General features: G+C 64.2%; 47 protein-coding genes, 1 tRNA gene and 1 riboswitch (2 of these 49 cut by a window edge). Of the genes, 18 read left to right on the plus strand and 30 right to left on the minus strand.

Features of this window, described 5'->3' with window-relative positions:
* Both ACQY4T_RS20370 and ACQY4T_RS20375 read right to left on the minus strand, forming a co-directional pair.
* Positions 1-1003, minus strand: the 5' portion of a protein-coding gene (locus ACQY4T_RS20370; protein WP_428534430.1) for an NAD(P)/FAD-dependent oxidoreductase. The gene continues 128 nt to the left of window position 1, outside the view; the window shows 1003 of its 1131 coding nt (coding positions 1-1003); the start codon lies at positions 1001-1003; the stop codon falls past the left edge of the window.
* Positions 992-1088: riboswitch (TPP riboswitch) on the minus strand. It overlaps the preceding gene by 12 nt.
* A gap of 35 nt (positions 1089-1123) precedes the next feature.
* Entirely contained in the window at positions 1124-1903 is a 780-nt protein-coding gene (locus tag ACQY4T_RS20375; RefSeq protein WP_428534432.1) for a hypothetical protein, read from the minus strand.
* 96 nt (positions 1904-1999) lie between these two features.
* Between ACQY4T_RS20375 and ACQY4T_RS20380 the strand changes: the two genes are divergently transcribed.
* Positions 2000-2380, plus strand: coding sequence for a cupin domain-containing protein (locus tag ACQY4T_RS20380; protein WP_428534434.1), 381 nt, complete (start codon positions 2000-2002; stop codon positions 2378-2380).
* Position 2381: 1 nt separating this feature from the next.
* On the opposite strand, the gene ACQY4T_RS20385 is transcribed toward ACQY4T_RS20380, so the two are convergent.
* The 6 genes from ACQY4T_RS20385 to ACQY4T_RS20410 form a co-directional block, all read right to left on the minus strand.
* Positions 2382-3128, minus strand: coding sequence for an SDR family NAD(P)-dependent oxidoreductase (locus ACQY4T_RS20385; protein ID WP_428534436.1), 747 nt, complete (start codon positions 3126-3128; stop codon positions 2382-2384).
* The gene (locus ACQY4T_RS20390) at positions 3125-4294 is read right to left on the minus strand and encodes an acyl-CoA dehydrogenase family protein (RefSeq protein ID WP_428534438.1); all 1170 of its coding nucleotides are present in this window, start codon (positions 4292-4294) and stop codon (positions 3125-3127) included. Before ACQY4T_RS20390 ends, ACQY4T_RS20385 begins: the two co-directional genes overlap by 4 nt.
* Before the next feature lie 38 nt (positions 4295-4332).
* Complete coding sequence (locus ACQY4T_RS20395) at positions 4333-5397, minus strand: phosphotransferase family protein (protein WP_428534440.1); 1065 nt, start codon at positions 5395-5397, stop codon at positions 4333-4335.
* An 84-nt stretch (positions 5398-5481) separates the two neighbouring features.
* Positions 5482-5703, minus strand: a complete 222-nt coding sequence (locus ACQY4T_RS20400; RefSeq protein ID WP_428534442.1) for a hypothetical protein — start codon at positions 5701-5703, stop codon at positions 5482-5484.
* Between the two features lie 311 nt (positions 5704-6014).
* On the minus strand, positions 6015-7979 hold the full coding sequence (locus tag ACQY4T_RS20405; protein WP_428534444.1) for an acetyl/propionyl/methylcrotonyl-CoA carboxylase subunit alpha: 1965 nt from the start codon (positions 7977-7979) through the stop codon (positions 6015-6017).
* Positions 7980-7984: 5 nt separating this feature from the next.
* Positions 7985-9571: a carboxyl transferase domain-containing protein gene (locus ACQY4T_RS20410; RefSeq protein WP_428534446.1), complete on the minus strand. Its 1587-nt coding sequence runs from the start codon at positions 9569-9571 to the stop codon at positions 7985-7987.
* A 751-nt stretch (positions 9572-10322) separates the two neighbouring features.
* Here ACQY4T_RS20410 and ACQY4T_RS20415 point away from each other — a divergent pair.
* On the plus strand, positions 10323-10931 hold the full coding sequence (locus ACQY4T_RS20415; protein WP_428534448.1) for a PEP-CTERM sorting domain-containing protein: 609 nt from the start codon (positions 10323-10325) through the stop codon (positions 10929-10931).
* Between the two features lie 44 nt (positions 10932-10975).
* Here ACQY4T_RS20415 and ACQY4T_RS20420 read toward each other — a convergent pair whose 3' ends face one another.
* Positions 10976-12154, minus strand: a complete 1179-nt coding sequence (locus tag ACQY4T_RS20420) for an isovaleryl-CoA dehydrogenase (protein WP_428534450.1) — start codon at positions 12152-12154, stop codon at positions 10976-10978.
* Between the two features lie 149 nt (positions 12155-12303).
* Here ACQY4T_RS20420 and ACQY4T_RS20425 point away from each other — a divergent pair, with 149 nt between their 5' ends.
* Together ACQY4T_RS20425 and ACQY4T_RS20430 are read left to right on the plus strand one after the other, a co-directional pair.
* Positions 12304-13536 carry a metallophosphoesterase family protein gene (locus tag ACQY4T_RS20425; protein ID WP_428534452.1) on the plus strand — a complete coding sequence of 411 codons (1233 nt, stop codon included), beginning with the start codon at positions 12304-12306 and terminating at the stop codon, positions 13534-13536.
* Entirely contained in the window at positions 13536-16997 is a 3462-nt protein-coding gene (locus tag ACQY4T_RS20430) for an AAA family ATPase (RefSeq protein WP_428534454.1), read from the plus strand. The genes ACQY4T_RS20425 and ACQY4T_RS20430 overlap by 1 nt, the downstream gene beginning before the upstream one ends.
* Before the next feature lie 9 nt (positions 16998-17006).
* On the opposite strand, the gene ACQY4T_RS20435 is transcribed toward ACQY4T_RS20430, so the two are convergent.
* Entirely contained in the window at positions 17007-17945 is a 939-nt protein-coding gene (locus ACQY4T_RS20435; RefSeq protein WP_428534456.1) for a WcbI family polysaccharide biosynthesis putative acetyltransferase, read from the minus strand.
* Between the two features lie 208 nt (positions 17946-18153).
* On the opposite strand from ACQY4T_RS20435, the gene ACQY4T_RS20440 reads away from it, so the two are divergent.
* Complete coding sequence (locus ACQY4T_RS20440) at positions 18154-19983, plus strand: glycosyltransferase family 61 protein (RefSeq protein ID WP_428534458.1); 1830 nt, start codon at positions 18154-18156, stop codon at positions 19981-19983.
* Between the two features lie 32 nt (positions 19984-20015).
* On the opposite strand, the gene ACQY4T_RS20445 is transcribed toward ACQY4T_RS20440, so the two are convergent.
* The 7 genes from ACQY4T_RS20445 to ACQY4T_RS20475 all read right to left on the minus strand — a co-directional run bounded on the left by ACQY4T_RS20445 (position 20016) and on the right by ACQY4T_RS20475 (position 28031).
* Entirely contained in the window at positions 20016-21539 is a 1524-nt protein-coding gene (locus ACQY4T_RS20445; RefSeq protein WP_428534460.1) for a hypothetical protein, read from the minus strand.
* 139 nt (positions 21540-21678) lie between these two features.
* Positions 21679-22875 carry a hypothetical protein gene (locus ACQY4T_RS20450; protein WP_428534462.1) on the minus strand — a complete coding sequence of 399 codons (1197 nt, stop codon included), beginning with the start codon at positions 22873-22875 and terminating at the stop codon, positions 21679-21681.
* Positions 22876-22976: 101 nt separating this feature from the next.
* Positions 22977-24449, minus strand: coding sequence for a hypothetical protein (locus ACQY4T_RS20455; RefSeq protein ID WP_428534464.1), 1473 nt, complete (start codon positions 24447-24449; stop codon positions 22977-22979).
* Positions 24450-24513: 64 nt separating this feature from the next.
* Positions 24514-26211, minus strand: coding sequence for a hypothetical protein (locus tag ACQY4T_RS20460; protein ID WP_428534466.1), 1698 nt, complete (start codon positions 26209-26211; stop codon positions 24514-24516).
* Positions 26212-26240: 29 nt separating this feature from the next.
* Entirely contained in the window at positions 26241-27323 is a 1083-nt protein-coding gene (locus tag ACQY4T_RS20465; protein WP_428534468.1) for a tetratricopeptide repeat protein, read from the minus strand.
* Between the two features lie 161 nt (positions 27324-27484).
* A tRNA-Arg gene (locus tag ACQY4T_RS20470) sits at positions 27485-27561 on the minus strand.
* 101 nt (positions 27562-27662) lie between these two features.
* Positions 27663-28031, minus strand: a complete 369-nt coding sequence (locus ACQY4T_RS20475; RefSeq protein ID WP_428534470.1) for a hypothetical protein — start codon at positions 28029-28031, stop codon at positions 27663-27665.
* Positions 28032-28168: 137 nt separating this feature from the next.
* Between ACQY4T_RS20475 and ACQY4T_RS20480 the strand changes: the two genes are divergently transcribed.
* From ACQY4T_RS20480 to ACQY4T_RS20495, 4 genes are all read left to right on the plus strand, one after another.
* A complete protein-coding gene (locus tag ACQY4T_RS20480; RefSeq protein ID WP_428534472.1) occupies positions 28169-28831 on the plus strand; it encodes a tetratricopeptide repeat protein in 663 nt (220 codons plus the stop codon).
* Between the two features lie 73 nt (positions 28832-28904).
* Positions 28905-30257 carry a PQQ-binding-like beta-propeller repeat protein gene (locus tag ACQY4T_RS20485; RefSeq protein WP_428534474.1) on the plus strand — a complete coding sequence of 451 codons (1353 nt, stop codon included), beginning with the start codon at positions 28905-28907 and terminating at the stop codon, positions 30255-30257.
* Between the two features lie 4 nt (positions 30258-30261).
* Positions 30262-31620, plus strand: coding sequence for a ribosome biogenesis GTPase Der (der, locus tag ACQY4T_RS20490; protein ID WP_428534476.1), 1359 nt, complete (start codon positions 30262-30264; stop codon positions 31618-31620).
* A gap of 89 nt (positions 31621-31709) precedes the next feature.
* Positions 31710-32309 (plus strand): metallophosphoesterase family protein, encoded by a 600-nt coding sequence (locus ACQY4T_RS20495; protein WP_428534478.1) that lies wholly within the window; start codon positions 31710-31712, stop codon positions 32307-32309.
* Between the two features lie 202 nt (positions 32310-32511).
* On the opposite strand, the gene ACQY4T_RS20500 is transcribed toward ACQY4T_RS20495, so the two are convergent.
* A complete protein-coding gene (locus tag ACQY4T_RS20500) occupies positions 32512-32715 on the minus strand; it encodes a hypothetical protein (protein ID WP_428534480.1) in 204 nt (67 codons plus the stop codon).
* Positions 32716-33625: 910 nt separating this feature from the next.
* Between ACQY4T_RS20500 and solA the strand changes: the two genes are divergently transcribed.
* The 5 genes from solA to ACQY4T_RS20525 all read left to right on the plus strand — a co-directional run bounded on the left by solA (position 33626) and on the right by ACQY4T_RS20525 (position 38068).
* Entirely contained in the window at positions 33626-34765 is a 1140-nt protein-coding gene (solA, locus tag ACQY4T_RS20505; protein WP_428534482.1) for an N-methyl-L-tryptophan oxidase, read from the plus strand.
* Positions 34766-35099: 334 nt separating this feature from the next.
* Positions 35100-35891 carry an amino acid ABC transporter ATP-binding protein gene (locus tag ACQY4T_RS20510; protein ID WP_428534484.1) on the plus strand — a complete coding sequence of 264 codons (792 nt, stop codon included), beginning with the start codon at positions 35100-35102 and terminating at the stop codon, positions 35889-35891.
* Entirely contained in the window at positions 35891-36535 is a 645-nt protein-coding gene (locus tag ACQY4T_RS20515; RefSeq protein WP_428534486.1) for an amino acid ABC transporter permease, read from the plus strand. The genes ACQY4T_RS20510 and ACQY4T_RS20515 overlap by 1 nt, the downstream gene beginning before the upstream one ends.
* Positions 36532-37191: an amino acid ABC transporter permease gene (locus tag ACQY4T_RS20520; protein WP_428534488.1), complete on the plus strand. Its 660-nt coding sequence runs from the start codon at positions 36532-36534 to the stop codon at positions 37189-37191. The genes ACQY4T_RS20515 and ACQY4T_RS20520 overlap by 4 nt, the downstream gene beginning before the upstream one ends.
* A gap of 40 nt (positions 37192-37231) precedes the next feature.
* Positions 37232-38068, plus strand: coding sequence for a transporter substrate-binding domain-containing protein (locus ACQY4T_RS20525; protein WP_428534490.1), 837 nt, complete (start codon positions 37232-37234; stop codon positions 38066-38068).
* A gap of 42 nt (positions 38069-38110) precedes the next feature.
* On the opposite strand, the gene ACQY4T_RS20530 is transcribed toward ACQY4T_RS20525, so the two are convergent.
* The 5 genes from ACQY4T_RS20530 to ACQY4T_RS20550 form a co-directional block, all read right to left on the minus strand.
* On the minus strand, positions 38111-40183 hold the full coding sequence (locus tag ACQY4T_RS20530) for an FAD-dependent oxidoreductase (RefSeq protein WP_428534492.1): 2073 nt from the start codon (positions 40181-40183) through the stop codon (positions 38111-38113).
* Positions 40183-41235 carry a 2Fe-2S iron-sulfur cluster-binding protein gene (locus ACQY4T_RS20535; RefSeq protein WP_428534494.1) on the minus strand — a complete coding sequence of 351 codons (1053 nt, stop codon included), beginning with the start codon at positions 41233-41235 and terminating at the stop codon, positions 40183-40185. Before ACQY4T_RS20535 ends, ACQY4T_RS20530 begins: the two co-directional genes overlap by 1 nt.
* Positions 41232-42479, minus strand: a complete 1248-nt coding sequence (locus tag ACQY4T_RS20540) for an aromatic ring-hydroxylating oxygenase subunit alpha (RefSeq protein ID WP_428534496.1) — start codon at positions 42477-42479, stop codon at positions 41232-41234. Before ACQY4T_RS20540 ends, ACQY4T_RS20535 begins: the two co-directional genes overlap by 4 nt.
* Before the next feature lie 171 nt (positions 42480-42650).
* Entirely contained in the window at positions 42651-43592 is a 942-nt protein-coding gene (locus ACQY4T_RS20545; RefSeq protein WP_428534498.1) for a response regulator, read from the minus strand.
* A 16-nt stretch (positions 43593-43608) separates the two neighbouring features.
* Positions 43609-46977: a hybrid sensor histidine kinase/response regulator gene (locus ACQY4T_RS20550; protein WP_428534500.1), complete on the minus strand. Its 3369-nt coding sequence runs from the start codon at positions 46975-46977 to the stop codon at positions 43609-43611.
* Between the two features lie 239 nt (positions 46978-47216).
* On the opposite strand from ACQY4T_RS20550, the gene fmdA reads away from it, so the two are divergent.
* Positions 47217-48449, plus strand: coding sequence for a formamidase (fmdA, locus tag ACQY4T_RS20555; protein WP_428534502.1), 1233 nt, complete (start codon positions 47217-47219; stop codon positions 48447-48449).
* Positions 48450-48452: 3 nt separating this feature from the next.
* Positions 48453-48761, plus strand: coding sequence for an FmdB family zinc ribbon protein (locus tag ACQY4T_RS20560; RefSeq protein ID WP_428534504.1), 309 nt, complete (start codon positions 48453-48455; stop codon positions 48759-48761).
* A 71-nt stretch (positions 48762-48832) separates the two neighbouring features.
* Here the strand turns inward: ACQY4T_RS20560 and ACQY4T_RS20565 are convergent, their stop codons facing one another.
* On the minus strand, positions 48833-50494 hold the full coding sequence (locus ACQY4T_RS20565; protein ID WP_428534506.1) for a purine-cytosine permease family protein: 1662 nt from the start codon (positions 50492-50494) through the stop codon (positions 48833-48835).
* 219 nt (positions 50495-50713) lie between these two features.
* Here ACQY4T_RS20565 and ACQY4T_RS20570 point away from each other — a divergent pair, with 219 nt between their 5' ends.
* Together ACQY4T_RS20570 and ACQY4T_RS20575 are read left to right on the plus strand one after the other, a co-directional pair.
* Positions 50714-51904: a transporter substrate-binding domain-containing protein gene (locus tag ACQY4T_RS20570; RefSeq protein WP_428534508.1), complete on the plus strand. Its 1191-nt coding sequence runs from the start codon at positions 50714-50716 to the stop codon at positions 51902-51904.
* 112 nt (positions 51905-52016) lie between these two features.
* Positions 52017-52625 (plus strand): ANTAR domain-containing response regulator, encoded by a 609-nt coding sequence (locus tag ACQY4T_RS20575; protein ID WP_428534510.1) that lies wholly within the window; start codon positions 52017-52019, stop codon positions 52623-52625.
* 7 nt (positions 52626-52632) lie between these two features.
* Here the strand turns inward: ACQY4T_RS20575 and ACQY4T_RS20580 are convergent, their stop codons facing one another.
* From ACQY4T_RS20580 to ACQY4T_RS20605, 6 genes are all read right to left on the minus strand, one after another.
* Positions 52633-53700, minus strand: coding sequence for a HoxN/HupN/NixA family nickel/cobalt transporter (locus ACQY4T_RS20580; protein WP_428534512.1), 1068 nt, complete (start codon positions 53698-53700; stop codon positions 52633-52635).
* 12 nt (positions 53701-53712) lie between these two features.
* A complete protein-coding gene (locus ACQY4T_RS20585; RefSeq protein WP_428534514.1) occupies positions 53713-53853 on the minus strand; it encodes a hypothetical protein in 141 nt (46 codons plus the stop codon).
* Positions 53854-54058: 205 nt separating this feature from the next.
* Positions 54059-54553, minus strand: coding sequence for a peroxiredoxin (locus ACQY4T_RS20590; protein WP_428534516.1), 495 nt, complete (start codon positions 54551-54553; stop codon positions 54059-54061).
* Positions 54554-54574: 21 nt separating this feature from the next.
* Positions 54575-55549, minus strand: coding sequence for a CobW family GTP-binding protein (locus ACQY4T_RS20595; RefSeq protein ID WP_428543010.1), 975 nt, complete (start codon positions 55547-55549; stop codon positions 54575-54577).
* A gap of 116 nt (positions 55550-55665) precedes the next feature.
* Positions 55666-57375 (minus strand): hypothetical protein, encoded by a 1710-nt coding sequence (locus ACQY4T_RS20600; protein ID WP_428534518.1) that lies wholly within the window; start codon positions 57373-57375, stop codon positions 55666-55668.
* Positions 57376-57445: 70 nt separating this feature from the next.
* A protein-coding gene (locus tag ACQY4T_RS20605) for a hypothetical protein (protein ID WP_428534520.1) crosses the window boundary here: on the minus strand, positions 57446-57671 show its 3' portion. 101 nt of this gene lie beyond the right edge of the window; 226 of the gene's 327 nt are visible here — the last part of the coding sequence; its start codon lies beyond the right edge, outside the window — the gene reads right to left on this strand; the stop codon is at positions 57446-57448.

Raw genomic sequence — 57671 nt, forward strand, 5'->3', positions numbered from 1 at the left:
TGGTCAACCCGGCGGCGCCTAGGCCGTTGCCAATCGCCAGTCCTCGGATGCCCGGCACCCAGCCCAGCAGGGGCCGGGCGGCGAGCGGACGGAAACCGACCCTGGTCTCGATCGTCGTCGCGGCGCCGAGACCGGGGGCGATACGCAGCGCCTCGGACAGCACCTCGGCCTGGCCGGACGCTGTTACCCGGTAGTCGAACCCGGCGCCGGTTTCTCGGGTCGCCCCGGCAACGATCCGGCCGGCGTCGAACGGCACGATGTAGTGGCTGCCGGGTGGCAGGATCACCGGCCAATCGCTGGTCTGCACACCGTCGAGCCGGAGGTGGACGATCTGACCGCGCTGCGGTTCGACCGCGGTCTCGAAACCGATCGGGCGCAGCAATCTATCGGCCCACGCGCCGGCGGTGACGATCACTCGTTCGGCCGGGACACTGCGGCCGTCGATATCCGCGCCGGCGATGCGGTCGGCTTCGACCGCCAGGGTGGCGTGGCCGCAAGAGAGCTTCGCACCGTGAAATTCCGCCGCCTGCAGCAGGGATGCCGCCAGACGCCTGCCATCGACCCTGGCACCGCCAGCCAGATGAATCGCCCCCAGGCCCTGGCGCAATGGCGGGAACAAAGCTCGCGCCTGCGCCGCGCCGAGGCGGGTGATCCGGCCCATCGCCGCGGCGGCACGCTGTCGCGCCGTACGTTCAAGCGAGCCAAGCTCGTCAGCGTCGCCGGACACCAGCATCGCACCGGATTGACGGTAGCCGAGGTCGCTTGCTCCGGCGTCGTTCAGTGCCGCGATCAGGTCGGGATAGTATTCAGCGCCGGTGCAGTACAGGCGATGGAACGATGCGTCCTCGGTCGCCGATATCCAGGGACACAGGATGCCGGCGCCGGCGGCTGTGGCTCTGCCATCCAGATTGGCGTCGATGACGCTGATTTCGGCGCCCGCTCGCGCGAGGTGGAAGGCCGCGCTGGCTCCCAGCACGCCGGCCCCGATGATGATGATCCGCATGGCCCCTCCCTTCGCTGGCATGACCCAGAGCAGGTTCACGGGTGTGATCTCAGCCCTCCCGTCGAGGGCACCCCGGTGCGGCTTGCAGTTTCGGTGCGGTGGGCCGGATGTCAAGCCGGGCTATACATCGCCCTCCACCGAACGCGGGGAATAGGGCGGCGCCGGCGGCCCGCTGGACGGCGCGGTTGGCTTGGCCGGGCGATCGACCGGGGACGCTGGGGTGAAAGGCTGCGACATACCCGGGCCGGAATGCGATGGCGCAGCGGCAAACGGCTGCGAGCTATGGCCCGAGACCACGGAGCGAACGCACTGCATCATGTTGACTATCGCGACATTGCTGCCTTTCAGGCTCGCCGACCAGGGTCGTTCGCTGCCGGAAGGAAACGCCACCGACATATGCGAGGCAAGGCGCAACTGGTCGATGAAGCCTGTGATGGTGTCGCCTTCGATGCGGAACTCCACCCTGGAGCCAGTGGCCGAGGTGCCCTTAACCCCAATGGCCTTTGCCCGCCACGGTGCCAATTGGTCGAACTGGAACAGGACATCGACCGGTTGCCCATCCGGTATGTTCCAGCCGGTCCTGGCGATCTGGACGATCAGTCCATCGACGCCGTCAAACCATTTGATCAGAAGGATTCGATCCTGGCCGATAATTTCGGCGCCGCAAACGGTCTTGCCGTCCGTGGCGGTTCCCGCGATCGTCTTCCACGCACCGGCTTCGCTGGTGATCGAAACGTTGGCACTGGCGGCGCCAACCAGACCAGCGAGCAGGGCAGCGCTCAATACGAGCCGTTTGAACATCATTGTATTCCCAAAACTGAGAAGATAATGCCTTTTTAGTATTATAATTATATCGCTTTGTAAATCACAATGCTGGGATGATCTGCTGCGCCGCTCCACGCGGTCGATGGAGTGGCGGTCTCGCCTTGGCTGGGCCCGTGTCGTAGCCTGAAGCGCGTAACGAGCGGGTGGCCGAGCATGCCGACAGGTTCAGCTATGACGCTTCCGGCAGGCGCGGACCTGCTGGCCCCGGACGGGTCCGAGGTGCGGGTGCTGTTGTCGCTCGCCGCTGGCAGCATGGCGCATTTTCGTCTGGCGGCCGCACAGGTCAGCCGGGCGGTTCGGCATCGGTCGGTCGAGGAGATCTGGTACGTGCTGTCGGGTGCCGGCGACCTGTGGCGGTCGCATGGCGGCCGCGAGGAGGTTTTCGCGTTGTCCCCCGGTGTGTGTCTGACGATCCCGGTCGGCGTGCGGTTTCAATTCCGTGCGGCGGACGGCGGTCCGCTGGCCGTGGTCGCGGTCACCATGCCGCCTTGGCCCGGCGATAGCGAGGCGGAGGCTGTTGCGGGCAAGTGGCCACCGACGGTGGATGGTTGACCTACTCGGCGCCCCAGCCGCCGTCGATGACCAGGCTCTGCCCGGTCATGAACGCCGAGGCGTCGCTGGCCAGGAACACCACGCCCCCCGCCATGTCCCTTGGCGTGGCGAAACGTCCCAGCGGCGTGCGATCCAGCAGGCGTCTGCCGTGGACATCATGCTCCAGCAGCCCGTGCGTCAGGTCGGTATCGACCCAGCCCGGTGCCAGCGTGTTGACCCGCACACCGCGGGCCGCCCAATCCAGCGCCAGCGCCTTGGTCAGCATTTCGACGCCGCCCTTGGAGGCGCAGTATGGCACCGACCGAGGCAGCCCGCCATGGCCGGCGACGGAGCTGACGTTGATCACCGAACCGCCCTGCCCGATCGCGGTGCCGATGTGCTTGCAGCACAGGAACACGCCGGTCAGGTTGACGTCGATGATGTCCTGCCATTCGGCCAGCGTGGTGCGCTCGATGCCCTTGAAGATGGCGTTCACGCCGGCGTTGTTGACCAGGACGTCGATCCGACCATGGCGCTGCATCACCGTATCGCACAGGCCCTGCACCGCCGCTTCGCGCGCGACATCGGCGGCGACCACGCTCGCCGATCCGCCGATCGCGGCGGCGGCGGCTTCCAGCGTTGCCTGGGTGCGGCCGCTGAGCACCACGGTGGCGCCATGGCGGGCCAGGCCCTCGGCCATGCCGCGGCCGATGCCGCGGCCGGCGCCGGTGACGATGCAGACCTTGCCGGTCAGGTCGAAGTCGTTCACCAGTTGGCTCCATTGCGGGCGATGCGTTGCGCCAGGCTCCAGCGATGCACCTCGGACGGGCCGTCGTAGATGCGGAAGCCGCGCACCTCGTTGAAGATGCGCGCCACCAGGGTTTCGCCGGTCACGCCCTGGCCGCCCAACACCTGGACGCACCGATCGAGCACACGCCACACCGCTTCCGATACGAAGACCTTGGACATCGATGATTCGGTACCGGCGCGCTCGCCCTGATCCAGCAGCCATGCGGTGTGCAGGATCGACAACCGGCTGATGCGGATATCCATCTCGTTGTCGGCGAGCATGAAACCGACGCCTTCGTGGCCGATCAGCTTTGACCCGAACACCTCGCGTTTCATCGCGTAGTCGGTGGCGATCTGGTGCGCCCGCTTCGCCGCGCCCAGCCAGCGCATGCAGTGGGTCAGCCGAGCCGGCGCGAGGCGGACCTGGGCGTAGCGGAAGCCCTTGCCCGGCTCGCCGAGGATATCGCCGGCCGGGATGCGGACGTTGTTGAAGCGCAGCACCGCGTGTCCGCCGGCGAATGAATGATCCAGGCTGTCCATCACGCGGACGATTTCGATGCCTTGGGTGTCCATGTCGGCGAGGAACATCGTTGCGTTGCCGTCTTCGGTCTTTGCCATGATGATGGCGAAGGCGGCGCCGATGGCACCGGTGATGAACCACTTGTCGCCGTTGATGACGTAGTGGTTGCCGTCCTTCACTGCGGTGGTGAGCATGGCGGCGGGGTCGGACCCGGCGCCGGGTGCCGGTTCGGTCATGGCGAAGCAGGACCGGGTCTTGCCGGCGGCCAAGGGTCGCAGCCAGCGGTCCTTCTGTTCGGTTGAGGCGACGGCCTCCAGCAAGTGCATGTTGCCTTCATCGGGGGCGAAGATATGAATCGCGACCGGACCAAGCAGGGAGTATCCGGCTTCCTCGAACACGATTGCCTTGGCGACGTGGGACAGACCGAGGCCGCCGTATTCGACGCCGACATGCGGCGCCACCAGGCCCTCTGCCGCAGCCAACCCCACCAGTTCCTGACGGAATTGCTCGGTTGGACCATGCTCGGTTTGGCGGCTGTCCCGCTCAAGTGGAATGATCCGGTCGCGGATGAAGGTGCGAACGCGCTGCTGCAACTCTTGCAGTTCGGGGGTGAGGGAGAAATCCATGCGGCGATCCTCTGGCGAGGGTTAGAACGGAGGGCCGCCTAAAATGCGCTGCCCTGGGCGATTTCGTGGCTGAATTCCAGGATGCCGGTGCCGATGCCGGTCAGCGGCGCGTAGCGCGCCTCCTGCGTCACGCCGGTGCGGTAGCGCAGGCCAAGCTGCAGGAAAATCACCGCCAGTTTGTACATCGCCAGCACCCGATGGAAGACGAAGTCGGACATGTCCCGCCCGGAGATGCGGGCGTATTCCGCCACTGCCTGCTGGCGCGGACAGAGGCACGCCTCGACCGCGGGCATCTGTTCCATGTCGTGCAAGGCGGGAGGATCGTCGGGATGCACCCAGTATGACAGCAGGGTGGCGAAATCGAACAGCGGATCGCCGCGGGTGCCTTGATCCCAATCGACCACGGCGCGGGGTGAGAGATCGTCCGGGTTAAGGATGATGTTGTTCAGCTTGAAATCATTGTGCAGCAGGCCCGGCGGCCCGTCCGGCACGATATTGGTTTCCAGCCAGTGTCCGACCTGTTGGTGCAGGGTTTCGGTGCCGTCCTGCATCGCCGCCAGGCCGCGCTTGCGCCAGCCGGCAACGCCGCGTTCCAGGAAGCCGTCCGGCCGACCGAGATCATCCAGCCCGACCGTCTTGGTATCGACCGCGTGGATCGCGGCGATGGTCTCCAATAGCACCTGCGACAGCCGAACACCGATCTCGGGACGGTGGGCCAGGTTGGCGGGCAGGTGCTCGCGGATCACCAAGCCGGGGCGATATTCGATGATCTGGAAACGCTGGCCGATGACCGTCGGGTCATCGCAGAAATACAGCCCGCGAGCGATGAACGGCAGCGCGTCGGGCAGTCGCGACAGGATGCGGAACTCGCGTGCCATGTCGTAGGCGCCGGGGGGAAGATCGCCCATCGGCGGGCGGCGGAGCACGGCGGGTTGGCCGTCCAGATGAATCAGGTAGTTCAGGTTGGCCAGCCCGCCCTCGAATTGGCGCGGCGGTGGGTCGAGGTCCAGGCGGTGGCCGTGGGCGGCCAGATGGGCGCACACGGCGTCCCAGTCCAGGACTACGCTTTCAGCGGCCGAACGCAGGCCGGTTTCGGTTGGCACATTGCCTCCTGCTGCAGTTGGCGGCGAGTCAATACAGCAGGAAGCGAATGACGCAACCGACGACGGGGGAACAGGCCGCTTGCGTCAGCGCTGCCGGCCGACGCCCCATTTCTGCTGCAGATAGGTCGCTTCGGCATTTCCCGCGACAGTGCTGGAGGATCCGACCACGAAGGTGCGCCCGGTCCAGCCCGGCGTATTGGCGTTTTGCGCGGCCTGGCTCGGATCGACGGCGGGCGGGGCGCTGCATGCTCCGAGCGTTGCCAGCAGCGCGGCGGTTGAGACGATGGAGCGCGTCATGTTGGTCATCGGTCTGTTCCCGTGGTTGCCACTGCTCCGAAACCCGGTTCCGGCCGCTTACATTTAGGTCTCGCAATGGCGGCGTGAAGGGTTCACTTGGTAAGGATTATTGCCTGGGGCTTGATGATCACCAACGCTCGGCACGCCCCATGGCCGGACGATATTGCGGTTAGCGATCTGTCGGCGGCTGGCCTGTAACGTGGAAGTCGAACGAGCAAGATCGCGGCCATCGACGGTCGGCGGATTGCGACGGTCGGATGTTTGTCTGAGACGGATCGCCGCATTGTCCGGGACCGATTGAATCACATACCGGCCCGGCTCTAAGCGTTTGATTCAGCCTCGGCGAAACCCACAAGGAGTTGGCCTTCCTGCACCATGTCGCCCGCGGCGCAGGCCACCGACGCGACCACGGTGTCGGCCGGTGCCGACAGACGGAAGACGGTCTTCATCGCCTCCAGCACGACCAGCACCTGGCCACGGGTGACATGCGCGCCAACCAATGCGGCGACCTCGGTCACCAGGCCCGGGATCGGCGCGATCAGGCGATCGCCGGCATCTTCCTGGTCCTCGGCGGCCGCCAGCGGATCCGGCAGGGTCAGGCGCCAGGTCTGACCGTCGTCGCGTAGGGTCACCACGTGGTGATCGACGGTTGCACTGACGGTGCGCCGGACGCCGTCAAGCGAAACGAACAGACGGCCGTCGCGCGGCGATTCCGCGCTGCCGAGGATGCCGCCGATTCGCCAGGCGGCCGCCTCGCGCTTTACCGCGACCGGATAGTTGGTGGTTCCATCGGTGAAATCGAGCACCCGAACCGGGGTGGTATTCAGCCACCATTGATCGCGCGCGTCCCACGGATCATCGCCGGCCGGGGGTTCGGCGGTCAGCACCGCGAGTCCGGCGATGGCGAGGACCTCGGGCGGCGGCGCGGGCTGCGCGGCGAGCAGGGTTTCGCCGTTGCGGGCGATGAAGCCGGTGTCGATGCCGCCGGCCATGAAGTCGGGGTGCGCGGCGATCCGGCCGAGCAGGTCGAGGTTGCTGGCAAGCCCGGCAACGGCGCAGTCGGCAAGCGCCGTTTGCAGACGGCGCAAGGCGGCGTGGCGCGTCGGGCCATGGCAGATCAGCTTTGCCAGCATGGCGTCGTAGTGGATCGACACGCTATCGCCGGTGTCGAAGCCGGTATCGACGCGAACGCCATCGGTCTCGGCCGGGGTGCGGAACGCTGTGAGGCGGCCGATCGAGGGGGCGAAATCGCGCGCCGGGTCCTCGGCGTAGATGCGCGCCTCGATGGCGTGGCCCGACAGGGTAATGCCGGACTGGGTGACCGGCAGCTTTTCGCCGGCGGCGACGCGGAGTTGCCATTCGACCAGATCGAAGCCGGTAACCATTTCGGTGACCGGATGTTCGACCTGGAGCCTGGTATTCATTTCCAGGAAGAAGAACCCGTCGGCGTCGGCGACGAATTCCACCGTTCCGGCGCCGACATAGCCGACCGCGCGGGCGGCGGCGACGGCAGCGGCACCCATGCGGTCGCGCTGCGCGGCCGACAGGCCCGGCGCGGGTGCTTCCTCGATCACCTTCTGGTGGCGGCGCTGGGCGGAGCAGTCGCGTTCGAACAGGTGGACGACGTTGCCTTGGGTGTCTGCGAACACCTGGACCTCGATATGGCGGGGTCGCTGCAGATAGCGTTCGACCAGCACCCGGTCGTCGGAGAATGCCGATGCCGCCTCTTGCCGGGCCGAGGTCAACGCCGAGGCGAAGTTCGCCGCCGCGGTCACCACCCGCATGCCGCGGCCGCCGCCGCCGGAGACCGCCTTGATCACGACGGGAAAGCCGATCCTCGCCGCCTGGTCTGCCAGGAAGTCGGGGTCCTGGCGCTCGCCGTGGTAGCCGGGCAGCAGCGGCACCGCCGATGTTTCCATCAGCGCCTTGGCGGCGGATTTCGATCCCATGGCGCGCATCGCCGCGGGTGGTGGGCCGACGAAGACGATCCCCGCTGCAGCGCAAGCCGCGGCGAAGGCGGGGTTTTCCGACAGGAAGCCGTAACCGGGATGGATCGCCTCGGCGCCGGCGGCGCGGGCGGTGTCGATGATACGGGGGATGTTGAGGTAGCTTTCGCGCGCCGGAGCAGGGCCGACCGGGTAGGCGCGGTCCGCGGCCTGGACGTGCAGCGCGTTGGCGTCGGCTTCGGAGTAGAGCGCGATCGTTTCGATCCCAAGGCGCCTGGCGGTGCGGATGACGCGGCAGGCGATTTCGCCTCGGTTAGCGATCAGCAGGGTGCGGAACATCGCGGTCACATCCGGAACACGCCGAAACTTGTTTTCTGTCGGGGTTTATTCAGGGCGGCCGACAGTGACAGGCCAAGCACGCGACGGGTGTCGACGGGATCGATGATGCCATCGTCCCAGAGGCGGGCGCTGGCGTAATAGGGATGGCCCTGGGAGTCGTATTGAGCGCGGATTGGGGCTTTGAAGTCTTCCTCCTGCTGCTTGGTCCATTCGGCGGACCCGCTGCGCACGGTGGCCAGCACGCCGGCGGCCTGCTCACCGCCCATCACCGAAATCCGCGCGTTCGGCCACATGAACAGTAAGCGCGGATCGTAGGCGCGGCCGCACATGCCGTAGTTTCCGGCGCCGTAGCTGCCGCCGATGATCACCGTGAGCTTCGGCACCGCGGTGGTGGACACGGCGGTGACCAGCTTGGCGCCGTCCTTGGCGATGCCGCCGGATTCGTATTTGCGGCCGACCATGAAGCCGCTGATGTTCTGCAGGAAGATCAGCGGGATGTTGCGCTGGCTGCACAGCTCGATGAAGTGGGCGCCTTTCAGCGAGGATTCCGAGAACAGGATGCCGTTGTTGGCGACGATGCCGACCGGGCAGCCGTAGAGGTGGGCGAAACCGCACACCAGGGTGGTGCCATACAGCCGCTTGAACTCGTCGAACACGCTGCCGTCGACGACCCGGGCGATCACCTCGCGCACGTCGTAGGTGGCGCGCAGGTCGGTCGGCACCACGCCATGCAGTTCGGCGGGATCGTATCTTGGCGGTTCCGCGGCGCGCCGTTCCGGGCCGGCCGGCTTGTCGCGGTTCAGGCCCGCGACGATGCGGCGGCAGATCGACAGTGCGTGGTGGTCGTTCCGGGCGTAATGATCCACCACGCCCGAGGTGCGCGCGTGGACGTCGGCGCCGCCAAGGTCCTCTGCCGTTACGATCTCTCCGGTCGCGGCCTGCACCAGCGGCGGGCCGCCGAGGAAGATGGTGCCCTGCTTCCGGACGATGATGCTTTCGTCGCTCATCGCCGGGACGTAGGCACCCCCGGCGGTGCACGATCCCATGACGACGGCGATCTGCGGGATGGCCTCGGCCGACATGTTGGCCTGGTTGAAGAAGATGCGGCCGAAATGCTCGCGGTCGGGGAAGATTTCGTCCTGCATCGGCAGGAAGGCGCCACCGGAATCGACCAGATAGAGGCAGGGCAGGTTGTTTTTCCGCGCGATCTCCTGGGCGCGGAGGTGCTTCTTGACGGTCATCGGGAAGTAGGTGCCGCCTTTGACGGTGGCATCGTTGGCAACGATGACGCACTCGCGGCCACAGACCCGGCCGATGCCGGTGACGATGCCGGCGGCCGGGACTTCGCCGCCGTAGAGGCCTAAGGCGGCGAGTTGGGAGAGTTCCAGGAACGGGGAGCCGGGGTCGATCAGCGCGGCGACACGGTCGCGCGGCAGCAGCTTGCCGCGGCCGACATGGCGTTCGCGGGCGACGGCGCCGCCGCCCTGAGCGACGTTCGCCACCTTTTCCCGCAAATCGGCCACCAGTGCGCCCATCGCCGCGGCATTGGCCGAGAATTCGTCCGATCGGAGGTTCACGTTGGATCGCAGCATGCCGGCCCATCACCTTTGAGGGATCTCGTTCTTGGTCTACCGCCGCGTAAGCCGGCGCGAAAGGGGCGAGCCGATCCCAATCCGGTCCCGTCCTGGCGCCGGTCAACGATGGCCGGCCGACGGACAGCGTCGGTAATGACGATCCCGCCGCGATCGCCCGTGGCGGGCACACGCGGTACGGCCAAGTGCGCCGCTTTCCCTCATGGGCAAGTCGAAGGGTCACGGCGGTGCGAAATCAACGCTATTTGGTCCGTGGCCAGCGGCCGACTCTACCAACGACAGGGACCGGCAACGACAGGGACCGGCAACGACAGGGACCGGCAACGACAGGGACCGGGAAAAGCGGCAACGTACAATCTTGCACCCAAGGAGAATACGTTGTCGGTGGATTTTACGTCGACGCACGTAATCCTTTAGCATTCGTTTCTGACCGCTGTGCGGCTGTTTTTGCTTAAGCTGCCGTTGCGAGGCACAGATGTGTATTTATGCAGGTTCCAGGCATACATTGGCAGGAACTTGAAACTTATGATTGTGTCGGTGATTTTTACGTCTCGACCGTCATAGGCAGGCCGATCGCGAGAGCACGATCAGGTAGTCGCTCGATCAGTCTTGCGACCTACAACCAAGGAACAGGTGAGAGGCGGCCGATCACGGCGTAGCCGCAAGCGTCGCAGATACGTTGCTCAACTGGCACGGTACTTGCGATCGCTCTTGCTGGGGCATAATGATGTGCCTGTTTTGGAGTTATGATATGTTTTCCATCAAGCGGGGATTAGTCATGCTGGCCGCCGTGGCAAGTATGCCGTTGTATGCGGCGATCGCCCACGCAACGCCTTCGGTTGAAATGATTGGCTCCTTCAGTGGAACCACAACCTCGATTGTTGACCCCAACAACACCTGGGGCTTGAAGCAAACCTGCAGTGGGCAGTTTGGCTGTAACGTTGCTGATCAAGTGACCGGATCGTTCGACTACTATGTTACATCAACAGGGGCCATTGGCAGCAGCCAGGTAACCCTTACTCTGAACGGCATAACCCACACCGTGAGTGGGCAAGGCCTGGCTTTGATGTTCCCGGACTTTGCGGGCAATGGCGAATTCCAGTTGTTACCCGTCAAGACCTCGACCACCAGTCTGACCTATGCTGCGTCGGGCTGGCTCAACAGCAACACGACGCTGACGACGAACGAGATTTTCACCCGGCCGAGCGCAGGTGAGGCGGCCAGCGAGTTCGACATCAGCGGCAGCAGCGTACGCTTTTATGTGGATTCGATGAACATCCCGGAGCCGATGTCGATCGCGCTGCTGAGCGTCGGCTTGCTGAGCGTTGGGGCGGCGCGGCGGCGTCGGCTGATGAAATGACACCAAAACGGGCGCCACATCCGCGGCGTCTCGACCCCGCAATCTCACGCAGTCTCCGCGAACAATTCCCGCCCGATCAGCATGCGGCGGATCTCGCTGGTGCCGGCGCCGATCTCATACAGTTTGGCGTCGCGCAGCAGGCGGCCGGTGGGGTAGTCGTTGATGTAGCCATTGCCGCCCAGCGCCTGGATCGCCTCCAATGCCATCCAGGTGGCTTTCTCCGCCGCATACAGAATTGCGCCGGCGGCGTCCTTGCGCGCGGTTTCGCCGCGATCGCAGGCCTTGGCGACGGCGTAGACGTAGGCCTTGGCGGCGTTCATCGTGGTGTACATGTCGGCCAGCTTGCCCTGCATCAACTGAAATTCGCCGATCGCCTGGCCGAATTGCTTGCGTTCGTGGACGTACGGCACGACCACATCCATGCAGGCCTGCATGATCCCGATCGGGCCGGCCGCCAGCACGGCACGCTCGTAGTCCAGCCCGCTCATCAGCACGTTCACGCCATGGCCGACGCTAGACAGGATGTTCTCTTGCGGCACCTCGCAATCGGAGAACACCAGTTCGCAGGTGTTGGACCCGCGCATGCCCAGCTTGTCCAGCTTCTGCGCGGTGGAGAAGCCCTTGAACCCCTTCTCCACCAGGAACGCGGTGATGCCGCGCGAGCCGGCCGCCGGATCGGTCTTGGCGTAGATCACCAGCACATCCGCGTCCGGCCCGTTGGTGATCCACATCTTGCTGCCATTGAGCACGTAGCGGTCGCCCTTGCGGTCTGCTCGGGTGCGCATGCCGACGACATCCGATCCGGCCCCCGGCTCGCTCATCGCCAGGGCGCCGACGCGGGATCCGTCGATCAGCCCCGGCAGGTAGCGCTGCTTCTGGTCATCGTTGCCGTTGCGAAAAATCTGGTTGACGCACAGGTTGGAATGCGCGCCATAGGACAGCCCCACCGAGGCCGATGCGCGGGAGATTTCCTCCATCGCCACCACATGCTCCAGGTAGCCCATGCCGGCGCCGCCGTACTGTTCGGCCGCCGTCACCCCGAGCACGCCGAGTGACCCCATTTTCGGCCATAGATCCATCGGGAACGCGTTATCGCGGTCGATCGCGGCGGCACGGGGGGCGATTTCCTCGGCGGCAAACGCCTCGACCGTGGAGCGCAGCATGTCGGCGTTCTCGCCCAAATCGAAGTTCAACCCCGGCAGACGGTTCGGCAGGCTGGCCATTCCGATTTCCAGACATGGTTCAAGATACGACAGTGTCACTGCCGGGCGATCTAAAGCCGCGCGGAGTCTATCACGAACCGACCGCTTCGCGAGATCAAGTGTCGAGAATCCAGTTTATCCGACTCGGCGGGAAGTGATATCAAGCCGGAATGACGAACGTCCGATTTCTGCATGCCGCAGACCTGCATCTTGATAGTCCGCTGCGAGGCCTCGAAGCCGATCCACTGGCACCAACCGAAATAATCCGCGGCGCGACGCGAAAGGCGCTGGGCAAACTGGTCGACCTGGCGATCGAGGAAAAAGTCGACTTCGTGCTGATCGCGGGCGACATCTACGATGGCGATTGGCCGGACTTCGGCACCGGCCTGTTCTTCTCCAACCAGATGCGCCGGCTGCACCAGGCGGCGATCCCGGTGCTGACGATCCGCGGCAACCACGACGCCGCCAACCGCATGACCCGATCGCTGCGAATGCCGCATGTGATGACGTTCGGACACGGCGAGGCGCATACTCACACGCTGAACAGTATCGGCGTTGCCATACACGGCCAAAGCTTCGCCGACCGGGCGGTGCTGGAGGACCTGTCGCGCGGCTATCCAAAACCCATCGAAGGCCTGTTCAACATAGGCCTGCTGCACACCTCGGCCGAGGGTTACGCGGCGCACGATCGCTACGCCCCCTGCGAACTGAGGCGGCTGCAAACGCACGGTTACGATTATTGGGCGCTGGGGCATGTGCACGAGCGGCAGGAACTCTGCCGCGATCCGTGGATTGTGTTTCCCGGCAACCTGCAGGGCCGCCATATCGGCGAGACCGGAGAGAAGGGCGCCAGCCTGGTCACGGTCAACGATCGCGCCGTCTCGGTCGAGCACCGCGTGCTCGACGTGCTGCGCTGGGCCCATATCGAGGTCGACATCAGCGCGGCGGCGGACGAAGCCGACGCCCTGATCCGTGTGCAAACCGCCCTGGAGGCGGCGCGCGACACGGCATCACGGCCGCTTGCGGCGCGTGTCACGTTGATCGGCATGACCTTGGCTCATGCCGCGCTATCGGGCGACGGATTGCGCGATAAGGTACTGAACGAGGCTCAGGCGATCACCGGGGACCACTTGTTCTGGCTCGAATCGGTCAAGCTGCGGACCAGCGCGCCGCCAGGGATCGATGCCTCCGCAAGACCCGACAACCTGACCCGGCTGCTGAACCAAATCGACGCCATCGCCGCCGCGCCGCCACCCGACCTGCTGGGCGACTGGCCCGCCGTGCTGCTGGGCAAGCTGCGAGACGCTTTGCCGCAAGGTCACTCGCTGCTCAGCGCGGATCCCGCGCCGATCATCGAGCAGGCCAAGCGCAGGCTGGAGGCGGCGCTGTCCGCACGGGCCTGATGCGTCTGGCGCATTTCCGCCTGGAGCGTTACGGACCGTTCGAGCAGCTTGACCTGCCGCTCGAACCGGCTCCTGGGCGGGTCAACCTTATCGTGGCGCCGAACGGCTACGGCAAATCCGTCATCCGCCAGGCGATCGGCGAGTTCCTGTTCGGCATCGAACCGCGTACCGCGATGAGCTTCCGTTTTGGCACCGAACGCATGCGCCTGCTGGCGGACGTCGTCGATGACGGCCGCGTTGTGTCCTTGGCGCGGCGCAAGGGCAACGGCAACACGCTCGCCCGGGCCGATGGAGCCGAGGTCTCCGCCGCCGATGCACGCCGTTTGCTGGGCGGCGCGGATGAAACGGTGTTCCGGGAACTATTCGGCCTGGATACCGCGCTGTTGCGCTCCGGTGGGCGCGAACTGATGCGCAGCCAGGGCCGTCTGGGACAGGTGCTGTTCGCGGCCGGAGGCGGCATGGCCAGGGTGCGCGAGCTGTTGGCCGAACTGGAGCGCAAACGCGACGAGTTGGGCAAGGCCACGGCGCGTCATCGGTCGCGTCCGCTGTGGAGCGCGCTGAGTCTCTGGGAACAAGGCAATTCCGATCTGCGGCGTTCGGCGCTGCGTCCGGACAGTTGGCAGACGCTGGAACGCCAGGCAACGGACGCGGTTCGGCACCTGGAGGGGCTGTTGCGCGAGCAGGCGGACGACGCCGCGGAGCGGGAGCGGGTTCGTGTTATCGGCGCCTGCCGTCCGTGGCTCGACCGGTTGCATTCGGCGCAACTTGTGTTAGCCGAGACTCAAGATGTGCCGCACCTGGACGACCGGTTCGAGTGGCGCTGGCGTGAGGCGCTGCAGCAGGGCGTGGTAACGGCCGGGGGTGCCGAAGCCGCTCGGCTGGACCTGCAGGCGGCGCGCGAAGCACGGGCCGGCCTCCATTTCGATCCCGCGTGGATCCTGGCGGATGGCGAAATCACCGCGCTTGGCGGCCTGCGCGGGGTGGCGACGCAGTGCGAAATCGACCTGCCGACGATGCAACGGGAAATGGCGGCCGAACAGACGCGGGCGACGGCGCTGCGCCGCGATTTGGGATGGAACGCCGGCCTGCGGTTGCCGCCGGTGCCGGTGATCAAGGATGCCCAGCGACGCCTGCGTCAGCATCCGAAACTGGCGGCCGACGCGGCCGCGGCGGCGGAGCACCTGGCGGCCGCGGAGCTGGCGCTGGCGTCGAGCCTGGGGGAATTGGCTGGGCTGGCCGACCAGGGCGATGTCGCGGCGCTTGGCGATCTTGTCGGGCTGTTGCGCGCCGGCGGTGACCCGGGGCTTCGCCTGGATGCCGGCAGGCGCAAGCTGCGCGACGCCGAGGCAGCGCTGCGGAGCTCGCTGGCGGCGATGCCTGATCGTGCGTTGCCCGAGGCCGTTTTGAACGGCACCGCGGCGCCGTCGGAAGCAAAGCTGGAGGCTGCCGGCAAGGCGTTGAACCAGGCTGAGGCGGCGCAGGCGCAGGCAGTGCGGGATCACGCTGCTCGTGGGGCCGACATCGAAACTGAGCAGGCCCGGCTGGCGGCGCTGGAGCGGACGGCGATGCTGCCTGCGCCAGACGCGCTGGCGAACGCGCGCGCCGAACGCGATGCGCTCTGGGCGCTGCTGTGTGGGCCGGAGCGTCCGGACGGGGCGGCGGCGGTCGCTCTGGATCGGGCGATGCGTCATGCGGATAGCGTTGCCGACGCGCTGATTGCGCACGGACGGGAGGTTGCCGAGGCAACCGCGCTGCGCGGCCACCTCGAGTCACTGGAGATCGAACGCGCCAGGCAGGCCGTCGCGATGGCGCGTTCGGCGGCGGCGATGGCGGCGGCGCGGGGCACGCTTCTGACGATCGCTCGGGTGGCGGGCGGCGACACCGAGGATGTGGCCGGTTTGCGTAGCTTCCTGCGCGCCAGGGAGGCCGCCGTGGCCTGTCGTTGCGCGCGCGATGCGGCGGCAAGGGAACTGGCGGACCTTGAAGGCGTGCTGACTACGCTGGGCCAGCGGTTGGCCGCCGCGATCGATACCGAACCGGATTCGGTGGCGGAACTGGGCGCTTTGCTGGCGCGGGCGGACCGGTTGATCGAGGCCGATCGCGACCTGGCGGCGCGGCGGCGGTCACTGACCGAGCAGACGAGCAGGCATCGGGCGGCGCGGGCGGCCTCGGCCATCGCGGCCGACAATGCGGCGCGGGCGCTGACCGAATGGGAGGCCGCGTGGCGAAGCGTGGCAGCCGAATTGGCTCGGCCCGACGGCGAGGCGCCGGCGACGACCGGCGACGCGATGGTTCAGATCGAGGAATTGCGCCAGGCCGAGGCGGCGATCTCCGAGAGGCAGGGCCGGATCGACGGGATGCGTGCGGCGGTCGACCTGCTTGCGGTCAAGGTTGCCGGTTTAGCAGGCCTGTCAGCGGAATTGGCGGTGCTGGCGCCGATCGAAGCGGCGGCGGCGTTCCACCATCGTCTGCAGGCCGAACACCGGGAGGCCGCGCGTTGCCAGGACGCCGATCGGCGAATCGAGCAATCGGAGACGAAACTGGCTGTTGCGGTAGCCGATGCCGCCGCCGCAGCCGTGATGTTGGGCGGTCTGCGTGCCGCGCTGCTTGTGGCCACCGATGAGGCGGCGGAACGCCGGTTGGAGCGCATCCGAGCGGTGGCCGCGGCGCGGGCGGATGTGGCGGAGGCGTTGCGCCAACTCGCGCTGCAGGGCGGCGGCCAAACCGTCGAGGCGCTGGCGGCGCGGGGCGGTGCGACCACGGCCGAGGCGGATGTTGACCGGATCGCGGCGATTGATGCCGCCGAACAGGACCGCGCGGCGCGAATCGGGACCGCCAGGGAGGCCGCCGCCGCCGCCGCCGCCGCGCTGGACCAAGCGGGCAACGGTCTGGACGCGACCGAGGCCGCGCACCGTCGGGAAGCGGCGCAGGCCCATCTGGCGCGGACCGCCGACGAAGCGCTGCTGCTGCATACCACGCATGCGCTGTTGCAGGCCGCACTCGACCGCCAGGCGAGCAGCGCCGACCAGCCTCTGTTGGCGCGGATTGGCGAGGTGTTTCATGCCATAACCGGCGGCGCTCAGGCCGGGGTGCGTGTCGAGGACAGCCGGGACGGCCAGATCATGGTGGCATTGGAGGCTGACCGGGTGACGCGGAAATCGCTGGATCAGTTGAGCGAGGGGACCAGCGATCAGTTGTATCTGGCGCTGCGGATCGCGGCGCTGGAGGATTATGCGCGGGGGGCATCGCCGTTGCCGTTCATCGCCGACGATATCCTGCAGACTTTCGATGATCCGCGCACGACGGCAACGCTGCGGGCGCTGACGGCGCTGAGCGAGCAGGTGCAGGTGGTTGTGCTGACCCATCATCCGCATGTGGGTGAATTGGCGGCGGGGCTGGGGGACTCGGTGCGGGTTCTTTCGCTGCAGGGCGCTGCACCGCCACTGGGTCTGTCGGCTTAGGGTTGGGCCTCAGGCTGCGCGCCACATGCCAATTCCGGGGATTCCTGGCACCTTGTCGGCGAGGCGTTCGAGGAACGGCTTGACATGGCCTTCCTGGAGTTGCTGCAACAGTTCCTCCCGCCGGTGGGACCTGAGGTGGTTGACGACGCGCATGCAATATTCGGCCGGGGTGAGCAATGCCTTGGTCGGAAGATGATATCTTTCGCCGTCGTCGATTTCCCATTCCGGCGGACCGCCGGCGCGGGCGCGCAGAAAGCGGCGGACGCAGGCGGTCAGCGGCACATGCGGGTAACGCAGGTACTCGGGGCCAACGTAAGACACTTCGGCGGGATAGCCCAGATGGGCCAGCGTTTGGTTCGCCACATAGGCGAGCGACGGGCGGCACGGGTGATTTATCACGTGGAACAGTGGCGCGCGGTCACCGTAACGTTCAAGAAACGGCGAAAATTGGATATCGATTCCGTCTCCGGCTTCGCGGCGTCGCATCTCCTCGATCGAAAGCTTTATTTCGTTGGAGATGAAGCTGTCGGGGTATAGTTCCCGGTCAAGAACGATCGTGGTGATCCGGTCCGCCGCCATGCCCATCGCCGCGCAGTGCAGCACCAGCATATCCTGGTAGGGCATGCCGTAACCGGGGATTGCCACGGATCGCCAGCCGACGAGTTGCCCATCGAAGAACAGCGACGGGACCACGACGACGGCGGCGCCCGACTTCGCGGCGGATCGGACCCAACTGAGCGACAGATCCTGCCGATCCCGGTAGCCGTCGTGGACCGGCTGGCTGATGATGATGTCGGCCTGAGCGACGATATCGCGGTAGGCGTCGATCTGATCGGTGATGGTCTGGGTAAACACCTCGTAGCTGTCAACGCGCCAATCGGGAAACTGGCCGGCGAGCAGCGATGCGATGGCCGGGGCCTGACAGTTGCCGTGGACATAGACACGCATCAGGGGCTCGCTTGCTGGTTGGTGTGCCGAACGTGGCCGTATACAGCATGAGGTAGGCCTCACTGCCATCCGAACCGAGAGTTGTCAAAGGATAACCCGATCGCTAACGGCGCCAATCTGTGGCTTTCTACGCAACCTTTCCGTGCTATAAGCGGTGCACCAGTATCTCCGGCGGGGGCAGGACGGGATGTATGGTTGGACCGATGATATGCGCGCCACCGCGGGGGCTTTCATAAAAACCACCTCGGCGGAGGCTGACGCGTTGTTCGCCAAGGCCCGCGCGATGATAGCCAATCCGGCAAGCGCCGACATAGGCGCCCTATTGCATGCCAATGTCGAAGGCGTGGCGTCCTATATCGATGTGACGTTCTTTCGTTTGCGGCAATTGACCGACGAATTGGGGCACGTCACCGGGCGACTTGCCCCGGACAAGAGTTTCTTCAACGCCAACTGGGCGGTCGACGACGGGACGCTGCAACAGTTTTGTCCTGATGCCGCCGGCAGCGGGTTCGAGCAACGGGGCAACGACACGGTGGAGACCGCCGAACTATTGGAATGGTGCCCCAACGAAATAATGGATTTGGCATGGCCTGCCGCGCTTGCCGGATTCATGCGCCGGCCGCGCCGGCTGCCGTTCCGCGCCTACGCCAGCGATGATGCCGTAGCCTACGTGCATCCGTTTCGCTACCAGGTATTGTCGCGTGACCTCGGCGCCATGTGGCAGACCGCGAGCCCACGGTCGCTGTCGCGCAAGTTTCTGGCCGAGACGGAGAGTGTGGACACCGATCGGACCGTGGTGATCATCCAGGACCGCTTCGGCTTCGGTAATTTCTGCCATTATCTGTTCGACGGCATGACCCGGGTTCTGCATTACGTCGATCAGTTCGGCTATCGCGATGAGATCTTCGTGTTTGGCGGCATACCGGGCCGCTATCAGGAACTGATCGGACAGGCGCTGTGCCAGGTTGCTCGGATTCCGGTGTCCAGCCTGTATTTCCCGGACCGCGGCCTGCTGTTGAAGGGTGCCAGGAAGTGCGTCTGGTTTTCCGACCAGAAGGAACTTCATGTCCACCCGGCCCAGATGGCACATCCGCAGTCGCTGGGTGTGCTGAACCGCTTGGCCGAGCATGTGCAGGGAACCGATAGCTCGGCGAGGCGGATTTATGTTTCCCGTGGCGATGCCGATCGGCGCAGGATCGTGAATGAGGCCGAGGTGGTTGCGGCGCTGCAGGGGCGCGGCTTCGTGCCGGTGCAGTTGGCCGGCATTCCGGTAGAGGAACAGGTGGGGTTGTTCCGTAATGCCGAGATCGTCGTCGCACCGCACGGGATGGGGCTGACGCATATCGCCATGGGCAAACATCTTGGGCGGGTGATCGAACTTTTCCATCCCGAGGCCGGAACGGACGCCTATGCCTCGGTGGCCCGTTCGGCCGGGATGCGATACGACCATGTTCTGGGCCAAGGCGTGCCGGCGACGCACTCGGACTTTTCGGTCAGCGTCGATCGGATCCTGGATCTGCTGGGACCGGAGGGGACGCCTCAGCCGCGGCCGAATTGGCGCAAGCGCGCCAACCTGATTCCGGCGTCGAGAAGCTTTGCCGGCTTCGTCGGCGGCGCGACTGACCCGGATGCGGAATGGGCGGAACTGGATTTCAGTCCAATGCTGGGGGATCAGTCGGTTTGCTTCCACCGCAGGCTTGGCCCGGTGGGCAACACTCTGGTGGGGCAATGGGTGGATATCGATGTGTCGCCCGGCACGTTGTATGTGGCATCTTGCTGGATCTGGTTGCCGGAACGGTTTCCGGCGAACGAGGCTTCGATCCGGATTGGCGGATGGAAGAACGAGCAAATGCAATACGCCAATTTGGCATTGCCGAAGACATGGCAGCGGATTTCCTTTTCAGCGATCAGTCCGAAGGACGCGCGTCGCTGTCGCGTGGGCTTGCACGTGGTGGGGCATGAGGGGTCGCGCTTGGTTTCCACATGCTGGCAGATGGAGCGGGGCTTGGTGCCTTCGGCGTATGTCGCTACGCGGTAATGCTCCTTCGACACATGGTAGGCAGACCCTGCTCACCCCTGAGAGTCGTCGCCGTAAAGAAACGTTTTAAGACACTGATGCAGGTTGGGCAAAGCTGGGTCATGTTTACCGTCGGCAATTTTGTCCGCAAGGAATTGTTCAGCGCCATACGGATCTCCCATCAGGAGCATCGCACGGGCCGAGCTGTATGCATGGGAACCGATCGGATCAGTCTTAAGAAAACTACTGAACAATGGGGCTAAGCCCCTGGAAAGGCCGACACCCGCCGGACCGATGCCATCGGCCACCTCTTCCAGCTCCTGATAGGTTTCCTGGCATATCACTTGAGCGCTGGCAAGATTTTCTATCGAGACGTAATGATTAGAGGAAACGTCTTCGGAGCTTGCTTCGGCAAGATTCTGCAACGTGCTCTGCCTGACTGCAATCATTTCCGCAACTTCGGCACAGCCTTCGCAAACCGCGTCCTGTGTATCAGGCAGGCATCGAACTGGCGCTGCTGCGTCGTTGTTTGACCGGACTGAAAGAATGATTTCTCCACCTCCAATTTGATCTATGATCGGGACTACGACGCCCACCCAGGGATTCGGATATCGAACGAACCGACAATCCAAGATGATCGACCCCCTTGCGCTGTCCAGCTTAAGGAAGCCTGAGGTTCTGCTCCGGTTAAGGAACAGGCCGACTATATCGTGATCTGGAGGGCAGATGTATTTAACTGTCTCTCCACTCTCGAGACCGAGAAGATTCCGGCTCATTAATGTGCTTTGTCGAGTAACCGGCTCCCTATCTCCTAATTGGGCCGACATGGCCCGCACAAGTCCCGACTTCGATTTCGCATCAGAATAGTTGGAGCATACCGGAAGGCCATGGATCCAAGATGTCAACAAGCGACCGGCCAGCCGGTGAATTATCCGGCTAACATGAGCATGGTCACTGAAGCCGATCAACACAAGGCAATTTGAAATCGAATTGTAGTCCCGCAGAGCACTCCACGAAAGGTCATAGACAGCGTGCTTCGGGACGGCGAAGTTCTCCGCAACGATTGGCGCCAATGCGGACAAGCGTTCAACGCGGTCCGCAGAATATCCACCTAACATTTGCCGAAACAGATTGTACAGATTGAGCGTTGCAATGCCGAATTCGGCCGCGAGCGAAAGATACATCTCCTCGGTATTATGGCGCTTTGGTTCCAACAAGGCTATTCTTGTGGGAATTAGAAGGAAGGCAATTTTGGCATGGGAAGTAATGGAGATACTCTGAATAAAAATGCGAAGATTTCGACGTGCTACATCCAGCGGATAGGCGCCCGATGGACCCTGCATCGCGTCTATGACCGCAGTTTCCACGATGATGATGTCGTGGTTGAGATCACCAGCGGTAGCCAACACGTCAAGAAGCACAATGTTGGGCGTCGCCCCAATACTCATGTTGTGTACCGATAATGTTTGGTCTTGCTTCAGGACTTCCACAAACGAGTTGCGCATAACGGAATTGGAGTTCCCGATCACTGCAACGCGGATCAATCGGTCTTCTGCAAAGTAATTAGTGTCGGTCATTCAAGGTCCCCGGTCCCGTTGGAACTTGCTTATGCACGCTGTCGCAATTGTGGTGTCGCCTGATCGACCCCGGACCCGGGCCCGGGGGGCTCAGAAGACGACCTTAGCCGTAATCTGCTCGCCGGGCGGGTGGTTTTGATCACCCGACAAACCCGACCTCGGGCGCTTTAGCGGTGCAGGGATAAGGCGAACGCTGATTCAGCAACCAGGCATTCGTCAACACTGACAGCCAGCCACTCAGGGAGGGTTTGCTTCCGACGGCGTGGGGGGTAAATCGATCGATGTAGCCCCGCATCAATCCCGGCAGCACCTCCTCAACGCTGCCTACTTGATGTGCACTGACCGCACGTGTTATCCAAAGTAGAGTGTTTTGGCCGTAGCGGCTCAGCGCCAAAAACAGCGGCAGCATGGCTTCGGGTGGAGAGTCGAACCGGTCTGCACAAACAAAAATCTTTTGACGCGCATCCAACTCCTCAAGAAACAAGCGACAGAGAAAGGAGACCTTCCGTTTTTCGGCACGGGTAACCTGCTCGCGCGACACCTCGTTAGCCGACATTCGGGTGTGGTAGCCGAGACCATAGCGGCGATCTCTGATCATCCACTCACGATTGCCGTGCTCGGCCACGTACGGGTCGAGATCCTGGCCAATTCCATCGAATTTGGAGTCAAGTATTTCGACTGCGGAGAAGGGAGATGCACCGGCAAAGCGGAACAACCCGAGAGGATCGGACCCGCAGGCACGTTGAACGCCGCCAAATTCGCAATCGCCAGCTACGAGTTGAAAGCTTGTCATCAGTTCGTGGACGGTAAAGCCGGTGACTTCCTCCGCAGCCGCAATCAAACATTGATCGTCCATTGTGACATCCGGGTGCCAGACGTGCGAGCTGCCTGAGACCGAATGGGCCAACGGTTCCTGCAAGTCGAGAACCCTGATACTCTTGACAGCGACCGCGAAGTCGGGCGCATCGGCTTCCGGCGATTGCTTGAATCGATCCGGATGTTCAATGGTGATTACGAATTGGTCATCAAATTTCGATTGCGCGTGAAAATAGAAGCCTATCAATGCCGGTGAGGCCAGACGGGTTTCGCCGAGAGGCTCCCCGTTAGCCCGGACTCGCACCCGCTGACATTTTGGGCCGGAGGGGCGGGTGAGCGGAAGCAACATGATCTCAACGAAACCGCCGTGAATGCTGCGGGGCTTGGGTAGGCTAAGTGCGCTTTCGTGGCGCAAAGTCCAGGTGAACCCGTCCTCACCTACATTCCATCCGTATAGCTGGTGGGGTCGCGCGTTGCCGCCGCGGCCAAAGGTAATTTTGTCACTGATCGAGGTCATCATTTGGCGGGCCCTTGCCGAACAGATAACAGTTTACAAACGACGATAGCGGCGAGCCGGATAAAGTCATCAGCAAAACCGGGACCTCTCTCCCGAACCGGACGCTAGCTTAGAAACACGTCCGGACCAAGATTGCTTCCCGCAATCACCGCGTCATATCCTCGCTTGCATTCATGCACCCCGTCATGGACGCACCACTGCCCCCTGGCAGCAATCAACGGTGGATAGCGGTATCTTGCACCTCCATTCTGGACAGAGAACGACACCCCTTTGCCTTCACGGTCGGTGCGCATGGCGATAACGGCCCCCGCGCCCAACGCGTCCCCCGGCGCATTCAATATGGCGCAAGGAACCAACGAGTTCGGGGGGTAGCCACCGCCGCCGGGACCATTCGGGCCCATGACGCCAAGCCGGACGCTGGCCACCGATCCGTTCACCAAGGATGCAAAACCACCACCGCCGTAGCCTGGCGAAAGGCCGTCTGCCGCCCATACACCCCGGTCGTCCGGGTCGATCGCATGCGCACCGTCAAACATTCCCGCAAAGCCCATGGCTCGATAACCCGCCATTAGCTTGGCATTGAATGCGACTCTTGCCCGCTCGAAGGCTGCATTGACGGGAGCTTGGTTCTTCGCGGTTACCCAAGAATCGCTACTGGTACTGCGCGGCAAGACGGTCATTCCGTAAACGCGCACTCCGTTCGCCATGTATGGCTCGGCCGCGTGCTTCAGCCAGGCAATGGTTTTTTCGACTGGAATCCCCGCGAAAATATCATTGCTGCCCAGTGCAAGGACAAGATGCGTCAGTCTGCCCAAAAGCAACTGCCGCCTGGCATCATTCCGGTATAGATATTGACCGAGACTGTCGCCAGCCCGGCTGAGGTTCATCACCGGAAAAAGATTGCGCATGGCACGGCCGATAAACAAGCCGCCGGTATCGGGATCCGAGCAGTCTGCGCCGTAGGCCATTTCCTGGCTGGCACCGAGGATACCGAGGACAACACCGGGGTTGTCCAGCCGGGCGAACACGGCAGGCCGGAACCCCGCTGCCAAGGCGGTCGTCCGGAAGGTTGCAGACGTCAGCGTCTGATCCGAAAGTCCCGCGCCCCGATTGGTCCACTCCGCCAACGCCGGTATGCAGGCTTGCGATCGCCCCATCCAAAATCCGCCGTCCCAAAAGGCAAAGCACTTCACGTAAAATATGGCACCGGCCGGTATCTGGATCGGACACGGTTCGAACATAACCGTTTCAGATCCGGGAAATACGGTCTGGACCCGCTGGCCATTGATGTAGACCGGATGAAAAGTCCCCACCGGATATTCCACGCAGGCGGTCACCCGATACGGTGCCGGCCAGGGCTTCTCGATCGCCTTCAAACCCCATCCCGGGAACCCCAGGACGATGTCCCGTAGGCCAGTTCCGAGCGGCGCTACGCAGCGTGCTCGGCTGTTCAACGTATTGTTTACCGTGTCGGTTATCGTTGCATCATTGGTGGCCTGCTGCCAGCTCGCCGCCATCAGCGGATGCAGCTCAGCAGGTGATTGTCCGGCAGCGTCCGCGCCATTCGGCAACGCCAACCGCGCCGTCGCTATCGAAATCACTGCTCGGCGAGATATTAGCGGCACCCGATATCTCCCCACCTCAGTGCAGCAGCAGCAGCGTACTCCGCCGCGACGGATCGCCCGCGAACGTGATCTGAAGACCGCCTTGCGAGTCCGCAATGTCGCCGGCAGCGACAACCTTGAAGCGCCCATCACGCCCGGTTTTGGCAGAGCTGGCGACGGTAAGTTGACGACCGAGGTAAATTCTCGTCCGCATCAGACCGTGACGGGGGTTATCCAACCAAATGACCATAGGGGCCCCAAACATTCCATCCCCGGAGGCAGCGCTGATCGGAACCTCAAGATTGAACCGCGCGCCTGGGGTAACACTGAACATTGGACCGTTGGCGGCGAAGTGCTGATCCGGACCGACCACCAGATGAGCGAACGACTGGCCACCAATCGCCGTTGTTGCCATCTCGATCCCGTTCCAGACGCCTCCGCTGCGCCGCCCCACTTTCTCGGGCAGATTATACTGTTGCACGACGGTGCCGCCGGCACTCTCCGAGTAGCGAATGTCACCGATCAGCAGGTTGTTGGGACCGGCGCACAAACACTCACTGTTGACCCGTATGCCGATGATCGCGAAACGGGCCGCCGCTGGCACCGTACCGGAAACAGAATGAACCAGCGGGACTCGGCCCCGACCTCGACCAATGGCCTGGAGCTCGACTTTGGCGTCGGGAACTGGGCTCCCACCTTGATCAGTCAACTGTCCGCTTACCGCCGCACCGTCGCGGACCGCCACCAGCTTGGTCCGGATCAGACGATATCGGGCGATGACGTGGCTCAGCGTCGCGTCCGAGGTTTCCGGTAGCACATGCGTCGGATGCGGATCCCAGGTCTCGACAATTGCCTGTTCGGGCATCACGCCCTGCGTTGTTTCCAAGCCGTCGAAATGGTTGATCGCGTCGGCGACCCAAGCAGGACCGCTGTCGTCGCCGCCATCACCCTTATAGATTACGCCGAACTTGAGGCCCTGTTGATGGGCAAACGTTGCTGTATCGATAATAGACTGGTGAAACGAAGGCAAGCGCCAATCCACATCGGTCTGCAGAAATGCAAGCGATCGGCCGGTGGCCGAAGACAACTCATGCGCAAACGAACGGAACGCCGATTTCCAATCGGCAAACGTCGTCAAGATCGGCACCGGTTCGATGTCACCCACCGTGACGTCGGGAAAGTATTGCTGATAGGCGCGGACGTTAAGCGCAACTCGACGAGCCAGTTCGGGTAGGTCAAAGCGGCAGCCTTGCGAACCTGAATCGTAATGACCAAACCACAGAGGCTCGTCCAGGGCAAGGTATTGCAGAGGTATTTCCAGCCGATGCAGCTTTTCCGCCGCCCGAGCGGTAAACCCCGGCACGCCGTAGCCTTCCTCATGACCGCAATGGTCGCCAGGCCCGATGCCAACGGACTGCATGCCCAATGCAATCGCAATATGACGGTTGGTTAGGTCAGCCGCCACGGCCTTCAATTCTTGATCCGAAGCCTGAACGACATAGCCGGCGGTAATGGAAAAAATCTGTATCTTTGAGGCGACCGCCGACCATTCAGCGGTTGGCTTGAACAGCGCATTCCAATCCGCCGCGCCTTTAGGTCGAACGTCCGGTCCGCGAACGCCCAGCCACACCTGCTGGCCGTGCGCCCGAGGCATTGCTACGAGTAGCATAGTCATAAGCAACCGCAGGAAGCGCTGTATTGGGCCGGCAATCCGATGCCCAGAGGTGAACCACATACTGCCCTTTCTGCTATCATGGCGCACGATTAGGTCGATCTGAAACGAAGCCGGTGCGCCTCAAGCAGCGCATCGGCCCGTTCGTTGTCGCCGCTTAACCGCAGAGCCTCGGCGCCGCTGGTATAGCCCTCCTGGTTATCCGGAAACGCGGCGCGCATAACGGTCCATACCTCGGCGGCGGCCGGAAAATTCCGGCGCTTGATCTGCAGCAGCTTGGCCAGATCAAGCATCGGGCGAAGTTCGGTCGGAAACCGATTGATGGCAGCACGCAGCGCGTCCTCGGCCGGCGCCGGTTCGCCGAGCCTCTCGAACGCCTCGGATGCAGCGAGATACACAGGCATATCGAGCGGGAAGCGGGACAGCACGTCGTTCCAGCGCCGCGCGGCTTCGGCCCTGTCGCCCCTTGCCTCTGCCACCCTGGCGTATTCGCTCAGCGGTTCCGGACCTGATCCGAAGCGATAGCGCGCGTCCTGAAGCAGTTGCTCAGCTGCATCGTAGCGCCCTAGCTGCACAAGCGCCTGTGCCGCGCCAACGAAACCGGAGACGTGGGCGAATTGGTCCCGGATGGGATCCCAGCGCCGCAGCGCCTCCTCCCAGTCCCGCCGCAACATGGCGATGCGGGCGTATTCCAGGAAAGGAGCGATGTGAGAATGAAAGTTCTTCATCGCCTTGCCGACCAGTTCCTCGGCCTCGTCCAGCCGGTTGGTCGCCTTCAACGACTCGGCGGCCGAGGTGTAGCCTTCCATCACCCCAGGAAAGCTTTTTCGCAGCCGAGCGAAGATCAGAACGGCCTCATCATGATCGCCCTTGGCCTGGGCGATCTGTCCAAGCCCCTGCAGGAAGCGGGGTTCCGCCGGCGAGCGCTGCTGGCCTTGGCGCATGACCATAGTCGCCTCGTCGTAGCGACGCAGGCGCAGGAGCACCCTGAGCGCCAGCGGGGATTCGCACGCAGCGGACCGGTGATCGGCCATCAGCCGATCCCAAATCTCGGTGGCCTGCCGATGGTCATTGATGTCCAGCGCCGCGTTCGCGTAGGTGAGCTGGTCTTTGACCTTGAAACGGTCGACTTCCCTGGCGTCAGCCGAGCGCCGACGAATATCGCGCAGGATCAAGCTGCGATCCCGCCATGAACGCCACGCTGATAAAACACCTGTCGTCATGCGCAGCTCCCCCGCCGCGCCTATTTAATGCATCCTACGGTGGAAGCGCCACCCCCTACCACAGCCGGAAGTGGAGCGGCTGCTATTTCGGTAACTTGCGGCGATCGGAGAATTGGCGGACCCGACACGATTCGAACGTGCGACCTTCGCCTTCGGAGGGCGACGCTCTATCCAACTGAGCTACGGGTCCCGCTCACCCCAACCAAGAGGCGATGACCTCGCTATAGCGGCATTCCCGGTAAAGCTCAATCGCCCGCATGGCGCCCCCATGCCGCCCGATGGCGTCCGCCATCACGGCCAAGTGCGCACCCGGTTCGCCTCCTGCTCCGGCGTCAGCACGGCGGGGCCCTCGGCGACGCCGTGCGGGTGGTCTGGCAAGGTCTCTGGGTCGCGCCAGCAGTTCACCGATCCCAGCGTGCGGGTACAGAACTCGGGCGGTTCGGGGGGCGGTTCCACCGGGCGGCAATAAGATTTGTTTTCATCGAGCCGGACGATCGAACAATCCTTTCCGGTGATGAACGAATAGACCGCGTCCACCGGGCTACGATGGATCGTCGCGATGCTGCCGACGCTGCTGGCGACCGCCACCGTGGCGGCCAGGTTTGTCGACAACCCGCATCCGGCCAGCGGCAGCAAACTCAGCAGCAGAAACAGTTTCATCCGCCCATCCTGCGCCGAAAAGGTAAATGAACCCTTGCCGGCGCAGCGGTTTGCGGCCACACCCCGACGCCGCTATGGTCCACGCCGCCGCCGGCGTTCGGAAGCCGTGGCTGGAGCAGGCAGGCGAGAGAATCCGCGTGGTTGATATTTTCGATGAGGTCGAGGGCGACCTCAGGGCAGAGCGCGCCGAAAGGCTTCTGAAGAAGTATGCGTGGCTGCTGATCGTGCTGGTCGCGGCGATCATCGGCGCCGCCGTCGGCTGGCAACTGTGGCACCGCCACCAGGCCAGCCAGGACGCCAAGGCTGCCGCCCGCTACGTCGCGGTACAGAATGCGCTCGACCAGCCCAATGCCGCAAAAACGGCGCAGATCGCCGCGCTCGATCAACTCGCGGCCACCGCGCCCGAGGGCTACAGAACCCTTGCCCGGCTGCGCGCCGCCGGGCTGAAGGCCGATGCCGGCGACGTCACCGCTGCGGTGGCGCTATGGAACCAGGTCGCCGGTGACGCCGACGCCGACAAGTTGCTGCGCGATCTGGCCAGTCTGCTGGCCACCGAACGAGAGCTCGACCACGGCGATCCGGCCCAGCTCCAGGCTCGGCTGAAGCCGCTGGCCGATCCGGACAATCCCTGGTCCACCCTGGCGCAAGAGCAGCTGGCGATGCTGGACCTGCGACAGGGCAAGCTGGACGACGCCCGCACGAAGCTGCAGATGCTATCGTTCGACTTCGAAGCCCCCGCCGGCTTGCGCGCCCGCGCCTCCGCGCTGTTGGCCGGGCTGGGTGCTCAGGCCGCGAAGTGATCAGGCACGGCTGGACCAAACCATGACTGGTGAAGCGATCAACCGACGGGGAAGCCGTGGCGTGAAGGCAAAATTGTCCGCGGACACCGCGCCGGCGGGACAGGTCGCGATGCTGGCGCGGCGAACCGCGGTGCTGGCGCCGCTCACCCTGGCCGGATGTTCCTATTTCGACACCCTGTTCAGCGAGAAGAAGACGATCCTGCCGGGCAAACGCGAATCGGTGTTCGTCGACCGCCGTGGGCTGGTGGTGGATGAAGGCGCACCCAAGGTCGTGCTGCCGCCGGCTGTGCGCAACGCATCGTGGCCGCAGCCCGGCGGCAACCCGGCGCACCTGATGGGACATCTCGCCGCCAGCGACCATCTGACCGAGGCCTGGAAGGTTGGCATCGGCGAAGGCGGTGGCTATCGCCAGATCATCATGGCGCAGCCCGTGGTGCTCGACGGCACCGTGTTCACCATGGACTCCGACGCCGAGGTATCCGCCTTCGCGTTGACCAGCGGCAAGCGGCTCTGGCGGGTCGATACCAAGCCGAAACACGCCGACAGCACCAATGTGGGCGGCGGCCTCGGCGCCGATGGAACCACGCTTTATGCGGTCAACGGCCTGTTCCAACTGGTCGCGCTGGATCTGGCGACCGGCAAGCAGAAATGGCGGCGTGACCTGGAGGTGCCGGCGCGTTCGGCGCCCACCATCGCCGATGGACGGGTGTTCGTGACCACGATCGACGACCGGTTGCTGGCATTCACCGCGGCCGAGGGCCGCCCGTTGTGGTCGCACCAGTCAAGCACGCCGGTCACCGCCATGCTGGGCCAGCCCGCCGCGGCATATTACCAGGGCCTTGTGGTGGCCGGCTTTGGGTCCGGCGAACTCGCCTGCCTGCGGGCGGAAAGCGGCAGCGTGGTCTGGACCGACGGCCTTGGCGCATCCCAGAGCAGAGCAACGGTCGCCGATTTCCTGTCGATCAGGGGCTTGCCGGTGATTGCCAACGGGCTGGTCTACGCCGTCAGCATGGGCGGCCTGCTGATCTGTAATGACGTGCCGACCGGACGGCGGGTGTGGGATCGTCAGATCGCCGGCGAGGATACCCCCTATATCGCCGGCGACTGGATGTTCATCGTCTCGGCCGAACAACAGATCGCCGCGATCGGCATCAATGACGGGCACATCACCTGGATCACCCAGTTGCCGCGCTGGGCCGATCCGGCCAAGCGCAACAACACCTTGACCTGGTACGGACCGCTGTTGGTCAGCGACCGCCTGATCGTCACCGGAACCAGCGAGGACGCGCTCTCGATCAGCCCCTACACCGGCGAGGTCATGGGCCACATCACGCTTTCGGGGGCAGCCGCGCCCGTCGCGCCCGTGGTGGCCGATGGCACCGTGCTGCTGATCACCAACGATGCGCGGCTGATCGCGCTCAGGTAGGACCATGGTGCCGCCCAGCCTGCCAGTCGTCGTCATCGCTGGGCGGCCCAATGTCGGCAAATCGACCTTGTTCAACCGCCTGGCCGGACGCCGTATCGCGCTGGTCGCCGCCACTCCCGGCGTGACCCGCGACAGCAAGGACGCCGAGGCCCAGCTTCGCGGCCGCATGGTGCGCCTGATCGACACCGCCGGGCTTGAGGAAGCCGCGCCGGAAACCCTCGCCGGGCGGATGCGCGCCGGGTCCACCAGCGCGGTCTCGCAGGCCGACCTGGTGCTGTTCGTGTTGGATGCCCGCGCCGGCGTGACCCCGGCGGACGAACATTTCGGCCAGTGGCTGCGGCGCCAAGGCAAACCGGTGCTGCTGGTGGCGAACAAGGTTGAAGGTCGCGCCGCCGGCGCTGCGATCCTGGACGCCTATTCGCTGGGCTTGGGCGATCCGGTTGGCGTCTCGGCCGAACACGGCGAGGGAGTCGCCGACCTGATGTCGGAAATCGTCGACCGCCTGCCGCCGGAGCCTGTGGCGGCCGACGACCCGGCTGACGACGACCGCCCGCTGAAGCTGGCCATCGTGGGCCGCCCCAACGCCGGAAAATCCACGCTGATCAATCGCCTGCTTGGCGCGGAGCGGATGATCACCGGACCGGAACCCGGGCTGACCCGCGACGCTGTCGCGACCATCCTGTCCGATGACCAGGGACGCGCGGTTGAACTCGTGGACACCGCCGGCCTGCGCCGCCGCGCTCGGGTCGAACAGCCGCTGGAGAAGATGTCCGTCAGTTCGGCGATCCAGGCACTGAAAATGGCCGAGGTCGTGGTGTTGACCCTGGATGCCGCCGGCGGCATCCACGACCAGGATCTGCAGATCGCCCGCCTGATCGAGCGCGAAGGCCGCGCCTGCGTCCTGGCGCTGAACAAGTGGGACGCCGTGGCGGACCGCAGCGCGACCCGCAAAGCCATCATCGAACGATTGGAGGATAGCCTGGCGCAGATGAAGGGCATCGCCGTGGTCACTCTGTCGGCGCTGACCGGCGCCGGGATCGATCGCCTGCTGCCCGCCGTCCGTCAGGCCTATGAGGTATGGAACAAGCGCATCCCGACGGGCGAGCTGAATCGCTGGTTCGAGCACGCCCTGCAGGCGCATCAGACACCTTTGGTCAGCGGGCGCCGGCTGAAGCTGCGTTATCTCACCCAGGCCAAGGCGCGGCCGCCGACCTTCGTCGTGTTCGGCACCCGAGCGGAACAAACGCCCGAGGATTATTCCCGCTATCTGGTGAACAGTCTGCGCGACACGTTCAAGCTGCCGGGTACTCCGATACGCCTTCAGTTGCGCGGGACGAAGAACCCGTTTGTAAATGACACGTAGGCGCCGGAGCCTCAGCGCGCGCCGGGGCTAGCCTTCCGCCGGCGCGTAAACTGCTTCTGGATCATTCACCGTCAGCGCGGAGCCGAGGTTTGAAAATCGGGGTCGTTTCAGACTTGCACTGCAACCTTCAGGGGCTGGAACTGGCCTTGCAGGCGATGGGGGATGTCGATGAGCTGCTCTGCCTCGGCGACAGCATCTTCGAATACCAGTTTTCCAATGACGTCGTGGCACGCCTGCAACAGCGAGGTGCACACATTATCCAGGGCAACCATGAGGAAGGATTTCTCAGTCCGTCGGGCATCCGCGCCAGGCAACGCCCGGGCATTGATCCGGCGTTGCTGGGATTCTTGGCCGAACAGCCGTATCGACGGTCTCTTGAGTTGGCGGGAAAGCGCCTATTGATGGTCCACTCCACACCGTGGGAGCCGCGCGGCGAATACATCCATCCGCATAGCGCGAAGCTGGACCGCTTTGCCGAGGCGGACGCCGACATCGTGCTTTATGGTCACACCCACTGTCAGGTGGTGAAGCGGATCGGCGGGGTTCTGGTGATCAATCCGGGATCGGCCGGGGATGCGCGGGACAGCCGCAACGGCCGGCAGCTAAGCTGTGCCGTGCTGGACACGGTGTCGGAGGAAGTGCAGGTGATCGATTATCCCGATCCGCGATATGGAGAATCGCAGGGGTGAACTTCCTCGCTCGTGCTCCCGCAAATCGGTGCGCGGAGTGCGGCCATCGGTCGCCTTTGGGATTACGGGTTCGATCCTCGGTACAGCGGACCTTACGGTGGCCGGCCGGTGTAGTAGTTTGGGCGTCAAATTCGCCACGTCGCGATTGCCGCCGGCGCCGCATAGACCCGTCAGGATGCGTCAAGAGCCGGTCGATGATGCATCAGCGTCCCGCGTTGGGAGCATAGTCATCCGGAATCCGCACCGTCCTCGCCCCGGCGCTGAGCGTGCAGGCGCCCTTTTGAGCCAGCGCGTCGCGAGAGCAAACATTGCCATCGGCGTAGCCGCAACGCGATGCTCCGTTCGGCAAGATGAGGCAGTATTCGCCGACTCGGCTGGTCGGCAACCGCACCTCGTTGGGGTTCACCTGGCAGCTTCCGTTTTGGCGGTTCGCATCAGCCGCACAGGAGGCTCCGTCGACATACTGGCATATCGGTGAACCGTTCGGGATGACCAAACAGTAGGGGGCCGCGATCGCGACGGCGACCGAGGATGTCAGCATCATTGCGACTGCGGCTGCCAATTTTATCATCTGGAATCCTTTGTTCCGGCATCCTGACACAGTATGACGTAGGCCGCAGCCTGGATCATGGCAAATCACCAATTACGGCCCCGGCAAAATCTTTGACCCAGGTCTTGTCACGCCCAGCCGGATGCCACACCGCACCATTTCCGAGATTTGAAAAGAAAAAAGAGAGCGTGAATGGTGGCCTAACGGCCGCTTCAACTCAGGCCCCAAAGAATCCGCCGATGGGGCGGGCTGACGTTTGCCTGGTTGCGGGGAGGCGATTTCGCCATGTCCCGGCCTGATCTCGCCCTGGGGATCGCGCGCAGCCGCGGTCAAGCATGGCCGCAGCCACCGCAGAGCGGCGCGCAGCGGTTTCACGGCGGCGAACACGGTGCCAGCCTCGAACTAGTCGGGGTCCTGGCGCTCAGTCGCGGTTCTTGAAGCGCCAGCTTTCGTTGCCGGTGCCAACTGGCCAGGATGATCGATCCCGATCCGTTGGAAGAATGTGCCCGCACTAAGCTCCGACAGTTCGTTGCTGAAGTTGCGGGGTTGGAGGTGAGCGAACCTCTCGACATCGCCCCAGCCAGACAAGCGGCACACGCTGTGGCCTGCCCTTCTGCGTCAATCGCACATGCTTTTGTCGCGACGAACTGGTCCTGCCGAACCCGCTCAAATCGGGGCCGCTTCCGTTCGAGTTCGCCTTGTGACAACGTTTCACACATTTCTTGAATTTATCCCTTCAAGCGCGCAGCCGGGGTTGGGCGGTCCGATGACCTATGATGTGATCGTAATCGGTGTCGGTGGCATGGGTAGCGCCGTCTGTTGGCAACTGGCCAAGCGCGGGCAGCGCGTGCTCGGGCTCGAGCGGTTTGACATCCCACACGACATGGGCTCCTCGCACGGGATTAGCCGCATCATCCGGCTGCCGTATTATGAGCATCCTGCCTATGTGCCGCTGCTGCGCCGCGCTTGCGAACTGTGGGCGGAGGCCGAGCGGGCGACCGGCGAAACGCTGTTGGTGACCACTGGGTCAATCGACGCCGGCCCGGAGGACGACGCCTTGTTCCAGGGGGCGCTCGCCTCGGCCAGATTGCACGGCCTTGAGCATGAGGTGCTGTCAGCGGCCGAGGTGAACGAGCGCTTCCCGGGCTACCGCCTGCCGGCCGACAGCCGTGCCGTTTTCCAGGCGCAGGGTGGCCTGATCGCCAGCGAGCGGGCGATTGTCGCCCATGTGCGCGCCGCGCAAGCGGCAGGCGCCGTGATCCAAGCGCGCGAGCCGATGCTGGGCTGGGAGGTAAAGCCGTCCGGCACGGTCTCGGTCAGCACGGCGAAGGGCGTCTATGAGGCATCCCGCCTGGCGCTGGCCGCCGGGCCCTGGATGGGCGAGCTAGCCACACCTCTGGCCGGCCGCGCCGTGCCGGAGCGGCAGGTGCTCGCCTGGTTGCAGCCGTTGCGGCCGGAGCTATTCACGCCGGCTGCGTTCCCGGTGTTCAATCTCCAAGTCGAGGAGGGCCGCTACTACGGCCTTCCCGTCTACGAGGTGCCCGGCTTCAAGTTCGGCCGCTATCACCACCGTGGCGAGGTATCGGCCGCGGACTCTGTTCGGCGCGAGGTAGACCCGGAAGACGAGGCGTTGCTGCGGCAGTTCGGCGAGCGTTACTTCCCGGACGGCAGCGGCCCGACCATGGCGCTGCGAACCTGCATCTTCACCAACACGGCGGATGAGCACTTCGTGCTCGACCACCATCCCGACCATCCGCAGGTGGTGCTGGTGTCGCCTTGTTCGGGTCATGGCTACAAGTTTTGCAGCGTCATCGGCGAAATCGTCGCCGACCTTGCCAGTGGGGGCGGCACAACGCGGCACGAGATCGGCTTTCTCCGGCTGCGCCGGCCGGCCCTGGGGGGCTGAACCAAGCCGCTGGGTAGCCACCGCTATCCCACCACCAGCACCGAGGCAGGGAACGGACATCCGGTGCCGCCCGGTGAGCCTCAGGGGCAGCCACAACAGCACGAATTCTCGCCCCTCTAGTGCGCCGAGGTTACTCAACTGCCGCAGCATGCAGACGCCGGCTGTCAGTCATACGACATGCGCCGGCCACCATGCGATCATGTCGGTGGCAAACAGCGGGATGCTCTGGTCCGCCGACCATGTGGAAGTGAGGTTTCGGCAAAACTTGGCATGGTGTTTGCACGTATCTGCGTCCCAGGCGAGATTAGACGGTCCATTTGGTCAGGGAAGCAAAATGAGCGCAACGGTTGCCCCAGCCAGCGTCACCTCCGTGGCACGTCCGGCTTTGGTGCAGTTGGACGCAATCCACAAAAGTTACGGCGAGCACGTCGTCCTCGACGACGTGAACCTCAAGCTGGCGGCAGGCGAGGTGATGGCGATCATCGGCCCCAGCGGGTCCGGCAAGAGCACCCTGCTGCGCTGCGTGAACCTGCTGGAACAGCCGACCTCGGGGCGCGTGACCCTGGCCGGCGTGACAGTCGAGGCGGGCAAGCCGACGCCGCGGAAGGACCTGGTGCAGCTTCGCCGAGCGGTGGGGATGGTGTTCCAGTCCTTCAACCTGTTCCCTCATTTGTCGGTGCTGCGCAACATCTGCCTGGCGCAAGAGCGTACCATGGGCCGCAGCCGCGCCGAGGCGGAATCAGTCAGCATGCAACTGCTCAAACGCGTCGGGCTGGCGGACAAGGCGGAACAATACCCGGCGCGCTGCTCAGGCGGGCAGCAGCAACGCATCGCCATCGCCCGCGCGCTGGCGCTCGATCCGCAGGTGATGCTGTTCGACGAGCCAACCTCCGCGCTGGACCCGGAACTCGGGCTTGAGGTGCTCGCGGTGATGCGGGAACTCGCCGATGGCGGCATGACCATGATCGTCGTGACGCACGAGATGCACTTCGCCGAAGACGTGTCCGAGCGGGTGCTGGTGATGGCGGACGGCAAGATCGTGGAGCAAGGACCCAGTGCGATGGTGATGCGCGATCCGCAGACCGAGCGGGCCAAGCGCTTCCTGAGCGCGGTCAAGAACCGATAATGACGCTTCAGACTATAACCACCCTCCTGCTCGGGATACCGTTTACCATCGCGCTGACTCTAGCGGCCTTCGTCTTCGGTGCGGTGCTGGGTCTGCCACTCTGCGCGATGCGGTTCTCGAAATCAGGCCTGGTCCGTTTCATCGCAACCGCGCTGATCCTGACCTGTCGCGCCATTCCGCCGATCGTTTGGTTGTTCCTGATCTTCTTCGGCCTCGGGATCGGCTATATCCAGCTTGACCCCTTCACCTCGGCCGCCATCGGGCTGGGGCTGATCACGGCGGCCAACATGGCCGAGATCTACCGCGGCGCACTGGCGGCGATCCATCCGGGCCAGTGGGAGGCCTCCCACGTGCTCAACCTGTCCGCGAGGCACACATTCCGCGACGTGATCGGGCCGCAATTGCTGCGGATCTCCTTGCCATCCGCCACGACCTACGCGATCGGTTTGATGAAGGACACGGCGGTCGCCTCGGCGATCGGCCTGCACGAGATCGCCTACCAGGCCTACCACTTGTCGCAGGAGACGTTCCGCGGGCTGGACATCTACGCGGCGGCGGGGCTGCTCTACATCCTGATTAGCCTACCGGTCGCCTGGGTTGCGCGATGGACCGACCTTCGCCTGCGCGCGGCGGTGGCGCGGTGAGCGACATCCTTGGATTCTGGTCTGAGTGGTTCCCGGACATGCTCGGGGGCTTCGCGATCAGCCTCGAGGTGACCGCCGCCTGCCTGGTGCTGGGAATACCGTTGGGGCTGCTTCTCGCCCTCGGTGTGCAATCCCGGTCGGCACCGCTGCGCTGGGTGTCGCTTGTCATCGTCGAGATCGGGCGCGGCACCCCGGCGCTGATCCTGCTGCAATTCGCCTATTTCGGCTTTCCGTCCGCCGGCCTGACGCTGTCCTCCTTCACCGCGGCGACGTTCGCGCTCGCCTGGTGTACCGGCGCCTACACCAGCGAAATCATCCGCGCCGGGCTGGAGGCCGTGCCGGCCGGACAGCGGGAAGCCGCAATCGTGGTCGGGTTGAGCCGCCTCGATGCGTTGCGTTACATCATCCTGCCCCAGGGGCTTCGGGTGGCGATGCCCGCGTTGCTGGGTTTTTCCATCATCATGTTGCAGGCGAGTTCCCTTTGCTTCACCATCGCGTTGCCCGAGGTGGTAAGCCAGGCATATATCGTTGGTTCCAACACGTTCCGGTACTTGCCGATCTTCATCTTGGCATCGCTGATGTTCGCCGCCGTCTGTATCCCCGGGACCATCCTGGTCTCCCGGCTCGAGCGGCGCCTCGGCCGCCACGCGGCGTGACGCCGGCCTGTCTGTCCGTCAGCGACGAAAGGACCCCCACATGGTGACTCGCCTCTGCGCCCTCGCCCTGACCTGCCTTGCCGGAGCAGCCAGTTTGCCCAGCGCCACGGCGTTCGCGCAGAGCTGCACGCCCACGCACAAAATCGACAAGCTTGTCAGCCCCGGCAAGCTTACCGCCGCGATCTTCGAGTATCCGCCCTACTCGGTGGCGACCGGCGGTGAGATCGGCGGCGTGGACGGGGATATACTGAAGAGCATCGCCAAGTCAGCCTGCCTGACCTTCGTGCCGGTGGTGGTCGACCCGGCGGCCACAATCCAATACGTCATCAGCGGCAAGGCGGACATCGCCGCCGGCGACTGGTATCGAACCGGCGAACGAGCCAAGGTGCTCGGCCTGTCGTATCCGACCTATCTCGACCAAATGGGCCTCTACTCGAAGGACGGTGTCTCGACCGTGCAGGCCACGGTCGGCAAGCAAGTCGGCACGGTGTCAGGTTTTCTGTGGGTGACGGACTTGCAGAAGCTGCTGGGGAGCAACCTGCATCTGTATCCCAACCCCGTGGCATTGGCGCAGGATCTAGAGGCGGGACGCATCCAGATCGGCGTGGACAGCTACGGCACCGGCGTCTACGCGCAAAAGAAGGGCGGCTATCCCGGTATCACCATCAAGGTGGCCCAGCCCGATCCACGGGTCCGGGCGTCGGCCGAGGCAGCCCAGGCAAATCTGCTCTACACCAAGGGCAACACGTCGCTTGGTTCGGCGATCGACACCGACATCCAGGAAATGCACAAGGACGGCTCGATCGCGAAATATCTCAGTTCTTTCGGGCTCGATCCGTCCGCCGCCGATGTCGGCGCTCCCCGCCTCGCCCAGTAGGCTCCCCCGACGTCTGTCGGTCGCTGGGGGGAGGTTTTCCGATCAGATGTCCTTCGCCAGCCGCAGCCCGTCAAAGATCGCGGCGTGGATGTTGCGGCTGGCGACAGCGTCGCCGATGCGGAAAAGCTGGTAGGCGCCTGCGGGGTTGGACGCAACAAGCTGCGCCCGTCCGCCCAGCAACGCCGCATGGTCCACCTCGCCCCCATTGCGCGAGCTCGGCTTGAGAGCTTTGTACAGCTCATCCGCCGGCAACGTGCCGTGCTCGACCACGACCCGGTCGACCCGGCGTTCCTCGTGTCGGGCGCCGTAGTCGCTGCCGAGAACCGCGACCAGTTCGTTGCCCGCGCGACGCACCGCGAGCAGCCGGGTGTTGACCGTCACCCGCACCCCGCAGCGATGAAAGATGCGGGCGTAGGCGGCATGATTGAGCCCACCGATCTCGGGGGCGAGCATCCGCTCCGGCGTCACCAGCTCGACCTGCGCGCCTGCCTCCGCCAGCACCTCGGCGGCCTGCATGCCGGGGTGGTTGCCGTTGTCGTCGAACACCAGCACGCGCCCGGTGACCACACTGCCGCCGACAACGTCCCAGCTCGACATGACCAGCTCGTTGCCCTCCGCCAGGACGTCGGTATCCGGGGTGCCCCCGGTCGCGACGAACACCACGTCGGGCTCAAGCGCCTCGACCTCATCGGCGGTCGCATAGGTGTTTAACCGCAACTCCGCCTCCAGCCGAACGAGTTCCGACACACGCCAGTCGATGATCCCGATCAACTCGCGCCGCCGGGGCGTTCGCGCCGCGAGCAGCACCTGGCCGCCGGCTCGGTCCATTGCCTCCAATACCGTCACCCGATGGCCGCGCTCCGCGGTGACGCGGGCCGCCTCCAGCCCCGCCGGGCCGGCGCCCACCACGACGACGCGCCGCGCCGGGCCGTCACGTGGCGGGATGACCTGCGGCATGGTCGCCTCGCGCCCGGTGGCGGCGTTGTGCACGCAGAGCGCTTCGTTGCCCTCGTAGATCCGGTCCAGGCAGTAGGTGGCACCGACGCAGGGACGGATCAGCGCTTCATTGCCGCTCGCCACCTTGCGGGCGATGTGCGGGTCGGCGATGTGGGCGCGGGTCATGCCCACCATGTCGAGCTTGCCTTCCACGATCGCGTGCCGGGCGGTCGCGACGTCGTTGATGCGGGCGGCGTGGAACACCGGGAAGCGGGTCGCGCTGCGCACCTCGCCGGCGAAATCCAGATGCTGCGCGGTGCCCATGCCGTGGATGGGAATGACGTGGGACAGCGCGTTGTCGGTGTCCATGTGACCGCGGATGATATTGAGGAAGTCCACCACGCCGCCGCCGGCGAACCGCCGGGCGATCTCGATGCCGTCGTTCCGCGTCAGGCCGATGTCCCATGCCTCGTCGGCCACCATGCGGATGCCGATCAGGAAGTCCGGCCCCACCGCGTCGCGCATCGCCTGCAGCACGCGTTCGGAGAAGCGCATGCGGTTGTCCAGACTGCCGCCGTAGTCGTCCTGGCGATGGTTGGTGGCCGGGGACCAGAACTGGTCGGGCAGGTGGCCGTAGGCGTCGATCTCGAACCCGTCCAGCCCGGCCGCCTGGATGCGCTGCGCGGCGGCGGCGTAGTCGGCGATGATGCGGTCCAGGTCCCACGACTCTGCCTGTTTCGGGAACCCGCGATGCGCCGCTTCGCGCACCCGCGACGGTGCGACGATCGGCAGCCAGTCCGCCTTGTTCCAGGCAGTCCGCCGGCCGAGATGCGTCAGTTGGGTCATCACCGCCGCGCCCTCGGCATGGCAGTCGTCGGTGAGTTGGCGCAGCCAGGGGACGATCTCGTCCTTGTAGGCCAGCAGGTTGCCGAACACCGGCGGGCTGTCGGGCGACACCACGGCCGAACCGCCGATCATGGTGAGGGCGATGCCGCCGCGCGCCTTCTCCCGGTGATACAGGCGATAGCGGTCCTTCGGCATGCCGTCCTCGGAGTAGAACGGCTCGTGCGAGGTGCTCATCAACCGGTTGCGTAGTGTCAGGTGGCGCAGCTGGTAGGGCTGCAACAGCGGGTCGCGGCTAGGCACGGTGGGATCGAGTTGCATTTCGGCCAGGTCCATCAGCGGTCGATCATGAGGTCACTCATCGGCCGGGCGCAGCACAGCAGGGTCATGCCCTCGTCCAACTCGCGCTGCCGGATGCCGCCGCCGTGCCGCAGGTCCACTGTGCCGGCGACAAGGCGGCTCTTGCAGGTCCCGCACACGCCCTTGTTGCAAGCCGACGGCAGGCGTAGCCCGGCTGCCCGCGCCGCAGCCAAGATCGTGCTGCCGGATGGACACTGGATCGAGCGCTCCAGCTTGGTGAATTGGATCGTGAAGCATTCGCGGCTTTCCGCCGGCATTTCGGGAGGTGGCTCGGCCCCCGGCGCGGCAAAGGCGAAGCTCTCCTCGTGGTAGCGGGCACGGTCGAAGCCAGAGGAGTCCAGCAAGATCCGGACCGTTTCCATGTAGGGCGCCGGACCACAGCAAAAAACCTCGCGGGTCAGCAGGTCCGGCGCGAGGACTGCCAGCATGGCGGCCGACAGGCGGCCCCGGAGACCGTTCCAGGCGACGCCGGGGGGAACGCTGCCCACGATGCTTACGCTGCGGAAGCCGGGGCGGCGGCTCATCGCGGCCAGCTCATCGGCGAAGATCAGGTCGGCCGGGCTGCGGGCGCTGTGCACGAACAAGATGTCGGCGTCGCTGCCCAGATCGTGCGCCGAACGCGCCATGCTCATCAGTGGTGTGATGCCTGACCCGGCCGAGAGGAACAGGTATCGGGCGCCTGGCCGCGGCGCGACGGTGAATTCCCCCATCGGACCACTGGCCGACACGCGCACGCCAACCCGCATGGTGTCGTGTAGCCAGCCGGACCCAGCGCCGGTTCGGTTGCGCTTGACCGTGACCTCGAGCCGCCAGGGCCGCGTCGGGGGCGAGGCGATCGTGTAGCAGCGCTGCATACCCGCCGCCGCCAGCTCGAACGTCATGAACTGGCCCGGCGCAAACCGAAACAGCCGCGGTTCCAGCGATGCGAAGACGAACGTAGTGACATCGTGGGTCTCCGGCCGCACGGCAACGCAGACCAGGTGCTCGTCGCGGCTGCTGTCCCAGACGGGCGGCAGCGTCTCGCTCACCCACGCAGCCCAGCGGCCATGCGCTCCAGATACCATTCGCAGAACTGCTCAACCAAGCCTTCAGTGTGGGGCGAGTAAGGGCCGGGCTCATAGGCCGGGCTGCGTACGCCGGCCTGGGCGATCGCAACCAGATCGGCGTCCTGCCGGTTGGTCGCCTCCCACACCGCCGTCAGGTTGGTCGGGTCGTAATCCACGCCCTCGACCGCGTCCTTGTGCACCAGCCAGGTGGTGCGCAGCAGCGTCCGGTCTGTATCGAGCGGCAACGCGCAGAAGGTCACCGCGTGATCGCCCATGAAGTGGTGCCACGAATTGGGCTGCGTCCAGAAGCTCAGCCCACCTAGCTTGGCGTCGGTTAGCTGGCCAAGCAGCCGTCGGCACGCAGCGCGTGTGTCGGTGGTATGGCTCTCTCCGGCCTGGTCCAGCGGCAGCCGTTCGGTCCTGAATCCGGTGGCCCGGCCGGTCAGCCGATCGACCAGGCGGGAGGGCAGACCCTGCTGCTCCCAGCGCGCGTGCGACCCCCGGACCAGTTCGTCGTAGCGTGTGGCCTGCGCCAGCTCGGCTTCGTCCATCTGGCCGGGCGCGAATCCGAAGCCGTAAGCAAAAAGCGGCACCGTCAGCTCCGGGTGGCACCCCGCGCAATGGTAGCATTCGCGGTTATTCTCCATAGTGAGCTTCCAGTTTCCCTGCTCCACCAGGTCGATCTGCCGGGCAATCTTGGTCTCCGCCAGGGCGTGCGGCCGCAAGTACGGTTCCATCACCGCAGCCATGTCGTCGAAGTCGGTGGGAGGATCATCGGCAAGGCAGACGAACAGCAGTCCGGCCACCGAGCGCAGCGCCACCGGCTTCAGGCCGTGGCAGGCTGCTTCGAACCCGTCGCCCATGTGGTCGGCGAACAGCAGCTTGCCGTCGAGCCCGTAGGTCCAGGTGTGATAGCGGCAGACCAGGTTGCCGACCCCGCCTTTGCCTTCGGGCACAAGCTGCGCGCCGCGGTGGCGGCAAACATTGTGGAAGGCGCGCACGCCGCCGTCGTCGTCGCGCAGGATCAGCACCGGCGCCTCGCCGATATGCAGCGCCATGACGTCGCCAGGCTGCGGCACGTCTGGCTCCTGCCCGACAAAAATCCAGTGTCGGGCGAAGATCATGTCCAAGTCGGCACGGTATACCGCGTCGTCCGTATAAAACGGCCGCTCCAGGCTGTGGCCCGGCCGGCGGCGCAGGATCAGGCTGGGAAGAGTGTCCGACATGCGGGACCTCGCTTCATTGGAGCACTATGCGCCGCGCCCACGTTAACCGTAAATCGGCAGAATCTAAACATTCTCCATCCAATCATAGCGGTACAGACCATCGCCAGCGCGGCCCGCGAGACAGGCAGGAGGAGCAGGGAGAGCGTCGACCCGGTCGTTGCCTGGCGACCGTCAGGATGACAACGCCCCCTCATTAGCCAGCGCATTCAGGGTCAGCGCAACCGCGGAAGCCCGGTTCTCGACCCCCAGCTTGGCGTAGATCTGTTCAAGATGCTTGTTCACGGTGCGCGGTCTCAGACCCAGTATCTCGGCGATATCGCGATTGGACTTGCCGCGTGACAGCCAGAGCAGAACTTCGGCTTCGCGGCGCGTCACCTTCAGCCTTGCATGGATCCGCGCCTCGTCCCGGGTGGGTTGCGCCTCGGCGATACGCATCAGGATTTCGTCACCGCGCAGCCGGCCCACCAGACGGATGTCCACGCTCGCGACGCCAACCGCTGCCGCGGGGCATTCCACCACGCCGGCCGTGATGGCCTGCCGCAGCAGCTCGGCATGGCTGTCGTCGCCGGGCGATTGCCGGTGTTCGGCGGCATCCTGCGCTTGCGTCCGTAGCAGCAGCCGCGTCGCGATTGGGGTGGCCCAGCGAAGCCTTCCCAGCGGATCGGTGGCGAACAATGCCTGGCCCGCCGCGTCGATTGCAGCGTGAGCGCTGGCGACCAGTTGCGCCCCTGCCAGATGCACACGGATACGCGCTACCAGCTCGCGCGGCACGACCGGCTTGGTCACATAATCCACCCCGCCGGCCTCCAGGCCCCGGATCACGTGGTCGGTGTCGCTGAGACCTGTCATGAAAATCACCGGTATAGTAGCCGCGCGCGGCATGCGCTTCAGCCTCCGGCACGTCTCGAACCCATCAAGCTCCGGCATGACCGCGTCCATCAGGACCAGGTCCGGCAGATGCGCCTGAACGATCGCCAGCGCCCGGTCACCCCGCAGTGCCACCAGAACGGTGAACCGTTCATTCTCAAGGGCTTCGGTTAGGAAGCCCAGCGTGCCCGGGTCGTCGTCGACGATCAGCACCGTGGCCCCCGGTGTCATGTCAGCTGGTGGCATATCGGCCTGCGGCATCTCAACCCGACCGGGCACGGACGGCATCGACGATATCCGCGAGTTCATCCAGGCGGAAGTTCGTCAGCGCACTGCGCATCCGACCGATCGCGTCGCATCCGGCCGGGCAATCAGCATCCAGCTCGCTCAGCAATGTTCGCAGTGCCCGCACATGGCCGATCCGGACCAGACGTCCCAATTCATCCAGCCGAGCGATCAGCGGCGCCGGGATCGCTATATCGGCGGTCGCCGGGCCATCTGCATCGAGCCGTGAGGCCTCCTCGATCCACTGCAGGCCGAGGCGTTGGCCGATCATGTCGAGAAAGGCCGCCAAGTCGAGCGGCTTGGACAGGAAACCGTCGTGCAACGGACGTTCGCCATACCACCGTGCCTCCTCATGCGGGTGAGCCGAGACGATCAGGATCGGGGTCATGTCGAAGCCCGCCTCCCGCAACAGCGTGGCAAGACGCCAGCCGTCCATTTCCGGCATCGACAGATCCAGGATGAACGCATCCGCCCGGTGCTCGGCCGCCAGGCGCAGGCAGCTTGCACCGTCTCGTACGGTCAGCAGTTCGAACCCCAGAGGTAGCAGGGTCTCTTGCAGCAAAGCTCGATGCGTCGGGTCATCGTCGGCCGCGATCAGTACGCGACGCGGTCCTCGGTAGCCAATGATCCGACGCCGCCTTGTGGGGAGGGTCGGGGCGCTGGGTGCCTCGGGCAGCAGCAGCCGAACGCGAAACTCGCTCCCTTCATTCGGGCGGCTGATGACGGAGATCTCGCCGCCGAGGATTTCCGTCAGCAGCTTGGTGATGGTCAGGCCCAGGCCGATGCCCGGCAGCGACGGGCGGCCAGCGTGCTCAACGCGTTCGAACGGATCAAAGATTCGCTTCAGATCAGCCTTGCTGATCCCAAGGCCGGTGTCGGCGATGGCGAATTCGGTCACCGCGCCGCGCCGCCGCACGCGCAGCGTGACACCGCCGCGCGCGGTGAACTTCAGCGCATTCGACAGCAGATTGAGCAGGATCTGGCGCAGCCGGGTCTCGTCGGTGTGCACGACGGCGGGCAGTTGCGGGCTGGCTTCGAAGCTGAAGCCGATGCCTTTCGCAGCCGCCTGAGGGCGGATCATGTCGACCAGCTGATCGAGGAACGCCTGTAGTCTGACGGCGCGCCGATCGATCTGGATTCGGCCCGCCTCGATCTTGGCGATGTCCAGCAGCCCGTCGATCAACCCGGCCATGTGATCGCCGCTGCGGCGGATCGTGCGGATCGCCTCCCCGCGGTGGGCCGGGATCGTGGTATCCAGTTCCAGGATCTGCGCGTAGCCCAGCACGGCGTTCAGCGGCGTGCGCAACTCGTGGCTGACACCAACAACAAAACGGCTTTTCGCGAGATTGGCCGCCTCGGCAGCTTCCTTGGCGCTTTGCAGCTTGGCGTCGGTGCGCCGGTGGGCATCGATCTCGCTCAACAGCAGCGTGGTTTGGCGTCGCGATTCGAGTTGCGCCGCGACACGGGTCTGGTGCGCCAGGACCAGCAGCCAGGAAGCGACCCCGGTGATGATCGTCAGCACGAAGAAGGCGCGCCACATGGCCAATGCCAGCAGCGCGCGGCCTTCCGGGTTGTTCGTCGCGGCCTGCATGAAAGTCAACAGCAGCAGGCAGCCGATCAGGCCGGTCGCGATGGAGAAGGTGGCGGCAAAACGCAGCAGCGGCCCATTGAGATAGCGGCGCAGCGGCTGCGGCACGCCGGCGTCGATCATCGCACGGACCTGCGCCGAGGACCGGCCGTGCGGCTTGCAGGCGTCATTGCACCGCGCGTCAAGCGAGCAGCATAGCGAGCAGATCACGCCGACATAGGCCGGGCAATACGCGGTGTCGGCGGTCTCGAACACGTTGCCGCATACCACGCACGGTTTGCCAAAGGCCTGGTCGTCCCAGGTTCGGCGCGGACGTCGAGCCAGGTAGAAGCGGCCATCGGTCACCCACGCGATCAGCGGCGCCATGGTGAACGCCAGCAGCAGGGAGATGAACGGCGCGGCGGCGTGCGCCCCGACCCCGAAACTGCCGAAATGTGCCACGAGGCCGGTCACCGCGGCCAACACCATCGCGCCCACTCCGACCGGATTGATATCGTAAAGATGTGCCCGCTTGAAATCCAGCGTTCGTGGCGCCAGCCCCAGCGGTCGGATGACCACAAGGTCGGCGACCAATGCCCCGACCCAGGCGCTGGCGAGGATGGAGAACAGAGCCAGGATCCGCTCGATCGCGCCATACAGCCCGATCTCCATCAACACCAGCGCGATCGCTACGTTGAACAGCACCCATACCACCCGGCCCGGATGGCTGCGGGTCAGCCGCGAGAAGAAGTTCGACCAGGCAATCGATCCGGCATAGGCGTTGGTGACGTTGATTTTCAGTTGTGCCACCACCACCAGGGCCCCGGTTGCGACCAGGGCGCCCCAACTTGGCAGGAACATGCCGAAGGCCGATTGATACATGATGGCCGGCTGAGCCGACTCGGCCGTGGACAGGCCCGTCCGCATCGCCAGCCAGGCGAGCAGCGAGCCGGCGAACAGCTTTGCCGAACCCGGAACAATCCAGCCGGGTCCAGCGACGATGACAGACAGCCACCACCGCCACCGGCGGCCTGCCTCTGGTGGCGGCAGGAACCGCAAGAAATCGACCTGCTCGCCGATCTGCGCGATCAGCGCGACGATCACCGAGGCGGCGGCGCCGAAACCGACCAGCGTGAACCGGCTGCCTGACGGGTCGGGAAAGTTGATCCAGTTGTGCAATCCGAGATGCCCGCAGGCGGCCAGCCCGACGAGCGGCAGCAGGTTCAGGACGATCCAGATCGGTTGTGTCCAGCACTGGAACGCGCTGATCATCGTGATGCCGTGGGTGACGATCGGGATCACCGCCAGCGATGCCAGCACATAGCCGAACATGAGTGGCACGCCCAGGCAGATTTGCAACGCGGCTGCCAGGATCGAGGCTTCGATGGCAAAGAAGATGAACGTGAACGTGGCATAGACCAAGGAGGTCGCCGTCGATCCGATATAGCCGAAGCCGGAACCGCGGGTGAGCAGATCGATATCCAGGCCTCGGCGCGCCGCAGCGACGGAAATCGGCAGTGCGGTCAGAAAGATCAGCACGCTGACGACGCCGATAGCCGCCGCGGCATTGGCGAAGCCGTAGCGCAATGTAACGCCGCCGCCAATGGCCTCCAGCGCCAGGAACGAGCTTGCCCCGAGCGCGGTATTGGCGACCCGCGCGCTGCTCCAGCGCCGCGCTGAAACTGACGCAAACCGAAGGGCAAAATCCTCCAGCGTCTGGTTGGCGACCCAGCGATTGTAGTCCCGTCGGGACGGCACGATTCGCTGCCGGATGGCCATGAAGGGGTTGTGTTCTCCCGCCTGCCTTGATCGTTCTGTCTCGGCTTCGCCTCCCGCGCCCATTCTTCGACGGGTCGCGCAAGATCGTGTGCGGGACCTAGGGACCCGTCAATCAACAAAAACGCCAACCGCGCCAGTATATACGGCAAACAACGTATTTCCCTGCGCGCGTGCTGTTCTGACCATGACACCTTGGTCGCCGCCGGTTCCGCGGCGGCCATTCCAGCCAGGGGGCGATCATGCCAGACACGCTGATCAAGGTAGACCTGTCGCAGTCACCTTACGAGAATGACATGATTCACAACCGCTGGCATCCGGACATTCCGATGGTCGCCACGGTGAAGCCGGGCGCGGACTTCATTGTCGAGTGCTATGACTGGACTGGCGGGTTCATCAAGAACAATGACTCAGCCGAGGACGTGCGCGACATCGACCTCAGCATCGTGCACTTCCTCAGTGGCCCGATCGGCGTGGAAGGCGCCGAACCCGGCGATTTGCTGGTCGTGGACTTTCTCGACATCGGTGCGTTCCCGCACAACACGTGGGGCTTCAACGGCTTCTTCTCCAAGCAGAATGGCGGCGGTTTCCTGACCGAGCATTTCCCGCTGGCGCAGAAGTCGATCTGGGACATCTCGGGGCTGTTCACGCATTCCCGCCACGTCCCCGGCGTCAGCTTTGCCGGCCTAATCCATCCCGGGCTGATCGGCTGCCTGCCATCGAAAAGCCTGCTGCAGACTTGGAACGATCGCGAAACAGGTTTCATCGCGACGGACCCGATGCGGGTTCCCCCACTGGCCAACCCGCCGTTTGGTCCAACCGCGCATATGGGGCGAATGAAGGGCGACGGCCGCACCGCGGCGGCGGCGGATGGAGCGCGTACGGTGCCGCCGCGGGAGCACGGCGGCAACTGCGACATCAAGGACCTCTCGCGCGGCGCGCGGGTGTATTTCCCCGTGTATGTGCCGGGGGCGGGGCTGTCGGTCGGCGATCTGCACTTCAGCCAGGGCGACGGCGAAATCACGTTCTGCGGTGCGATCGAAATGCCTGGCTGGATCCATCTTCGGGTCTCTGGCCTGATCAAGGATGGCATGAGCAAATACGGCATCCGCAATCCGATCTTCAAGCCGAGTCCGATTACGCCGACGTACAAGGATCACCTGATCTTTGAGGGTATCTCGGTCGATGAGCAGGGTGCTCAGCACTACCTCGATGTGCACGTCGCGTATCGTCAGGCCTGCCTGAACGCGATCGCCTATCTGACGAAGTTCGGCTACACGCCGGCGCAGGCTTACGCCATTCTCGGCACCGCCCCGGTGCAGGGACATATCAGCGGGGTGGTGGACATCCCAAATGCCTGCGCGACGCTCTGGCTGCCGACCGAGATCTTCGACTTTGATATCAATCCCAGCGCGGACGGGCCGACCAAGGCTATCACCGGTGGCATCGACATTCCCACCGCGCCGGACAAATAGGCGATGCCGATCTATGATTATGCATGCCCCGGCTGCGGGGCATTTTCCGCATTTAGACCGTTGGCGGACTATGATCAGCCTGTGTCCTGCCCCGGGTGCGCCGGCCCCAGTCCCCGTGCCCTCACGCTGCCGAGGCTGTCGTGTGTGGGCGGGACGGAACGTATCGCGAGAGAGACAAATGAGCGGAGTGCGCACGCGCCCCGGTCGGCAGGTGCGCATCCTAACGGATGCATCTGCTGCGGGGCGAGCAAACCCGCGGCCTCGATGGCGAAGAGCTTCCCCAATGCGCGGCCGTGGATGATCAGCCATTAGCGGGAAGCGCTGACGCCTGAGTCGTTCGGCCATCGGCCGGGGAGAGCATCGGTCCCCGGCCGTGTCTGGCGTCAGAGTGTTCCGGCTGCGGTTGCCGGCACGGTACCGGCCGCCGGCTTGCACATGTCGTCACAACTCGCTTCCAAAGAGCAGCACAGCGAGCAAATCGTGCCGTGGTGGAACGGGCAGCTTGTCATGTCCTGCCTCTCATAATCAAAGCCACAGCTCACGCAGTTCAACAACGTAGCCCGCGTGCTGGTGTCGTCGAACGGCGCGCGGGCCAGGTAGTAGCGGCCTTTGGTCGCGATCGCGATAATCGGCGATCCGACGAACGCCAGGGCCAGCGCAATAAAGGCGGAGAACGCCTGCGCGGCCGGACCCAACACCCCGAAGAACGCGATGATCGACACGACGGAGGCGAACACCATCGAGCCGAAGCCCACCGGATTGACGTCATAGAGATGGGCGCGCTTGAACTCGATGAAGCTCGGGCTGAGCTTCAGCAGCGGCTTGTTGATGACGAGGTCGGCGGTGACGGCACCGATCCAGGCGACCGCGACGTTCGAGTAGAAGCCCAGGATCTTCCCGAGCACCGAGAACATGTTCAATTCCATCATGGTGAGCGAGATCGCCACGTTGAAGAAAATCCAGACGACGCGGCCGGGATGGGCATGCAGCACGCGGGAGAAAAAGTTGGACCAGGACAGCGACCCGGAATAGGCGTTGGTGACGTTGATCTTGATCTGCGAAAGGATGACGAAGAACGTCGCCACACTCAGCGCGGCGAACGCGGGGAACATGTAGTTGTAGCCGGCGATATACATCTGTATCGGCTCGTTCGCGGAATCGAGCGGCGTGCCATGGGCGACGGCCACCGAGGCGAAGAACGAACCCATCAACTGCTTCGCCGCGCCCAGCACAACCCAGCCTGGACCAGCGCACAACACCGCAAGCCACCAGCGCGTCTTGTTTGACTCGGTCTTGTCCGGCATGAAGCGGAGATAGTCCGCCTGTTCACCGATCTGGGCGATCAGGGACAGCGCGATACCGGCCGCGGTGCCGAACAGCAGCCAGTCGAAACCGGCCTTGCTGGGCGAGTGTCCGGCGAAGTTGACCCAGTCGTGCACTGCGTTCCCGTCGATCGCCAGCACCGCGACCGGCGGCGCGAAGAGCAGCAGCAGCCAGATCGGCTGTGTCCACACCTGCAGCTTTGCCAACAGGGTCATGCCGAAGACCACCAGCGGGATGATGATCAATGAGCCCAGGGCGTAGCCGATCGGCAACGGAATGCCGAAGTACAGGTGGAACGCCTGGGCCATGATCGACCCTTCCAGCGCGAAGAAGATGAAGGTGAACGACGCGTAGATCACCGAGGTGATGGTCGAACCCAGGTAGCCAAACCCGGCGCCACGAGTCAACAGGTCAACGTCGACATTGTATTTGGCACAGTAATAGGCGATCGGGATCCCGGTGAGGAAGATGACCAGCGCGGCCGCGAGTATGCCCCAAAACGCATTTGCGAAGCCGAACTGCACGGCAAGCGATCCGCCGATCGCCTGATCCGCCAGATAAGCGATGCCGCCCAGCGCCGCGGACGCGACCGCGTAGGTCGACCACTTGCGAAAGCTTTTCGGTGCGTATCGTAAGGAGTAATCCTCCAATACCGGATTGCTGACCAGCTTGTTGTAGGATCGACGCGGCGGCTTCACCGCGTCGGCGGCAATATCTGGCATATGTATAGACTTCCCGTTATCCCACGGCAGTTTATGGCGTGAAGCGTCCAGCGCGATATGTGTTATTTGACGTACAAAAGAAGTATCAATGGCGTTCCAGCTACCGGCGGCTCCGCCGGCGCCGTTGCCTGCCGATCACGCTTTCTCAAATCGTCTGTCCCATGTAGGATGCAGGTTTCCGCGCATGGTTGATGAAGGTACGACAGCAATGTCAGCATTATGGGCCTGATCGCCGAACCCCGCGCGTCCTGGCGATTTGGCGTTCTGTTCTCACGCTCCGGGGTCACTGCGTCCATTGAGACAACCCAGCTTCGGGCCACCATCCTGGCCGCCGAGTTCATCAATACGGCCGGTGGGATCCAGGGCCGGCCGATCGAACTGATCGACTACGATCCTGCCTCCGACCCGAAGCGATTCCGCAGCCTGGCCGAACAGCTGCTCGGCGAGGATCGGGTGCGACTGATCTTCGGCTGCTACATGTCCAGCACACGCAAAGCCGTGCTTCCGGTGGTTGAGTCCCATCGCGGCATGCTGTTTTATCCGACGCTATACGAGGGGTTCGAATACTCCGCCAACTGTATTTACACCGGGTCGGCGCCCAATCAGAATTCTCTCCCGCTCGCCCGCTACCTGTTCAGCCACTACGGCAAGCGCGTGTTCCTGATCGGCTCCAATTACGTTTATCCATACGAGTCCAATCGCATCATGACGGACTTGACCTTACAGGCCGGCGGCACTGTGCTCGATGAGATCTACGTGCCGCTACACGCCGGACCGGCGGATTTCGTCAAAGCCTTGAGGGAAATCGGCCGCACCAAGCCTGACGTGATCTTTTCAACCGTGGTCGGCAAGTCCACGTCGGTGTTCTACGAGGCCTATCGCGAGGCCGGGTTTGATGCGGAACGGATGCCGATTTCCAGCCTGACGACCAGCGAGGCGGAAGTAGCGGAAATGACGCCGGCGGCGGCCGCCGGCCACATCACGGCGGCGCCGTTCTTCAGTGTGCTGAACACCCAGGCCGCGGTGAAATTCGTTGCCGACTTCCGCGCCCGCTTCGGTGCCGATGCAATCGTTACCGCCGTCGCGGAGGCCGCGTATTTCCAGGTGATGCTGGTCGCCCGCGCCATCGAGCGAACCGGCTCCGATGACCCGGAGCTGATCCGCTCGGTCCTCGCCGAGGTCGAGTTCGCAGCCCCGCAAGGGCGGGTGCGGGTGGATCCCAGCAACAACCACACATATCTTTGGCCTCGGGTGGCGAAGCTGGATGCCAACGGCCGGTTCGAGATTGTTTGGGACCCGGGAATGCGCGTCCGGCCCGATCCTTACTGCATCGAACAAAGATTGGACAGTTGGTGCGAGACCACGAAGTCGGGCAACGCCAATGACGCTGATGCAAGCTTAGTGCTCTGACACAACCAGGAGATTGATGATGCATCAGACCATCAGGTTGACTGTGTGGGCCGATGCAGCCGGGGGGCCGCGGCGCACTCCGGCATCGTATCAATAGCGGAGCCGGTCGGGCGTGGCGATCGAGATCCTTCGTGACCTGCGAGGCCTGCGTATCGAGGTTATGCATCCGCCCGATGCCGAGGGCATCAGCCTGGTCGAGCATCTGCACCGCATCGGCTGCATCACCAGCACCGTTTGGCCGTTTCCGGAAGAATTCGCCCCAACTTCCGACCTGATCGTTCTCGCGGTGGATCATGACAGCCGCGAACCGCTGCGCCGGCTGCTGCGGGGACAGGCTCGCAAGCTACCGACGGTAATTGGCATCGTCGAGTACGAGAACCCGTCAATCCTGCAGCTCGTGCTGGAAATCGGCGCGCACGCCGTCATCGAGCGGCCGGTGCGTCCGTTCGGCTTGCTGACACAGTTGGCGATCGCCCGCAGCCTTTGGCTGCGCCAGCAGGAAACCGACAGCCGCGTTTGCAAGCTGGAGCGCAAACTCGCCGGCATCCAGAAAATCCAGCGGGCTCGTCTTATCCTGATCGCGAGTCAGGGACTGAGCGAGGAGGACGCCTATCGGACGATCCGCCGCCAGGCCATGTCGAAGCGGATCCCAATGGAGGAAATGGCGGTCGCGATCATCCATGCCCATGACCAGGAGAGCGGACAGGCACGCATGCCGTGATGCCTTATCACCGGTCTGACGCGGCAGCGAGTTCCATCTTGTCGAAGCCGCGACCGTAGTAGATCGCGACCGACAGTATCCAGCTGGCAAGAAACACCCCGATCACGATAAAGCCCAGCGTGTTGAAGTTGCCGTTCAGCGCCCCGACCGCGTCCCAGAACGTACCGGCCATCTTCAGCTTCTCGGCAATCAGGCCGAGCGCCTCGATCCCGCCAATAGCGACTGCGACGATCACAGACACGAGGGTAATCGTGAGGTTGTAATACAGCTTGCGGATTGGCTTCACGAACGCCCAATCATAGGCATGCAGCATCAGCACGCCGTCCGTGGTGTCGATCAAGGACATTCCGGCGGCGAACAGAGCTGGAAACACCATGACGCCGGATAGCGATACGCCTTTGGCTGCCTCGGCGGCGGCGATGCCCAGCAGCCCAATTTCTGTTGCTGTATCGAAACCTAGGCCGAACAGGAAACCGAGCGGCAGCATATGCCAGCTTTGCGTGACCAGGCGGAACATGGGCCGGAAAAGACGAGCCAGCAGCCCGCGCCCGTTCAGCAGCTTGCTGAAATCCTCCTCCTCGTAGCCGCCGCCGTTCCGCACCGCCCGAAAGGAGCGGTAGACGGATCGAAGAACCACCAGGTTGATGCCGGCGATGGCGAACAGGAACAGAGACGAAACGACCGTCGAGATGACGCCGCCAATGTCCTTGAAGGCGTCGAAGCGGCTGCCCATCGCCACGGAGGCCATGGCGATCAGCATCGCGCCGAGCGCGACGACGGCGGAATGGCCGAGGGCGAACCAGAAGCCGACGGTCACCGGGCGCTTGCGCTCCTGGACCAGCTTTCGGGTGACGTTGTCGATTGCCGCGATGTGGTCCGGATCGACCGCGTGGCGCAGGCCAAAGCCGTAGGCGATCAGCGCGGTGCCGAGCAGAATGGGCCGATCGCGATACAGCGAAATGGCCCAGAGCCAGGCTGCGACGTTGGCGACGATCAGAACCGCGTAAACGCCGATCGTACGGCGCCGCAAGTCAGACGAACCGGTTCGGAACAAGCGACTGAACAGTTCGGTCATGGTTGCCCTCGGCTATCCGTGCAGCGTCGCGGGATCAATCTGAAGCAGCAGCCGTTCCACCGGCTGTCCGCCAATGATGTTTCGGCGGAGGATCTCCTCGATATCTGCTTCGGTTTCGTATCGATACCAGACGCCCTCGGGGTAGATCACCATGGCCGGCCCATGCTCACAAACGTTGAGGCAACCGGCATGGTTGATCCTGATCCTTCGCACCCCCATCGCCATGCCTAACCGGCACATGTAATCACACAGTGCCCTGCTTCCCTTCCCGGCGCAGCAGCCGCGCCTGTGGGTTGCCGGACGCTGATGGGTGCAGCAGAAGACATGCACGCGGTAGAGCGGAGTCACTGATGCGAAGTCACTGGGCCGGGGCAGAGGCCAGCAGGCTCGACGCCGAACTGGCGCCGTGATCGAAGATGCTTTTCTCGACGTTGACCGTGGCGACGACACCGTCTTCCACGACCATCGAATAGCGCTGCGAGCGCTCACCCAGGCCGAAATCGGACAGATCAAGCGACAGGCCGAGGCTGCGGGTGAACGACGCATCGGAGTCGCACAGCATCAGCACCTTGCCGTCGGCGCCGTGCTGCGTCCCCCAGGCCGACAGCACGAAGGGATCGTTCACCGCGATGCAGGCGATCTCGGCGACGCCTTCGGCCTTCAGCTTGTCCGCTTCGGCGACGTAGCCCGGCAGGTGCGCGGTGGTGCAGACCGGCGTAAAGGCACCAGGCAGACCGAACAATATGACCTTCTTCCCGGCCAGCAGGGTCTTGAGATCAACGTCCTTGATCCCGTCCGCGGTCATCTGCTTCAACGTCGCGGGCGGAACGGCATCGCCTGGTTCAATCGGCATGTCAAAACTCCATCTTGGGTGTTAGCGAAACACACAACCGGCCAGTCCAGCGGCAAATTCATTCCGGTCTAGATGCTTGCCGATCACGACGAACTGGCTCATCTGCGTCTCGTCCGGCTGCCAGGGCCGGTCACGTCGCAGGGTTGTCAGCATGCGCACACTTTGGAACACGAGGCGGTCGTCGAAGCCATTGGCAAAAAAGATGCCCTTGGTTCGATACAGATCCTCGCCGCGACGCTGCGCCATGTCGTTCATCCAGATCATCAGCCGGTTGATGTCGATCGGCCGATGCTCCTCCAGAACGAATGAGCCGATGGCGGCGTCGTGCTCATGGGCGTGGTCATCGAGGAACGCGGGGTCGACCTCCAACTTCTGCACCAGGTCGAAGGCGCCGACATCAAGGATGTCGGCCAGATCGATTTCCGCGTTGGCGGTGTGGTAGATCTTCGCAAGTGGATTCAGTTGGCGGACCCGCGCCTCGACCGCCGCCATCCGTTCCGCGGTGACCAGGTCCATCTTGTTGATCAGGACAATGTCGCTGAAGGCCACCTGCTCAACGGCTTCGTTGCTCTGCTCGAGATTGCGGTCCAGGTTCACCGCGTCGACGACGGTCACAAATGCGTCCAGACGGATGCCGGACTTCACGTCATCGGCGGCGAAGAAGGTCGATGCCACGGGGGCGGGATCGGCGAGCCCGGTCGTTTCGATGAGGATGCCATCTAGCGTTCCCGCACGTTGCTGCAGCCGGCCGAGTGTTTCGACCAGGTCGCCGCGAACGGTGCAGCAAAGGCAGCCGTTGTTGAACTCGACCAGTTGCGCGTCCTGGTCATGGATGACGAGCTGCCCGTCGATGCTGATCTCGCCAAACTCGTTGACGATGACGGCCAGTTTGCGTCCATGCTGCTCGCGCAGGATGCGATTGATCAGGGTTGTCTTGCCCGACCCGAGAAATCCGGTGACAACGGTCGCCGGGATACGGCTGTCGTTTCTTTCCACGATGATCTGCCTGTTCCAGGGGTTCAGTGGGCCGTTTCGCCGGGATCGGTCAATCGCGCGGCAAAGCTGGCGAAGCCGCGGGGATCGGGCCAGCGATCCCCGCGATGTCCGCTGCGCTACTTGGCCAACGCGGGCGCGCGTTCGACCGCGACCCGCTTGACGTTGGCCAGGCCACCAGGCGTCGGCACCACTGTCTTGGTCATCGCCGCGATACCTTGTTCGACGATGATCTTGCGGTTCGCCGGCGGCAGCTTGTCGCCGCGCAACTGGTCGTAGGGCACGACCACCCAGCAGGCGCAGCCCCAGATGCACTCGCCGGCCATGCCTTCGAAGCGGATCGCCGGTTCGGACAGCATCGGGCCGATGTCGATCAGCCAGGCGTGCTCAAGCAGCTTTTCCTCCCACGACAGCTTGTCGTAGCTCTTCTGGCTTTCCCAGAAGCCGATCAGGTCAGTCTTGGCGACGCCGGGCAGAATGACGTTGGCATAGGCGGTCAGCGCATCGAAGAACTCGTGGTTGAAGATCTGCAGGGTGGATTCGGCGTCCAGCAGATAGTTCTCGGTGAGCATCTTGCGGAACGCCTTGTTCATGTCATCGTGCCCCATGTTGCGGGACCCGTAGATGAACGCCTCGGCGTAGTCGGTCTTGAAGCCGTCCTTCAGGCCACTGTACTTTGGGGTAAAGTCGATCCACTGCTTGATGACCGAGTCCCACTTCGAGGGCGCTTCACCGGGCAGCACCTGGACACCGGGATGCGTCAGCTTGGCGACGTCGAACAGGGTCCAGCTTCTGGCCTTGGCGCTGACGGTCTCGTGCGGGGCGCCGGTCAGGCCGGCCGGACGCAGGGCTCGGAATAGGTCGCGTCCGTTGTCCACCACGACGAAGCGCATGAACGAGTCGGCAACGAAGCGGTTCGTCACCATCTGCTTGAAGTTCTGGCGCACTTCCTTCTCGCCCGTGGTCGTATAGGCAGTCAGGCGCTGCCAGCTCTGCTCCGGGTTGACGATGAAGAAACCGCCGGTGAACGGACTGCGATACAGGTCGCCCCAGACCGCCGTGACGCCGGCGTTCTTGTCGTCGTCCAGCATGCAGTCAAGTTCGTTCAGCGTCGTGTAGAGCGTCGGACTATTCTGATAGACCTCCGGGTCGCCCGAATGCGGCAACTGGCCCACGCCGATGACCGGGATGCGGCGGCCGAGCTTGACGGTCGACAGGTGGCGGACGAGGTCGACGACCATTCCGCTGCCAGTGCCACCGGCCAGACTGAAGCACACGGTGATCAGCGACGGCAGCGTGGCGCCCTCGAGATGATCGACGAACTTCTTGAGAGCGCGCTCGAGCGGACGCTCCCCGGCATAGTAGGCGTTGGCGTAGATGCCTTTGGCGATGATGCGCGGGAAATGCTCGCCGGCCTGCGGCATGGTTGCCTTATGCGACACGTAGGATTCAAAGTTTGGATTCCAGTAGTAGCGCGGATATTCAAGCTTCAGGAACTCACGCGTGCGGTTCAGGCCTTCGAAGAACTCGTCCTTTTCCGGCACCGGCAGGGCGACGGACTGGAACAGGAAGCGATCCGACGGAATGCCGCGTGATTCAAGGCGTTTGTAGAACGATTTGGCATAGTCGCCGACGACTTCCATGTCCTGATCGCCAATATCGACCACCAGGGCGGCGAAGCGAGCGCGGGGGTCTTCCAGCAGGTCCTCGATTTCACCGGTCCGCAGCAAGGCCTCGACATACCCGGCCCCGGTTCGCCCGATGCCGACCACGTGCATGCAGTGCGGTGCCTGAACGCCTGTCGCGCTGTGATAGAGAGATGATGTCATCTGCTTTTCCTTTCCCTGACAGTCCTGGATAAGTCAGTCTTGTGAGTGCCTGTCTCCGTCCTCGTGGCCATCAGCACTTGATGGAGAACGTTTCGGTCTTGTCCAGAAAACCCAGGTCGCGCAGGATGTGCGCGACCGACGTGGCACGCTGGTTCGCCACGTAGAGCATGTAGTCCTCGACAAACAGGCCGGGGTCACGCGATATCAGTCCCTGTTCGATCAGACTGACACCCTTTTCAAGGTTGCTTCGGTCAAGCGTGGCATTCCAGATCGGTGATTCGATGTAGATCGCCGCG

The organism is Rhodopila sp. (assembly GCF_965277825.1).
Classification (GTDB): Bacteria; Pseudomonadota; Alphaproteobacteria; order Acetobacterales; family Acetobacteraceae; genus Rhodopila.

Excerpts from the sequence above, each read along its gene's own strand:
- der (WP_428534476.1), top strand. The coding sequence starts at position 30,262 with ATGGTGCCGCCCAGCCTGCCAGTCGTCGTCATCGCTGGGCGGCCCAAT.
- ACQY4T_RS20415 (WP_428534448.1), top strand. The coding sequence starts at position 10,323 with ATGTTTTCCATCAAGCGGGGATTAGTCATGCTGGCCGCCGTGGCAAGT.
- solA (WP_428534482.1), top strand. The coding sequence starts at position 33,626 with ATGACCTATGATGTGATCGTAATCGGTGTCGGTGGCATGGGTAGCGCC.
- ACQY4T_RS20475 (WP_428534470.1), bottom strand. The coding sequence starts at position 28,031 with ATGAAACTGTTTCTGCTGCTGAGTTTGCTGCCGCTGGCCGGATGCGGG.
- ACQY4T_RS20430 (WP_428534454.1), top strand. The coding sequence starts at position 13,536 with ATGCGTCTGGCGCATTTCCGCCTGGAGCGTTACGGACCGTTCGAGCAG.
- ACQY4T_RS20545 (WP_428534498.1), bottom strand. The coding sequence starts at position 43,592 with ATGCCACCAGCTGACATGACACCGGGGGCCACGGTGCTGATCGTCGAC.
- ACQY4T_RS20540 (WP_428534496.1), bottom strand. The coding sequence starts at position 42,479 with ATGTCGGACACTCTTCCCAGCCTGATCCTGCGCCGCCGGCCGGGCCAC.
- ACQY4T_RS20410 (WP_428534446.1), bottom strand. The coding sequence starts at position 9,571 with ATGCTGCGATCCAACGTGAACCTCCGATCGGACGAATTCTCGGCCAAT.
- ACQY4T_RS20420 (WP_428534450.1), bottom strand. The coding sequence starts at position 12,154 with ATGGCCAGCCTGCCGAACCGTCTGCCGGGGTTGAACTTCGATTTGGGC.
- ACQY4T_RS20445 (WP_428534460.1), bottom strand. The coding sequence starts at position 21,539 with ATGACCGACACTAATTACTTTGCAGAAGACCGATTGATCCGCGTTGCA.
- ACQY4T_RS20580 (WP_428534512.1), bottom strand. The coding sequence starts at position 53,700 with ATGACCGAACTGTTCAGTCGCTTGTTCCGAACCGGTTCGTCTGACTTG.
- ACQY4T_RS20440 (WP_428534458.1), top strand. The coding sequence starts at position 18,154 with ATGCGCGCCACCGCGGGGGCTTTCATAAAAACCACCTCGGCGGAGGCT.
- ACQY4T_RS20530 (WP_428534492.1), bottom strand. The coding sequence starts at position 40,183 with ATGGACCTGGCCGAAATGCAACTCGATCCCACCGTGCCTAGCCGCGAC.
- ACQY4T_RS20425 (WP_428534452.1), top strand. The coding sequence starts at position 12,304 with ATGACGAACGTCCGATTTCTGCATGCCGCAGACCTGCATCTTGATAGT.
- ACQY4T_RS20525 (WP_428534490.1), top strand. The coding sequence starts at position 37,232 with ATGGTGACTCGCCTCTGCGCCCTCGCCCTGACCTGCCTTGCCGGAGCA.
- ACQY4T_RS20600 (WP_428534518.1), bottom strand. The coding sequence starts at position 57,375 with ATGACATCATCTCTCTATCACAGCGCGACAGGCGTTCAGGCACCGCAC.
- ACQY4T_RS20400 (WP_428534442.1), bottom strand. The coding sequence starts at position 5,703 with ATGACCAACATGACGCGCTCCATCGTCTCAACCGCCGCGCTGCTGGCA.
- ACQY4T_RS20585 (WP_428534514.1), bottom strand. The coding sequence starts at position 53,853 with ATGGTGATCTACCCCGAGGGCGTCTGGTATCGATACGAAACCGAAGCA.
- fmdA (WP_428534502.1), top strand. The coding sequence starts at position 47,217 with ATGCCAGACACGCTGATCAAGGTAGACCTGTCGCAGTCACCTTACGAG.
- ACQY4T_RS20450 (WP_428534462.1), bottom strand. The coding sequence starts at position 22,875 with ATGATGACCTCGATCAGTGACAAAATTACCTTTGGCCGCGGCGGCAAC.
- ACQY4T_RS20510 (WP_428534484.1), top strand. The coding sequence starts at position 35,100 with ATGAGCGCAACGGTTGCCCCAGCCAGCGTCACCTCCGTGGCACGTCCG.
- ACQY4T_RS20460 (WP_428534466.1), bottom strand. The coding sequence starts at position 26,211 with ATGTGGTTCACCTCTGGGCATCGGATTGCCGGCCCAATACAGCGCTTC.
- ACQY4T_RS20570 (WP_428534508.1), top strand. The coding sequence starts at position 50,714 with ATGGGCCTGATCGCCGAACCCCGCGCGTCCTGGCGATTTGGCGTTCTG.
- ACQY4T_RS20565 (WP_428534506.1), bottom strand. The coding sequence starts at position 50,494 with ATGCCAGATATTGCCGCCGACGCGGTGAAGCCGCCGCGTCGATCCTAC.
- ACQY4T_RS20435 (WP_428534456.1), bottom strand. The coding sequence starts at position 17,945 with ATGCGTGTCTATGTCCACGGCAACTGTCAGGCCCCGGCCATCGCATCG.
- ACQY4T_RS20560 (WP_428534504.1), top strand. The coding sequence starts at position 48,453 with ATGCCGATCTATGATTATGCATGCCCCGGCTGCGGGGCATTTTCCGCA.
- ACQY4T_RS20590 (WP_428534516.1), bottom strand. The coding sequence starts at position 54,553 with ATGCCGATTGAACCAGGCGATGCCGTTCCGCCCGCGACGTTGAAGCAG.
- ACQY4T_RS20390 (WP_428534438.1), bottom strand. The coding sequence starts at position 4,294 with ATGGATTTCTCCCTCACCCCCGAACTGCAAGAGTTGCAGCAGCGCGTT.
- ACQY4T_RS20550 (WP_428534500.1), bottom strand. The coding sequence starts at position 46,977 with ATGGCCATCCGGCAGCGAATCGTGCCGTCCCGACGGGACTACAATCGC.
- ACQY4T_RS20405 (WP_428534444.1), bottom strand. The coding sequence starts at position 7,979 with ATGTTCCGCACCCTGCTGATCGCTAACCGAGGCGAAATCGCCTGCCGC.
- ACQY4T_RS20515 (WP_428534486.1), top strand. The coding sequence starts at position 35,891 with ATGACGCTTCAGACTATAACCACCCTCCTGCTCGGGATACCGTTTACC.
- ACQY4T_RS20380 (WP_428534434.1), top strand. The coding sequence starts at position 2,000 with ATGACGCTTCCGGCAGGCGCGGACCTGCTGGCCCCGGACGGGTCCGAG.